This is a genomic window from Sphingobacterium thermophilum (assembly GCF_039541675.1).
Classification (GTDB): Bacteria; Bacteroidota; Bacteroidia; order Sphingobacteriales; family Sphingobacteriaceae; genus Sphingobacterium; species Sphingobacterium thermophilum.
On the sequence record NZ_BAABGR010000004.1, the window covers coordinates 1 to 57671 of the forward strand.

General features: G+C 41.3%; 51 protein-coding genes (1 of these 51 running past the window's edge). 11 read left to right on the forward strand and 40 right to left on the reverse strand.

Annotated elements, in window-relative coordinates; translation table 11 throughout:
- Positions 1-198: 198 nt before the first annotated feature.
- Both lpxB and ABD873_RS01410 read left to right on the forward strand, forming a co-directional pair.
- Positions 199-1308, forward strand: coding sequence for a lipid-A-disaccharide synthase (lpxB, locus tag ABD873_RS01405; RefSeq protein ID WP_345063624.1), 1110 nt, complete (start codon positions 199-201; stop codon positions 1306-1308).
- 11 nt (positions 1309-1319) lie between these two features.
- Complete coding sequence (locus ABD873_RS01410) at positions 1320-1961, forward strand: hypothetical protein (protein ID WP_345063627.1); 642 nt, start codon at positions 1320-1322, stop codon at positions 1959-1961.
- Between the two features lie 39 nt (positions 1962-2000).
- Here ABD873_RS01410 and ABD873_RS01415 read toward each other — a convergent pair whose 3' ends face one another.
- The 5 genes from ABD873_RS01415 to ABD873_RS01435 all read right to left on the reverse strand — a co-directional run bounded on the left by ABD873_RS01415 (position 2001) and on the right by ABD873_RS01435 (position 9691).
- Positions 2001-2801 carry an endonuclease/exonuclease/phosphatase family protein gene (locus ABD873_RS01415; protein WP_345063630.1) on the reverse strand — a complete coding sequence of 267 codons (801 nt, stop codon included), beginning with the start codon at positions 2799-2801 and terminating at the stop codon, positions 2001-2003.
- A 5-nt stretch (positions 2802-2806) separates the two neighbouring features.
- Positions 2807-3670, reverse strand: a complete 864-nt coding sequence (locus ABD873_RS01420) for an endonuclease/exonuclease/phosphatase family protein (RefSeq protein WP_345063633.1) — start codon at positions 3668-3670, stop codon at positions 2807-2809.
- Between the two features lie 8 nt (positions 3671-3678).
- Entirely contained in the window at positions 3679-5232 is a 1554-nt protein-coding gene (locus tag ABD873_RS01425) for a RagB/SusD family nutrient uptake outer membrane protein (protein WP_345063636.1), read from the reverse strand.
- 52 nt (positions 5233-5284) lie between these two features.
- Positions 5285-8497 (reverse strand): SusC/RagA family TonB-linked outer membrane protein, encoded by a 3213-nt coding sequence (locus ABD873_RS01430; RefSeq protein ID WP_345063639.1) that lies wholly within the window; start codon positions 8495-8497, stop codon positions 5285-5287.
- A gap of 162 nt (positions 8498-8659) precedes the next feature.
- Positions 8660-9691 carry a FecR family protein gene (locus ABD873_RS01435; protein WP_345063641.1) on the reverse strand — a complete coding sequence of 344 codons (1032 nt, stop codon included), beginning with the start codon at positions 9689-9691 and terminating at the stop codon, positions 8660-8662.
- 393 nt (positions 9692-10084) lie between these two features.
- Here ABD873_RS01435 and ABD873_RS01440 point away from each other — a divergent pair, with 393 nt between their 5' ends.
- The 6 genes from ABD873_RS01440 (at position 10085) to ABD873_RS01465 (ending at position 16372) form a co-directional block, all read left to right on the forward strand.
- Positions 10085-10930, forward strand: a complete 846-nt coding sequence (locus ABD873_RS01440) for an RteC domain-containing protein (protein WP_072885954.1) — start codon at positions 10085-10087, stop codon at positions 10928-10930.
- 250 nt (positions 10931-11180) lie between these two features.
- On the forward strand, positions 11181-11534 hold the full coding sequence (locus tag ABD873_RS01445) for a helix-turn-helix domain-containing protein (protein WP_013632656.1): 354 nt from the start codon (positions 11181-11183) through the stop codon (positions 11532-11534).
- 12 nt (positions 11535-11546) lie between these two features.
- Positions 11547-11855 carry a helix-turn-helix domain-containing protein gene (locus ABD873_RS01450; protein WP_002978404.1) on the forward strand — a complete coding sequence of 103 codons (309 nt, stop codon included), beginning with the start codon at positions 11547-11549 and terminating at the stop codon, positions 11853-11855.
- Between the two features lie 85 nt (positions 11856-11940).
- Positions 11941-13401, forward strand: a complete 1461-nt coding sequence (locus tag ABD873_RS01455; protein WP_345063648.1) for a DUF3945 domain-containing protein — start codon at positions 11941-11943, stop codon at positions 13399-13401.
- Positions 13402-13407: 6 nt separating this feature from the next.
- Entirely contained in the window at positions 13408-15501 is a 2094-nt protein-coding gene (locus tag ABD873_RS01460; RefSeq protein WP_345063652.1) for a type IA DNA topoisomerase, read from the forward strand.
- On the forward strand, positions 15491-16372 hold the full coding sequence (locus ABD873_RS01465; RefSeq protein ID WP_091098879.1) for an ORF6N domain-containing protein: 882 nt from the start codon (positions 15491-15493) through the stop codon (positions 16370-16372). The genes ABD873_RS01460 and ABD873_RS01465 overlap by 11 nt, the downstream gene beginning before the upstream one ends.
- Positions 16373-16453: 81 nt before the next feature.
- Here the strand turns inward: ABD873_RS01465 and arsB are convergent, their stop codons facing one another.
- From arsB to ABD873_RS01485, 4 genes are read right to left on the reverse strand one after another with little or no spacing between them, the layout of a single operon-like run.
- A complete protein-coding gene (gene arsB, locus ABD873_RS01470; RefSeq protein WP_091098876.1) occupies positions 16454-17482 on the reverse strand; it encodes an ACR3 family arsenite efflux transporter in 1029 nt (342 codons plus the stop codon).
- Positions 17483-17485: 3 nt separating this feature from the next.
- On the reverse strand, positions 17486-18100 hold the full coding sequence (locus ABD873_RS01475) for a low molecular weight phosphatase family protein (RefSeq protein ID WP_072885949.1): 615 nt from the start codon (positions 18098-18100) through the stop codon (positions 17486-17488).
- 19 nt (positions 18101-18119) lie between these two features.
- The gene (locus ABD873_RS01480; RefSeq protein WP_003002385.1) at positions 18120-18584 is read right to left on the reverse strand and encodes a DUF6428 family protein; all 465 of its coding nucleotides are present in this window, start codon (positions 18582-18584) and stop codon (positions 18120-18122) included.
- Between the two features lie 59 nt (positions 18585-18643).
- Positions 18644-18973 carry an ArsR/SmtB family transcription factor gene (locus ABD873_RS01485; RefSeq protein WP_047094742.1) on the reverse strand — a complete coding sequence of 110 codons (330 nt, stop codon included), beginning with the start codon at positions 18971-18973 and terminating at the stop codon, positions 18644-18646.
- A gap of 226 nt (positions 18974-19199) precedes the next feature.
- On the opposite strand from ABD873_RS01485, the gene ABD873_RS01490 reads away from it, so the two are divergent.
- Together ABD873_RS01490 and ABD873_RS01495 are read left to right on the forward strand one after the other, a co-directional pair.
- A complete protein-coding gene (locus ABD873_RS01490; RefSeq protein WP_091098871.1) occupies positions 19200-19637 on the forward strand; it encodes a DUF1896 domain-containing protein in 438 nt (145 codons plus the stop codon).
- Positions 19624-25062: an N-6 DNA methylase gene (locus ABD873_RS01495; RefSeq protein ID WP_200122299.1), complete on the forward strand. Its 5439-nt coding sequence runs from the start codon at positions 19624-19626 to the stop codon at positions 25060-25062. The genes ABD873_RS01490 and ABD873_RS01495 overlap by 14 nt, the downstream gene beginning before the upstream one ends.
- Positions 25063-25068: 6 nt before the next feature.
- Here ABD873_RS01495 and ABD873_RS01500 read toward each other — a convergent pair whose 3' ends face one another.
- The 31 genes from ABD873_RS01500 to ABD873_RS01650 form a co-directional block, all read right to left on the reverse strand.
- The gene (locus tag ABD873_RS01500) at positions 25069-25890 is read right to left on the reverse strand and encodes an RteC domain-containing protein (RefSeq protein ID WP_091098934.1); all 822 of its coding nucleotides are present in this window, start codon (positions 25888-25890) and stop codon (positions 25069-25071) included.
- A gap of 261 nt (positions 25891-26151) precedes the next feature.
- Entirely contained in the window at positions 26152-28383 is a 2232-nt protein-coding gene (locus ABD873_RS01505) for a multicopper oxidase family protein (protein WP_425568657.1), read from the reverse strand.
- A 55-nt stretch (positions 28384-28438) separates the two neighbouring features.
- On the reverse strand, positions 28439-28894 hold the full coding sequence (locus tag ABD873_RS01510) for a heme-binding domain-containing protein (protein WP_072885944.1): 456 nt from the start codon (positions 28892-28894) through the stop codon (positions 28439-28441).
- A 32-nt stretch (positions 28895-28926) separates the two neighbouring features.
- A complete protein-coding gene (locus tag ABD873_RS01515) occupies positions 28927-29343 on the reverse strand; it encodes a hypothetical protein (RefSeq protein WP_078797523.1) in 417 nt (138 codons plus the stop codon).
- A 24-nt stretch (positions 29344-29367) separates the two neighbouring features.
- A complete protein-coding gene (locus ABD873_RS01520; protein ID WP_345063682.1) occupies positions 29368-29892 on the reverse strand; it encodes a DUF305 domain-containing protein in 525 nt (174 codons plus the stop codon).
- Between the two features lie 10 nt (positions 29893-29902).
- On the reverse strand, positions 29903-30568 hold the full coding sequence (locus ABD873_RS01525) for a DUF3347 domain-containing protein (RefSeq protein WP_002993266.1): 666 nt from the start codon (positions 30566-30568) through the stop codon (positions 29903-29905).
- Between the two features lie 6 nt (positions 30569-30574).
- Positions 30575-32695, reverse strand: a complete 2121-nt coding sequence (locus ABD873_RS01530) for a heavy metal translocating P-type ATPase (RefSeq protein WP_345063689.1) — start codon at positions 32693-32695, stop codon at positions 30575-30577.
- Between the two features lie 14 nt (positions 32696-32709).
- The gene (locus tag ABD873_RS01535) at positions 32710-33240 is read right to left on the reverse strand and encodes an AAA family ATPase (protein WP_091098856.1); all 531 of its coding nucleotides are present in this window, start codon (positions 33238-33240) and stop codon (positions 32710-32712) included.
- Positions 33241-33258: 18 nt separating this feature from the next.
- The gene (locus ABD873_RS01540) at positions 33259-33564 is read right to left on the reverse strand and encodes a phosphoribosylpyrophosphate synthetase (protein ID WP_072885940.1); all 306 of its coding nucleotides are present in this window, start codon (positions 33562-33564) and stop codon (positions 33259-33261) included.
- Between the two features lie 14 nt (positions 33565-33578).
- Entirely contained in the window at positions 33579-34454 is an 876-nt protein-coding gene (locus ABD873_RS01545) for a DUF3347 domain-containing protein (protein ID WP_034735069.1), read from the reverse strand.
- Positions 34455-34722: 268 nt separating this feature from the next.
- Positions 34723-34902, reverse strand: coding sequence for a hypothetical protein (locus ABD873_RS01550; RefSeq protein WP_034735070.1), 180 nt, complete (start codon positions 34900-34902; stop codon positions 34723-34725).
- Between the two features lie 263 nt (positions 34903-35165).
- Positions 35166-35387: a heavy-metal-associated domain-containing protein gene (locus tag ABD873_RS01555; RefSeq protein WP_002981097.1), complete on the reverse strand. Its 222-nt coding sequence runs from the start codon at positions 35385-35387 to the stop codon at positions 35166-35168.
- A 99-nt stretch (positions 35388-35486) separates the two neighbouring features.
- Positions 35487-37904 (reverse strand): heavy metal translocating P-type ATPase, encoded by a 2418-nt coding sequence (locus tag ABD873_RS01560; RefSeq protein ID WP_200122292.1) that lies wholly within the window; start codon positions 37902-37904, stop codon positions 35487-35489.
- Positions 37905-37992: 88 nt separating this feature from the next.
- A complete protein-coding gene (locus ABD873_RS01565; RefSeq protein ID WP_425568658.1) occupies positions 37993-38511 on the reverse strand; it encodes a helix-turn-helix domain-containing protein in 519 nt (172 codons plus the stop codon).
- A 115-nt stretch (positions 38512-38626) separates the two neighbouring features.
- Positions 38627-40630, reverse strand: a complete 2004-nt coding sequence (locus ABD873_RS01570; protein ID WP_425568659.1) for a heavy metal translocating P-type ATPase — start codon at positions 40628-40630, stop codon at positions 38627-38629.
- A 73-nt stretch (positions 40631-40703) separates the two neighbouring features.
- Positions 40704-41321: a transglutaminase-like domain-containing protein gene (locus tag ABD873_RS01575; protein ID WP_345063720.1), complete on the reverse strand. Its 618-nt coding sequence runs from the start codon at positions 41319-41321 to the stop codon at positions 40704-40706.
- A 133-nt stretch (positions 41322-41454) separates the two neighbouring features.
- Complete coding sequence (locus ABD873_RS01580) at positions 41455-41877, reverse strand: Fur family transcriptional regulator (protein WP_013597180.1); 423 nt, start codon at positions 41875-41877, stop codon at positions 41455-41457.
- A gap of 13 nt (positions 41878-41890) precedes the next feature.
- On the reverse strand, positions 41891-43156 hold the full coding sequence (locus ABD873_RS01585; protein WP_345063731.1) for an efflux RND transporter periplasmic adaptor subunit: 1266 nt from the start codon (positions 43154-43156) through the stop codon (positions 41891-41893).
- Positions 43157-43164: 8 nt separating this feature from the next.
- Positions 43165-47523, reverse strand: a complete 4359-nt coding sequence (locus tag ABD873_RS01590; protein WP_345063734.1) for a CusA/CzcA family heavy metal efflux RND transporter — start codon at positions 47521-47523, stop codon at positions 43165-43167.
- 132 nt (positions 47524-47655) lie between these two features.
- Positions 47656-48039, reverse strand: coding sequence for a DUF6660 family protein (locus tag ABD873_RS01595; RefSeq protein ID WP_345063737.1), 384 nt, complete (start codon positions 48037-48039; stop codon positions 47656-47658).
- A 143-nt stretch (positions 48040-48182) separates the two neighbouring features.
- Positions 48183-50186 carry a conjugal transfer protein MobC gene (gene mobC, locus ABD873_RS01600; RefSeq protein ID WP_345063740.1) on the reverse strand — a complete coding sequence of 668 codons (2004 nt, stop codon included), beginning with the start codon at positions 50184-50186 and terminating at the stop codon, positions 48183-48185.
- A 197-nt stretch (positions 50187-50383) separates the two neighbouring features.
- A complete protein-coding gene (locus tag ABD873_RS01605; protein ID WP_069796431.1) occupies positions 50384-50590 on the reverse strand; it encodes a GDCCVxC domain-containing (seleno)protein in 207 nt (68 codons plus the stop codon).
- Position 50591: 1 nt separating this feature from the next.
- Positions 50592-50996, reverse strand: coding sequence for a mercuric transport protein MerTP (merTP, locus tag ABD873_RS01610; protein WP_425568660.1), 405 nt, complete (start codon positions 50994-50996; stop codon positions 50592-50594).
- A 214-nt stretch (positions 50997-51210) separates the two neighbouring features.
- Positions 51211-51759 carry an RNA polymerase sigma factor gene (locus ABD873_RS01615; protein WP_345063753.1) on the reverse strand — a complete coding sequence of 183 codons (549 nt, stop codon included), beginning with the start codon at positions 51757-51759 and terminating at the stop codon, positions 51211-51213.
- A 113-nt stretch (positions 51760-51872) separates the two neighbouring features.
- Positions 51873-52844, reverse strand: coding sequence for an exonuclease (locus ABD873_RS01620; RefSeq protein WP_345063756.1), 972 nt, complete (start codon positions 52842-52844; stop codon positions 51873-51875).
- Positions 52834-53433 (reverse strand): dephospho-CoA kinase, encoded by a 600-nt coding sequence (gene coaE / locus ABD873_RS01625; RefSeq protein ID WP_345063759.1) that lies wholly within the window; start codon positions 53431-53433, stop codon positions 52834-52836. The genes ABD873_RS01620 and coaE overlap by 11 nt, the downstream gene beginning before the upstream one ends.
- A gap of 3 nt (positions 53434-53436) precedes the next feature.
- Positions 53437-54384 (reverse strand): hypothetical protein, encoded by a 948-nt coding sequence (locus tag ABD873_RS01630; RefSeq protein WP_345063762.1) that lies wholly within the window; start codon positions 54382-54384, stop codon positions 53437-53439.
- A 72-nt stretch (positions 54385-54456) separates the two neighbouring features.
- Positions 54457-54768, reverse strand: coding sequence for a preprotein translocase subunit YajC (yajC, locus tag ABD873_RS01635; RefSeq protein WP_039054302.1), 312 nt, complete (start codon positions 54766-54768; stop codon positions 54457-54459).
- 13 nt (positions 54769-54781) lie between these two features.
- Positions 54782-55219 carry a DUF1573 domain-containing protein gene (locus ABD873_RS01640; RefSeq protein WP_345063767.1) on the reverse strand — a complete coding sequence of 146 codons (438 nt, stop codon included), beginning with the start codon at positions 55217-55219 and terminating at the stop codon, positions 54782-54784.
- A 4-nt stretch (positions 55220-55223) separates the two neighbouring features.
- Entirely contained in the window at positions 55224-56141 is a 918-nt protein-coding gene (nusB, locus tag ABD873_RS01645; RefSeq protein WP_345063770.1) for a transcription antitermination factor NusB, read from the reverse strand.
- A gap of 89 nt (positions 56142-56230) precedes the next feature.
- The gene (locus tag ABD873_RS01650; RefSeq protein ID WP_345063773.1) at positions 56231-57271 is read right to left on the reverse strand and encodes a Glu/Leu/Phe/Val family dehydrogenase; all 1041 of its coding nucleotides are present in this window, start codon (positions 57269-57271) and stop codon (positions 56231-56233) included.
- Positions 57272-57457: 186 nt separating this feature from the next.
- Here ABD873_RS01650 and ABD873_RS01655 point away from each other — a divergent pair, with 186 nt between their 5' ends.
- Positions 57458-57671, forward strand: the 5' end (the start) of a protein-coding gene (locus tag ABD873_RS01655) for an ABC transporter ATP-binding protein (protein WP_345063776.1). Its footprint extends 1565 nt past the window's final position; the window shows 214 of its 1779 coding nt (coding positions 1-214); its start codon is at positions 57458-57460; its stop codon lies beyond the right edge, outside the window.

Genomic DNA, 57671 nt, shown 5'->3' on the forward strand with positions numbered 1-57671 from the left:
GATAAGAACTAATTTAAATGGAATGAGCCCGGTAGAATACCGAGCTCATCATATCAAAAATATTGCATAAATTCGTCCAACTTTTTGGGGGCAGTCCAAAAAACCAAGGCTTTTGCTTTTCAGTTTTCATGGAAAAATAGGATTTTACGCATCCTTCCTAAAAGAATACTTATCTTTAAACCTTAAAATGCAGATTTCATGAAATACTATATCGTAGCAGGAGAAGCATCGGGCGACCTACATGGCGCCAACTTGATAAAAGCATTGAAGCAAGAAGATCCGCAGGCCGAATTCCGTATCGTGGGAGGCGATCTTATGCAAGAAGCTGCGGGAGCAACAGCTCTTATCCACACTTCACAGATGGCTTTCATGGGCTTCGTAGAGGTCTTGAAAAATCTGAATACCATTTCCAGAAATCTCAAAGCCGTAAAAGAAGATATCGCACAATACAATCCTGACACGGTTATTTTGATAGACTTTCCGGGATTTAACCTAAAAGTCGCTGCCTTTGCCAAGAAAAAAGGCATTAAAACATGCTATTATATATCGCCTAAAATATGGGCATGGAATCAGGGACGTGTACACAAGATCAAGAAAATTGTGGATCACATGTTCTGTATCCTACCCTTTGAAGTGGACTTCTACAAGAAGTTCGGGATGAAGGTAGACTATGTGGGCAACCCCTTGCTAGACGCCATCTCATCCTATACTTTTAATCCCAACTTCCGTAAGGATAACGGACTGACGGATGCGCCTATCTTAGCGCTGTTGCCAGGCAGCCGAAAGATGGAAATTGAAAATCTGCTACCCATCATGGCAGAGCTAACTTTCTCCTTTCCTAAGCATCAGCTGGTAATTGCCGGTGCTCCGAACTTTGATTTAGCATACTACCAACAGTTTATCGGAGACCTAAATCTTCCGGTAGTCTTCGGTCAGACCTATGACCTTCTCGCCAATGCCGAAGCAGCCGTGGTGACCAGCGGTACGGCTACACTAGAAACAGGAATCTTACGAGTGCCTCAAGTCGTCGTATACAAAGCCAATCCCATTTCCGTATGGCTGGCCAAAAAACTGGTTAAAGTAAGATTCATATCCTTAGTAAACCTTATTAACAATTATTTGTCTATAATAGAACTGATACAGGAAGATTGCACGACCCGCAACATCAAAGAAGAGCTGGGCCGCATACTGTTGGATTCGCAGCATCGTGCAAGTATCCTAGAAAATTACGATGTGCTGACCGAAAAGCTGGGATCACCGGGAGCTTCCCAAAGGACGGCAAAGCTTATCGTCGAGTATTTACGTTAATAAATAGGATTATGAAAAATAAAATAGCAATACTGATTGGTGCTTTTTTCTTATGCTTAGGTCATGTTTTTGCCCAATCGGTAGACCAACATTTTTCCAAGCTGGTGTTAAACAAAAAGGAAAAGAAGGTTTTTCACTCCAAAGACAAAGATTCGACAATTACCCTTCGTATTGACACCCTCATCATGAAGGATAAGTCCTCTTTACAGTTCTATGGTGAAAAGGATGTAAAACTGGTCATAAGCTATGCTGAAATAGGGAACAATGCATTTATCAGCGGTAACGCAGGAAAAAATAACGCCTCCAACTTCGATATTGATATTTACTTTCAAAGATTGGGGTCTCTATACATTATTGCAAAAGGTAGGGATGCCAACAACGGAACGCGCACCGATCCGAACGGTGATGGGGGAAACATTACTTTAACTTATGCTAAAGAGGGCATCACCCCACAAACGGAAAACAAAAAAGAAAAGCACTACCTCCACATGGATGCAAGCCCTGGAGGTCTTCATGTGGTTCCTGCCTCAGACCTGCGTGTCATATATGATCAGATTAAACATTCTCCTCCGGGAAGAATCAGCTTACCGCAAGGTCAGGTATATTCAGGATCTCCCGGAAAAGAAGGGAAAATAATCTTGCAGAGCAAATAAAACATTGAAGCCTTCCTCTTGTGGGAAGGCTTCAGTGTTTTATTTGTAGTTGAAAACCACCGTGACAGGGAGATGGTCCGAAGCATATTCTCCAGTCATAGCATTTGCTGCCACCAGAGAAAATCTGGAAGCTGCCAACTTATTGAATGCTACAAAATCGATAGCTTTATTAGGCGTACGTACCGGGAAAGACAAAGGACAGCTGTTCAAACATGAAAGATTAAACTCCTCCTTGAATTTTGTCAGCTCCTTGGATGACGATTCAGCATTATAATCGCCCCCGACAAATAAGGGTTTGCTCAATGTCTTGCTAAGACTATTAATGTACTCGACCTGCGCCATCCGGTTGGTTTCGTTAAGGTCCAGATGCGTTGCCGCGAACTCTATGGTAACATCACCAGGAAGAGTTATAGTTGCTATTGCTATGCTGCGCTGTTCTCCTGATGCAGGATTCGGAAGCAGCTCTTTTCTTGCATTGGACAATGTATATTTACTCAATATGGCCACTCCATACTCCCCTCCATTATAGTCTATAGATTTAGAGAAATAATAATTCATATTCAACAACTTAGCTAACTCCGCAGCTTGATTTACTTTTCCCGAACGAGGGACATTTACATCCACTTCCTGAAGAGCAATGATCTCGGCACCACTCTTTCTGATTACATTAGCGATATTGTTTAGATTTACTTCATTGGAGTTTTCAGGAGCTCCGTGATGGATGTTATAAGTCAAAGTAACAAGCTTTTTACTCGTTGTCACTGGAGCTTCCACGCTTTCTTTGCCTCCACAAGAGAACATTACCAGAACAGCTAAAAAGAGATAGAATAAAGTTTTCATAAAATTTATTTTTTGTCGATATATTTAAAAGTTGCCACCATAGGCAAGAATGTGTTAGCAGACTTAGGGAAAGTGCCGTACTCTAGTACACGCAGCACATCGTCCTTGTCTCTGAAAGTAATATAGTCGTAGACACCATTAGGATTATCTTTGGGAGCATTCCACGGACATCCTGTACCCAAACAGGCGAACGTAAATGCACCTTTAAGATAGCTTAAAGTTTCTAGATTCGCGGACTCTTGCTCGTTAAAATTTCCCACCAAAATCAAAGGAGCGTCCAGACGTTCGTTAGCATTAATAATATCTATAGCCTGCAGTGGTCGGTTTGTGGCATTAGGGTCTAACTCTGTTCCTGCAAAATAAAGTTCCTTGCCTTCTGCAATTTCCACTTTTATGCGCACCATGCTACGTAATTCTGCAGTGCTTCCTTCTGCCCTTCTCAGTATCTGGGCATATGTTTCCTTAATAGGAAATCTAGAAAGAACTGCATTTCCGAAACCTCCTGTCTGATAGTCAAAATTTTTCTTGAAAAAAACATACATACCCATGGAGTCTGCTACCACTTGAGGTCTATCGATTTTATTGGCTCGGGTCGTAGCACTATCTACTTGCCTTAACAGCAACAAGTCTGGATCATATTCCTTGATATATTCCAACATTGGCTGAAAATTGGCGGCATTGGTTCCCAATGCCATATTCATGGACATTACTTTGAAGGTTATACCTTCCTCTTCATCTCCTGGGGTTTGTGGATCTTCAATTTCTCTTTCCGGCAAAATATTCCAGTCTCCAGGATCTATGGATCTTTCACAGCCCATCATAAGTATCGACACAGTCATTAGGGCCAATATATATTTTAGTTTTTTCATAATACAGTCTAATAATTAGGGTTTTGAGTCATGTTTGGGTTCGCTATTAGTTCTTTTTCAGGGATAGGCCAATAGTACTCTCTATTCCTATCGTATTTTCGGCTTTGTACGCGTACTATTTCACCTGTCGTCGGATTGGTTGCACCATAAACCTCTCCATTCATTACGGCTTCATCGATTCCCCAGCGACGGATATCAAAATAACGGCCTCCTTCGAATGCCAATTCGGCCTGTCTTTCACGTCTTATCAGCTCACGCATCTTCTCTTGCGTATTATACAAGCCCGTATTTACCGGAGGCATAGTAGCTCTTGCCCTCACCTGATTTATGGCGGCAATGGCCTCGCTATTGTTCCACTGTCCCAGCTCTATCATGGCTTCAGCATAGTTAAGTAATATTTCGGCATAGCGAATGATCATGAAGTCCAAGGAGCCCGATTTATTTTGACGGTCTTTAGCATCGATATACTTTTTAATCCAATAACCAGTAGCAGTAGATTTGGATTCTCCAATCCTATCGCTTGGATTATAGAAAGGATCCAGCGTATATTGCCCTTGGAACTTTTCGTAAGGCACAAAGATTGAAGCTGCCAAACGAGGGTCTCTATTATTTCTGTAGTTTGGCTCCTTTTGGTAGATAAGGATGGAATCTCGGCCCAGCTCACTCAAGGTTTTTCCTTGCTTCGTTTCGTAGTTGTTCACCACGGTATTTGTCGGTGATAGATATGTTTCACCACCTATTCCGTAAGGGGCAAAAGATGTCCACGCATTCGAACAGCCATTCTCTTTGAAGAAAATTCTTTCCGTATTATTTTCGCCAGCGTAGCTGAAGAGCTCGCTATAGCTGTCCTGCGGTCTTGCGCTATTCACATACAGCTTATACACGCCGGAGTCCATTACTTTTTTCGACGCAAAGCGAGCCAGTTCGTAATCTTTATTGTAAAGTCCTAGACGCGACAGCAAAGCCCAACATATTCCACTGGTGATACGGAACTTATCGGCTTCAACATAGGTTGTTGGAAGCTTCTCCGCACATTCCGTCAGTTCTGCAATGATGAAGTCTGAAACATCTTTCTGAGGTGTTCTCGGCTGATTGTTTTCTTCCGGATTTAAAGACTTTGTCAGAAGAGGTATGTCACCAAATACCATCATCAGCTCCATGTGGTAGTAAGCTCGCAGTGCACGGGCTTCCAGCTTCATGCGTTCCTTCAGTGCGCCGTCCATATAGGTTTTGTCCACATTCTCCAAAAACCTATTGGCTCTTCGGATACAGATATAATCGTCTGTCCACAGAGAATTTGAGACGCCCCAACGGGAGTTGGCTAACCCACGAGTAAAGGTGTCGTATTCTCCCTTGAAGTCGCCCCGATGTACAGCCTCATCGGACAATCCTGCATAATACATAATATTGCGCCCCGAACTACCGCCTGGAATACCGACATATACGGATGCCAAAGCTTTTGTGGCGTCCGCCTCTGTATTCCACCATTGCTCGTCACTGACACCCGAAGGACTGTCGTGCGTCAAAAACTCATTACAAGAGGATTGTAGGAGTGCAACCATTAACATTCCTACAGATATATAAGATTTTATAGTCGTTTTCATCATCATTTATTTAAAAGTTTGCAGTGATACCCACAGTATATACTTTCATAATACCATATGTCCACGATCCACCTTGAGACTCAGGGTCTGCCAATTTTACTTTGGTGAATAGGAATGGATTTTGTGCATTCAGATAAATGCGTGAATTTTTGATACCGTATTTGTTAAGGAATTTGTTATTGAGTCTGTATCCTGCCTGTATAAACTTAACTCGTAGATATTTAGCATCAAACAGCCAGAAATCACTTCTCAATACGTTGTTGGCAGGGTTTGCAAGAATTCTCGGAAATATAGCATCTTGGTTGTTTTCTCTCCAGCTATTTGCTGCACGATATGTTGTAGGTACACCTCCCGAGGCACTAAAGTTAAGTGGATGCCACAAGTATCCACTAGACTTTCCTCCCAGATTAGCCGAATAATCATGACTTCCTGTACCTTGCAACAAAAACTCCAAGTCAAAATTCTTGTAGCTCATATTGACGTTGGTGAAATAGTTCAAGCGTGGTGTAGGATCCCCTATCACACGTTGGTCATCTTCGTCAATGACGCCGTCCCCATTCAAATCCACATACTTGATGTCGCCAGGACCCTCACCCGGTAAAATAGGTACAAGTGGAGTCTTCTTATCGCTGGCAAAATCGCTATACTGCAAAATACCGTCCGTAACATAGCCATAATAGCTTTGGATGCTATAACCTTGTGTATTGATAGAAATTCCGCTTATGTACGGTCCTCCTATAATTTTTGTTATCTTATTCTTATTATAGGTAATCCCCGGCTTGATAGAGAAGGAGAAATTTCTACTGATATTCTCATTATAGTTCAAGGAGATTTCCCATCCCTTGTTGCTTACCTCTCCCGCATTCAGAGGAGCAGAACCTATGGCTCCGGAAGGAGCTACCGAAGGTTGTAAGATTACGTCTTTCGTTTTCTTATCGTAGTAGTCAAAGGTTAACGACAGTTTATTATCAAACATTCCCAGATCTATACCCAAGTCTAGGATATGTACTTTCTCCCATGAGATATCTGGATTTCCCCACTCCGTCTCTACCCCATTATCCGTACTAATAAGGTTCTGATATTTATATAGTCCTATATTTTCATTACCCAAAAGACCATAAGAGGCTCTAAGTTTGAAGTTGTTAACCTTTTCTAGGTTAAAGAATTTCTCGTTGTGAAGATTCCAACCCAATGCCACGGAAGGAAAGTACCCGAACTTATTACCAGGGCCGAATTTCGAAGATCCATCCGCCCGGAAGGACAGTTCTGCAAGATATCTATCATCGAACGAGTAATTCAGCTTAGCATATGCTGATGCTAAGGAAGACACATTCCAATAGCCGTTGTTGAACTGTTCGGCCGAGATTCCTCCCATAGCGAAAATGTTGTGACGGTCAAAGCTCCTATTGTAATCAAAAGCACCGCTTAGATAGAGGTAGGTGTCTCTTGTTTCGGAATATGCATTACGTTGTGCGGTCCAAGTCTGCACCAGCTGCTTAGTATAATAGTCGAAGAAGTAAAAGTTGTCTCTATTCTGTTTGTAGACGTCACTATTGAGTCTGTAGCTAAGCTGCCCTCGTAGTGAAAAATTGTCACTCAACGACCACTTAGGTTGTAAGTTTATAGCTGCCTGATCGTATTGATAGCCTATGGTACCCCCCACTTCGGCATAAGCGATAGGGTTTACTATATCAGCATAGCGACCATAGATGGTAGGCCACCCTTCTTCTGCAGGATATTTCGGCAATACTGTAGGTGGAAGACGGTACAAGTCATCCAGCATACGTATCCCCCCATTGCTCAACGTGCGGTTGGGATATAACGTATTTCTCCGAATACCCAACACATCTAGGTTGATTAGAAACTTCTTAGAAAGGGATACCGAAGTATTAGCCCGGAGATTGAATCTATCCATTTTGTTGAGCGGCAGCATACCTTTCTGATACATATAATTTCCTGTCACAGCGAATCGCGCCACATCGTTACCACCGCTTACAGACAAGGAGTGTGACGTCAAAGGAGAATATTTGTCGATAAGAATATCCACCCAGTCAGTATTTGGATAGTTTATAGGATCATCTCCCGCCTCTGTACGGGCTATCTGTTCGTCAGTAAAGAAAACAGAGCCTCCTGATGCCACCTGAGCATAGTTATACATACGCATATAAGTAGGTGCATCAACAAATTCGGGGATGATAGAAGGAGTTTGTGAGCCATAGTATCCATCGTATAATACGTTTATCTGTCCGGCTTTACCTCTTTTTGTGGTTACGAGTATTACGCCATTGGCAGCACGTGCACCGTAAATGGCTGCAGCAGCAGCATCTTTCAGGATCGTAACACTTTCTACAGTTACGGGATCGATATGATTCATATCCATAGGAATGCCATCCACCAAGATCAATGGGTCGGAATTGTTCAATGTAGAAATACCGCGGATTTTTATTGTCGCTGCATCCCCTCCCGGCAGACCTGAGCCCTGCTGTACCTGCAGACCAGTAACCCCACCTTGTAGGGCCTGAGAAAGGTTGGTGATAGGTTTCCCTTCAACATTGGCTTTTATATCTAAGGAGGCTACAGAGCTGGCAATATGTTTGCGCTGCATTTCTGTCATCCCTACTACAACGATCTCATCCAGGTCAGACACATTCTCCTCAAGAGAGACGGTAAGGTTCAGCTCGTTTTTAGTCACCTGAATACGCTTTTCATGATACCCCACCCCACTGAAGATAATGGTACCTCCCCCTTTTGGGAGTGTAATCGCATAATAACCGGCCTCATCCGTAAAACCTAAAGTTCTACCTTCCTCATTACTTATGGTAATAGCAGAAAGAGGAACAGGAGGTTCTGCTGTATTGAACACCCTACCTTTTACCGAAATTTGTTCCTGCTGCATCTGCTTGGCAGACGTATTGGTTATAGGAGATTTATTTTCTCTGGGAATAATCGTTATCTGCCCTTTACTCTCCCTAAATGTTAGATTGTGCTTAGCCAACTCTTGCGTAAGCAACTTTTTAAAGTCTTCATCTTCAGCATAGACGCTAGTCTTAATATGGTTGACCAACTTTTCAGGGTACAATAAAGCAACATCAACTTGTTCCTGCAGCGCTTCCAAAAATCTTTTGAGACTGCCATTTTCCATCTTTACTGTTACTTTTTGAGGATAAGCAATGGCAGAAAAAGACATCATTAACCCTGTCAAAATTAAAGTACCTAGTCTCATAATTGATTTAATGATTGGAACATAACAACATCTCCGTTTGACATGTTGCCTCAACAGATAATTTTTCATAATTTAGATTCATTAAATTGTTTGTTAACGATTTATTTACAAGTTGTACAGAAGAGTGGCCGCTCTTCTGTATCTTTTTACTATACGTTTCGTCTATTGTATTACAACCCTTCTTCCCTCTAGTCTGATTTCATAATTTCTAAATTCATAAATACTCTTTAACGCCGTCACTACATCTACGTCCAAATTCAGACGTCCGGAATAAGGTTCGTCATCCTTAATTTTTTTCTTAAAGACTATCTCTACATTATATATTTTTTCCAACCTCGAAATCAGATATGGAAGTGTGGAGTTGTCCAAGACCAATTGCTTTTTGGTCCACATGATATCATTCCCTTTAGAGTTGCGGTCCAAGGTCACCACATTTTTAGTTTCATCATAGCTTATACGTTGACCTGCCTCCATATCTACCGCCTTAAATTTGTTCTGTCTGCTGCTAAAGCGGACTTTTCCCGTAATGAGATCTAGTGAGGTCATCTTATCTTCTTCATAAGAAGACAGATTAAAACTAGTTCCCAACACTTTAACCTCCGAGTTGAATGTATGAATCGTAAAGGGCTTGCCGTTAGTTGCAATATCAAAATATCCTTCTCCATCCAAATAGGTTTCTCTATCGTGCTGCAACATATTGTTTCGGAAAGTAAACAAAGAACCTGCATTAAGCCATACTTTGGAGCCGTCTGACATAATTATCTCTTTACGAGATCCATAGGGCACATATATGGTAGTATATTCCGCTTCACGAGTATCTATAGCATCAATATGTATAGAATCGAGGTTGGCCATCTGTTGCCATCCTTCCTTATATATTTCCCATGCATTTCCTCTCGCATCAGCACTCAAAATTGTGGTCTCCTCTTTGCCTCGAACTAGTTCTTTATGCTTTTCAGATACTTCTACCACACTAAGAGATGGACTTTCCTTCATAATGTTGCTCTGATAATACAACCATAGTCCGGAAAGACTACACAACACCAGTATAGCGAAGGTTTTACTCCAACGCACTATACGTCTTCTCCTTCCCGATTTGACAATCTGGGCAAAAAGATTATCCTTTTCCTGCTTATCCAGCTGCTGTTTCTTATCGTGGAATAGGTTATGAATTGGTTCTTCCGTCTTTTTCACGTTAGCTTTTTCTATATAGAGCAAGCCACAACAATTTTATAGACATTTTTTTATAAAAAAGATTAATATAGCCCAAAGTGGCTAATAAAGAGTAGTTTACAAGAACCGAAAGTGCTATCGGTAACGATTTAGTAATGGTGCTTACTGCACTCGCTTTCATCTGATTACCTTGTAAATCATTACCGCAAATTTAATAAAAAAAAGGGTTAAGTCGTAGCGTACTTAACCCTTTTTTCTGCTTTTTCCAATATACATCATAAGGCGTTATAAAATAAATCTTCCCCAATATGGGGGCAACCTGTGATATTGGTTCCGATATTATTTCCAAGTTTTGACAAATAAACAAAAATGTAAATCCGAAACGTATGGTGTTAATCTCTAAAAATCTAAGCTATGGAAATCGTGTTGAACAAAATATTATCGGAAATTCAGCGTCAGGAAGATATGCTATCTTCTCAAATGATGCAAACTGCGGATGAGGCTTACCAAATGACCTTATTCTTAAAGGAAATGCTGTTTACTATAAAGATGAAAGTCTTGCAGACCGGATTTAAGGACGAACGGCAGGAAATCAATTTTTTCAAGAAAATCAAACCGCAGATTTTAGGAAAACTTATTTATTACAATAAGGTATTCCGCATTGAAACTACCTGCCCCGTAAGTGCAGGGAGAATACACCAAAGTTATTTTGAAAACCAACTGAAAATTCTGAAATCCGAATACAAGGAAAGCATATCCAATGAGGATTTTTACAGGTACTATCGTGCAGGCAGAACTGACCGTGACCACAGTTATTTCAGGCTCGGAAAAATCAATTACCACGATGGTCTAAAAAGTAGTGTATTTGAAATTGACCTTAGCTTTTCTACTTATTACGATAACAAAGTTGCCCATATTATAGCCAATGAATTACTTTATACTTTCTTGCTTACCAAAATAAACCCTGAAAAAAATCCCGATACCATTTCAATAAACGGTGATGGAAACAAAGACATTTCGTGGACGAACTCGCAAAATGCACTGATAGAATTGATTTACGCCCTGTATGTTTCCAAATCTATTGCATACGGGAAAATAGGCATCAGGAAATTAGCATTGATTTTCCAAATCCTCTTCCGAACGCCCTTGAACGATATACATCATTCTTTCCACCGAATGAAAACAAGGGCAGGCTCCCGAACGGTGTTTTTAGACCAGCTCAAAATTTCCCTCGAAGAGTATATGGATAAAGACCTTTAGCAACATCAGCACGGGTGTTTGAAAGCAGTACACAAAATGTACTGCTTTTTCTTTGCCCATATATGCCAATTGGCATATATGGGCAAAAGGCTACTACAAAATAACCGAAACACGCTAAAACCCTTATTAAACAAGGGTTTTTCTCATTGCAAAAAATTTGAAAAAAAGTGCCAAACCAATGGGTACGCATTGGCAGACAAACACTGCCACACTTCTGAATTTTGTACTGTGAATATTAAACAATAGTGCAATGAACATTATAACAGTTGACGAAGAAGTGTGGAAGCACCTCAACGAACGGTTGAAAGCCATTAGCGAATATATCCTCAAACTGGAAGATACAAGCTACGATAGCTTATGGCTCAACAACCACGAAGTCTGCCAGTATCTCCACATCAGCGAAAAAACGTTGTGGCGTATGCGCACCAACGGGCAGATAGCTTTTTCAAAAATGTACGGGCAGTATTACTATACGATTGGTGCTATCAAGGAAATGCTCAACGCTAACGCCGTGCAGACGACCGATGAATATGTGGAGCAGCTTATGGCGAAAGGCAAAAGCTATATCGAGAAAGGCAGAAAGCTGAAATCAGGTAATCATTAAAAGCGTACCCGTATGAATATCGACAAAATGGAATTTGTGGCGTGGATGGAACGCATAATGGACAGGCTGGACATTCTTGGCAACCACATAGACGATTTACAAAAGAAGCGCAACAGCATAGACGGCGAAGAGTTACTGGATAATCAGGATTTATTGCAAATGCTGAAAATCAGTAACCGTTCCCTGCAACGGTATCGCTCCATAGGTAAGCTCCCTTATTATACCATTAGCGGAAAACTGTATTACAAGCTATCCGATGTGCATCAGTTCATCAGGGAAAGTTTTAACCCTCCGTTACCTAAACTGGATGCCAATAAGTGACAAACGCTGCCTTTGAGTGCCACATAAAGCAAATCAGTGAAGGCTTCCTTTACATTCGATCGTGAAATTTTGAAATTTTCAGATTATGAGCGAAGAAACAACTAATAAACAGGAAATGCCCGAACAGCTTTCGGACATCTTACTCGTATTGGATAAAGAGAAAATGAAAATCCAGGCAGTAAAGAGTATAGACGAAAACGGGAAAATGGAAACCGTTGACCCCACGAAGAAAAATCAAAACCAGTTTATGCGTGTGGATAAAAGCGGTGATTTCTTTTCCAACTTCTTTTCCAATTTTTTCAGCCAGTTAAAGAACCCTACAAACTTTACTTTCTTCAAAATGCCTGCCTCGGTTGCTGCTGAAAAAGCAGAGGAATTACAAAAGCACGTAGATAAGCCCACTCCACAGGGCGAAAAAGTGCTGAAAGAACACGAAGTGAAAGCAGAACCCCAACCCGATAAAAAACAAGAAAATCAAAATAATATGGCAACAGCACAAACAACAACGGAAACAAGCGAATATCGCTACAAGCCGGAGCAGATTGATTGGGACACAATGAAAAACCTCGGATTGAGCAAAGAGTATCTTGAAAAAAGGAACCTGCTCGACCCTTTGTTACGAGGTTATAAAACCAATGAGCTTTTACCGATAGGTATCAACCTCGGGGGCTCTATCCTCCGCACGGATGCCCGCCTGTCTTTACAGCAAGCGGAAGACGGCAATGTTATCGTGGCAATACACGGTATCAAAAGAGAACCTAACCTCCACTTTGAATTTTTCGGTCACAAGTTTACGGACGAAGACAAGAAAAACCTGCTCGAAACGGGTAATATGGGGCGTGTCGTCAATTTGGTAAACTCCAAAACAGGCGACCTGATGCCGTCCATTATAAGTATTGACAGGCTGACCAATGACGTGGTTGCACTGCGCACGGAGTTTATAAAAATTCCCGATGAAATTAAGGGCGTAAAGCTGAATGACGAACAAAAACAAACGCTGATGGAGGGCAAACCGCTCTATTTAGAGGGTATGATTTCCTCGAAAGGAACGGAGTTTTCGGCAACTGTACAATTCAATGCGGACAAACGGTATGTTGAGTTCCTGTTTGACAGAAGCAACAACAATCAGCAGGCGCAAACGAACCAACAGAATACCCAACAAAGCAATCAGCAAAGCCAACCGCAAGAAGCTCCAAGAACTTTCAGGGGCAAAGAACTGGATGATGAGCAGTACAACAAGTTCAAAGCCGGACAAACCATATACGTTGAACTGAAAGACAAAAAAGACCAACCGTATAAGGGTTATATCACGTTCGACAAAGATACCGGAAAGACCAATTTTGAGTTTCCCGGTCAGTACAAAGCACGGGTAGAACCTGCCGAAACTCATAAAACACAAACTGCCGTCAATTCGGAGGGTAAAACCAACGAAGCGACCAAGAACGTCCAAGAGCCTTTGAAGTCCGGGCAGCAAAGACCGAAAAACGAGAAGCAGCAGGAGCAACAGGATAACAAGCCTGAAAAATCCAAAGGCAGAAAAATGTAATACAGTATGAAAACAATCATTGCAGAAAAACCAAGCGTAGCAAGGGAAATAGCCGGACTTGTGGGAGCATCCGATAAAAAGGATGGCTACCTGACAGGTAACGGCTATTTTGTTACGTGGGCATTCGGTCATTTAATAGGACTGGGAATGCCCGAAGATTACGGCATTTCGGGATTTGATAAAGCATCCCTGCCGATATTGCCCAACCCGTTTTTATTGACCGTCCGCAAGGTCAAAAAAGACAAAGGGTACACCGCCGATACTGGCGCATTAAAGCAACTGAAAGTCATTGAGCAGCTTTTTAAGCAAAGCAACAGCATCATCGTTGCTACCGATGCAGGTCGTGAGGGCGAACTCATTTTCAGGTACATTTATGAATACCTGAAATGCAACAAACCTTTTGAACGCCTTTGGATAAGTTCGCTTACCGAAAAGGCAATAAAGCAAGGCTTCAACAACCTAAAAGACGGGGCAGCATTTGACGGACTGTATCAGGCAGCGCAAGGCAGAAGCCGTGCCGACTGGCTTGTAGGCATCAATGCTACACAGGCATTGAGCATTGCCGCAGGCAATGGTATCCATTCGCTTGGAAGAGTGCAAACGCCCACACTGGCTTTGATATGTAAACGTTACCTCGACAATAAGAATTTCACGGTAAAGAAATACTGGCAGATACAATTAACGCACAACAAAGCCCAGGTTGATTTCAAAAGTATTTCCGCAACCAAATGGGACGAAAAGCAACTTGCTGATGATACCCTTAAAGCTATTCAGCGTGGCGCAACGGCAACCTTTACATCAGTAGAAACCAAAAGCGTTACAGAACAACCGCCCTTGCTTTTCGACCTGACAGGCTTACAAAAGGAAGCCAACAAAAGGCTGAAATTATCTGCTGAAGCAACGCTCAATATTGCGCAAAGCCTGTACGAAAAGAAGTTTATCACGTACCCACGTACCGGGAGCAAATACATCCCTGAAGATATGTGGGCAGAAATTCCAAACCTCGTGCGGGCATTGCAAAATCGTGAGGATTGCAAGCAAGCCCTTACCAAAATCAAATGGGGACGGTTCAACAAACGTATCGTGAATGACCTCCGTGTAACGGACCATCACGGTTTGTTGATTACGGACAAAGTGCCGTCCGTACTTAATGCAGACGAAAACAAGATTTACAATATGATTGCGCTTCGCTTGCTTGAAGCCATATCGCAAGCCTGTGTCAAAGAAATAACCGATGTATCATTACAGGTATTGCATTACGACTTTACGGCAAAAGGCTGTAAAATTCAGGAAGCGGGTTGGCGTTCCATAAAAGGAAGTTTTACCGATGACGGCGAAGAGCCAGTGCAGGAATTACCTGAACTGCATAAAGGCGACGAACTTGCCATAAAGGAAGCCGCAGTTTTGGAAAAGCAGACCAAACCACCAGTGCTTTACACCGAAGCCGGGCTTTTGTCGGCTATGGAAACCGCAGGGAAAGAAATTGAGAACGAAGAAGAACGCAAAGCCCTCAAAAATATCGGCATCGGTACTCCTGCAACAAGAGCCGCCATTATCGAAACCCTGTTTACCCGTAATTATATCCAACGGGATAAACGTTCTTTAATCCCTACGGAAAAAGGATTGCAGGTGTACGGGCTTGTAAAAGACCGGAAAATTGCAGACGTGGCAATGACTGCCGAATGGGAATTGGCGTTACAGAAAATAGAAAATAACGAAGCGGATGCCGGAACATTCCAAAAGGAAATGGAAACCTATGCCAAATCTATTACCGATGAATTGCTACAAACCTCTATTGCAAGCACCAACCAACCCAAACTAACCTGCCCGAAATGCAAAAGTCAGCAGCTTATTATCCGTGACAAGATTGTGAAATGCCCTGATGAGGCTTGTAACTGGGTACAGTTCCGCACCGTCTGCGGTGTACAAATCAGTATCGAAAATGTAACAAACCTTGTCAATAAAGGCAAAACCTCTCTTATCAAAGGAATGACAAGCAAAGCCGGAAAGAAATTCGATGCTTACATCATTCTGAAAGAAAACGCTGAAAGTTCCTTTGAGTTTGAAAAAAACAAAAGCAGTAAACGCAATGGAAAATAAACCGTCAATCGTACCCAAAGAAATCAGGAACCTGATTTATACTATCCGGGGCAAACAGGTAATGTTGGATAGCGACCTCGCTGCCTTATATCAGGTAGAAACAAAGAACCTGAACAAAGCTGTTAAAAGAAATATTAAGCGTTTTCCTGTATCATTCTGCTTTCAACTGACCGAAGAGGAAGTTGAAAACTTGAGGTTCCAAATTGGAACCTCAAGTTTAAATTACGGCGGCAGACGTTATTTGCCCTATGCTTTTACGGAACAAGGCGTTGCAATGGCATCTGCCATACTTCGTTCTGATATAGCCGTTAAAATGAGTGTGGAAATAATGGAAGCCTTTGTAGAAATGCGGCGTATGCTCATCAGCAACGCTTCTTTGTTTCATCGTTTGGACAATATCGAGTTAAAGCAACTGGAAGCCGACCAAAAATTTGAAGAGATTTTTAAGGCTTTGGAAAGCGACAAGCTGCACAGCGAAAAAGGCATTTTCTACAACGGGCAGATTTTTGATGCCTACGCCTTTGTTTCCGATATTATCCGTAGTGCCAAAAGCTCTGTTATCCTGCTTGATAATTATGTGGATGATACGGTGCTTACCTTGTTGGGTAAGCGTAAGACTAATGTAACCGCTACAATCCTTACCAAAAGTATCAGCAATCAGTTACGGTTAGACTTACAACGCTACAATAGCCAATATCCTCCGATAGAAATTGAAGTGTTTTCCGACGCCCACGACCGTTTTTTGATTATTGACCATACAGAACTCTACCATATAGGGGCATCGCTCAAAGACCTGGGCAAAAAATGGTTTGCTTTTTCAAGAATGGATATTGAAGTCGGCAGGATGCTTCAAATATTGAACAAGCCGTAAAAAATGAACCTCCGAATTATCGGAGGTTCATTTTTAGTTTTTTTATGCTTCAAAATGCTCTAATACGTTCTTAAATAACCTTTAGTAATATTTCTTCTTTAGCCATAAACTTGCTTTTACCAACAGTATCAGTACAGGTACTTCTACCAACGGTCCTATAACGCCCACAAATGCCTGTGGAGAATGAATACCGAAAACCGCTATTGCTACGGCTATTGCCAATTCAAAATTGTTTCCTGTGGCTGTAAATGCGATGGATGCGTTTTTGTCGTAAGGAACGTTTAAAGATTTATTGATAAAGAAGCTGACAAAAAACATTAGTACAAAATAGATGATTAACGGTATGGCTACTTTTACTACATCCATTGGCAGTTCTAATATTTTATCGCCTTTCAGACTGAACATTAATACGATTGTAAACAGTAAAGCATATAATGTAATGGGCGATATTCGAGGTACAAATTTCCTGTTATACCATTCTATTCCTTTTGACTTTACCAATGCGTAACGGCTTATAAAACCTGCTAAGAAAGGAATGCCTAAGTATATTAATACGCTTTCGGTTACGTCTTTCATTGATACGCTTACATTGAAATTGGCTACTCCTAATTTGCTTGGTAATACATTAATGAATAACCAAACTAAGAAGCTATAAGAAATTATCTGAAAGATGCTGTTTAATGCAACTAACATAGCTGTGTATTCTCTGTTTGCTTTAGCTAAATCGCTCCATACGATTACCATTGCGATACATCTTGCCAAACCTATCAATATCAAGCCTGTCATATAATCGGGTTCATTACGTAAAAACAAAACGGCTAATCCGAACATCAATATTGTACCGATAACCCAATTGAGCAATAAGGATATGCCGATTACTTTTTTATCCTTAAATGCTTGGGGCAATAATGAATAATCCACTTTTGCCAATGGCGGGTACATCATCAGTATCAGACCTATTGCCAAAGGAACGTTTGTAGTGCCTACGGATAAAGCATTTGTAATTTTTGATATTCCCGGAAAGAAATACCCTAAACCTATACCTGCTGCCATTGCAAGGAATATCCATAAGGTAAGGTAACGGTCAAGAAATTTTAGTTTTGGTTGCATTGGTTATTGACTGACTTTTGAAAAAACATAAAACATTTCCGTTGCTATCTGTAAACTTCTTTCTGCATATACCTGTGATTGCTCCGGTGTATTGTCTGAAATTTTAGGGTCTTCAAATGTGATAGGTATCCTTTTTTCTGCACCTGCAATAAATGGACATCCACCGTCTGCCTGTGAACAGGTCATAATGGCTGTAAATGCTGATACTGGGTTGAAAGGACTATCGTACTTTTTTGAAAAGCCGATAACAGGCAAAGCATTATCGCTGTATTTTATGGCATATACAGGGTTATTAGTATCTGCGATTTTGAAAATGTTAAACCCCTGATTAGTCAATGTTTCTGCAACTTTCGGAAATAGTGACGTTTCTTCCGTACCGCCCGAATAACAATGTACATTTGGTATATTAAAATGTGCTGACGCTACCTGTGCCCAAACCTGTGATAAATGGCTTCTTCGGGAATTGTGGGTACAGATGAAATTGATATTTATATCCTGCCTGTCGTTTACTTTTTGCTGTATAAAATCAATCAGCGGTTGTAATACGGCTTTACGTTCTTCGCTGATGCTTTGTACATCAATTTTGTTGTTAATGATTTCGATTAGTTTTTGATACATCGCATTTTGTTTTTAGTGTTTAGCAACATCCCGAATTTGGTGTACAGCAAGCATTATTCAGCTCTGATAATTTTACCTTTTGCTTTTCGGCAGGAATACCGCAAGCATCACTTGCCAGGCAAGCGGTTTGCTTGTTTTTCAGTACAAAATGGTTTCCGTTAAAATTCAAATCGTATTTACCAACCGTTTCGCTTTGGTATTCTACTTCTATTTCGGCATCTTCAATACCCAACTTTTCTTCGGATAGCTTAATGATGTTTAATAGCTTTGTTGGCTTTAATCGGTGTTCAAAATCGTTGGCATTCCATAATTGGAAATTGACAACTTTTTCGTTTCTAATTGTTCCGCCACAATCAATGAAGTGTTTTGTAATAACACCTATCTCGGTAACGTGAAAGTGTTCGGGTACAAATGTTCCGTTCTCTAATTGAAATTCAACATTATCCAATGCTGGTAAGATTTCTTTGATGTTTGATAGTTTCATTATTTTTTTATTTAATTGTTATATTGCTTTATTGCGATTAATGTGCTTAAAAAAAATGCTTAACAGCATTTATCAACCTCTACATTATCTATAAAGAAAGCATTGAGTTCCTTTTTAATCTGCTGCCAAACATTTTCATCAATACAGTAGCACACACTTGTCCCTTCTATATTGCCTTTGATGATACCAATGTTTTTAAGCTCTTTTAAATGTTGTGAAATCGTAGCCTGCGCCAATCCTAATTCTTCCACTAAGTCATTACAAATGCAAGCATTCTGCTTGATGATGTATTGCAGGATAGCTATACGGGCAGGATGAGCCAGTGCCTTTAAAGTGGTTGCCAAGCTGTTTTGCTGTTCTGTAAATATTTCTGTTTTTGTTACGCCCATCTTATTTGTAATAATATATCGCAATATTACGATAAATATTTAAACCACAAAAGTAGTTTGTGAAAAAACATATAGCCAAGCACCAATTCTGTATAAATAATCAGTTCAATTTTCTATTGTAAATCGCCAAATCCTGCCTTTCAAAGCCAAACGCTGCAACATTATCAAAGGCATTTGCTCCTGCTTATAATTTTAGGATTTAAGTAAAATTCTAATCAAAATAAGTATGGATGTACAGCAAAAAGACCTGTCGTATTTCAGATTACGACTGCAAGAATTATTAAACAGCAGCTTTCCCGAAAAGGCACACGACCAAAAATTTATTGACCAACGGTCTTCGTGGGCTGCCAATGCTTATGAGGGTGCTTTCCGTTCGGGAAACGCCGTTGAGCAATGCGACGAAATAGCCAACTACATACTTTTTGAGGGCTTGCACTTCTCCAAGTTCAACACGGTTTTCAAAGTGGTATGCAATGAGTTTGATGCCATAATGGCAGACGAGGAGCTGCGACCGTTCGCCCTTAAAATGTTCCCCGTTTGTGAGCCTGTTTTCGCAGGATATGAATTAACCGATGATTTCGCCAACGGAAATGAGTTTGATGTACTCTATACCGAACTGACCGGAACCATCTCAATATGGATTGAGGAAAATGGGCTTCAGTAAGCGGTTCCATCTCCAACAGAATATTGATGCCCTGCGAATTGTTTTTAAACTGGAAAAGGAGAAACGGCAAGCCACCGTAGGCGAAAGACTGCTAATGATGCGATACAGCGGATTTGGCGGTCTTAAATTCGTTCTGAACCCCGTAGAAAACGAAATAGACATCAATCATTGGAGAAAAACAGAACACGACCTTTTTCCACTCACGCAGGAACTCCACCAACTACTCAAAGAAAATTCCGAAGACGATAAGCAATACCGCAAGTATGTGGATAGTATGAAAAGTTCCGTACTGACGGCTTTTTATACCCCACCAAAAGTTATAGATGCCATTTCATCTGCCTTGCGGGATAATGGTCTGCACATTGATAAATTCCTCGAACCCTCCGCAGGTATCGGTTCATTCATCCAATCCTTTTCGGAAAATCAGAAAGCCAGTGTTACCGCTTATGAAAAGGACTTGCTTACAGGCAAGATTTTAAAGCAGCTTTACCCCGAAATCAATATCCGTATAAACGGCTTTGAGGAAATCCCCGAAAGGGAACAAAACACCTATGATGTAATCGCCAGTAATATCCCTTTTGGCGATACTTCCGTATTTGACCTTTCTTATTCACGCAGTAGAAACAGCGCAAAGGAACAAGCTGCCCGAAGCATACACAATTACTTTTTTCTGAAAGGTGCTGATATGCTCCGTGAGGGCGGTTTGTTGGCTTACATCACTTCACAGGGCATTCTGAACAGCCCTAAGAACGAACCCATACGCAGGGCGTTGATGCAGGATAATAATTTGGTTTCGGTTGTAAGATTGCCTAACAACCTGTTTACCGAATATGCAGGTACGGAAGTCGGCAGCGACCTGATTATCCTGCAAAAAAATACGGCAAAAGAAAATCTGACCGACAGGGAAGATCTGTTTTGCCAAAGCAAGCCATCTGAATACAATACGCCTGGCAATGCGCTCTTTCAGGACAGTACAAGAATTATCCATACCGACCAAAAATTAGATACCGACCCATACGGGCAACCTGCCTTAATCTATACGCATAAAGACGGTGTTGAGGGCATTGCCAAAGATTTGAAGCAAATGCTTTCCGAAGATTTTGGAAAGCATCTGAATTTGAGTTTATACAAAGGCGAACAGAACGACGAGCCTGTTATACAAATTCCTATTGAACCAAAAGTTACACCTCCGGTCATAGACCCTGTAATCATTCAGCAAAAGCCGCAACCTGTACCTACTCCGGTAGTCCGTCAGGAAAGCCCGCAGGAATTAAAGCAACTAAGCATTTTTGACTTGTTTGAAAGTGCGGGAGAACCTGTAATGGTTCTTGCTCCACCTAAAAGAACTACCCAAGCCAAAAGGCAAAGCACTAAAAAAAGAAGAGGTACAATAGGTCGTCAGCCCGACCTGTTCAGCAGTGCAAGGCAGCAGCCCTATACACCGCTAAAATCCAATGGTGATATTAACGGAACCGACCAGGTTAACGGCAAAAAACAGGAAGCTATCAGCGACCTGTTTTCACAAATAAACGGAAATGGCCAGTCTGATAAGACAGCCATTACCGCTATCAATATTAATGCTATTCCTGAACCTGCCCCGTATAGTGGCGAACTGCAATCATTCCATCGGAATGATTGCCTTGTGGTGGATAACGGTTGGGTCGGCTATTTGCAAGAGGTGGATAAGGAAGACAAAAAAGCTATCTTTCATCCATTGCAATTGCCGTCGGCACAGAAAGCAAGAGCCGAAGCCTACATAGCTGTAAGGGACAGTTATATCAACCTGTACCAAAAAGAAGCTGAAAAGCAGACCGAACACAAGGCAGAACGGGAAACCCTGAACCTCCTGTACGATGGCTTTGTCAAAAAATACGGTAATCTCAATGCTGCCGACAATGCCAAGCTGATAAAGACAGACAGCGCAGGTAAAGAAATTCCTTATCTGGAGCGTATCATTGGCGGCATAATCCATAAAGCGGATATATTCAGCCGTCCTGTTAGTTTCTCTACGACCACGTTAGCAACCGATAATCCCGAAGAGGCATTAGCCGCCTCGCTGAATAAATACGGCAACGTGGATTTGGACTTTATGTCCGAAATCAGCAGCCTGCCTGCCGATACCCTGAAAGAAGCCTTACACGGGCGGTTGTTCTACAATCCGCTACAACAGGAATACGAAATAGCCGAACGGTGGATTGCAGGCAACGTAGTTGAGAAAGCCGATGAAGTAAGAGCCTATCTTGAAAACAATCCTGATGATACCGAAGCCAAAGAAAGCCTTACCGCTTTAGAGGAAGCCCGACCAAAACGGATTGAATTTGAGGAGTTGGATTTTAATCTCGGCGAACGGTGGATACCTACCGGAATTTATGCCCGTTTCGCTTCGCACCTGTTCGATGCGGATGTACTGGTTCATTACTCCGAAAGCTCCGACGACTTTTCTGTGAAATGTCATCGGGGCAATATGCACATTTGGGAAAAATATGCTGTCAAAGCGGAAAGCCGAACATTTGACGGTATTGCCCTGCTCAAACACGCCCTTGTCAATACTACGCCTGATATAACCAAAAAAGTGATGGTTGGCGACCAAGAGGTCAAAGTACGGGATATGGAAGCCATACAAATGGCGAACACCAAGATTGATGAAATCCGTACCGCTTTTACCGACTGGCTACACGCACAGAACGATGAATTTAAAAATAGGCTGACCGACCAGTACAACGACACCTTTAACTGTTTCGTTCGCCCGAACTATGACGGAAGCCATCAGGAATTTCCGGGATTAGACCGCAAGGGTGCAGGCATTGAAGACCTGTATTCAAGCCAAAAGGACACGGTTTGGATGATAAAACTGAACAACGGTGCTATCTGCGACCACGAAGTAGGCGCAGGAAAAACGCTGATAATGTGTACCGCAGCGCAGGAAATGAAGCGTTTGGGATTAGCCCATAAACCGATGATAATCGGACTGAAAGCCAATATACCTGCTATTGCTGAAGACTACCGAAAAGCCTATCCACACGCAAAAATCCTTTATCCAGGTATTGATGATTTTACGCCTAAAAAACGCCTGCGGATTTTCGGGGATATTAAAAACAACGATTGGGATTGTGTGATACTCACGCACGACCAGTTCGGAATGATACCTCAATCGCCCGAAATACAAAAGGAAATCCTCGAAATAGAATTAGACAGCGTAGAGCGCAACCTCGATGCCCTGAAATCGCAAGGCAAGGAAGTGACAAGGGGAATGCTCGCCGGGGTAATCAAACGAAAAGAAAATCTTGAAGTAAAGCTGAAAACGCTGCAACACGATATTGAAAACCGCAAAGATGATATTGTGGACTTTAAGATGATGGGCATAGACCATTTGTTTGTGGACGAAAGCCACCAATTCAAAAACCTGATGTTCAACACCCGTCATACACGGGTTGCCGGATTGGGTAACGTGGACGGCAGCCAAAAGGCACTGAACCTGCTTTTTGCAATCCGCACCATTCAGGAGCGTACCAATGCGGATATGGGCGCAACCTTTCTTTCGGGTACGACCATCAGCAATTCATTAACGGAGCTGTACCTACTGTTCAAATATCTGCGTCCCCGTGCATTGGAAAAACAGGGCATTCATTCTTTTGATGCGTGGGCAGCTATCTATGCAAGGAAAACGACCGATTATGAATTTTCGGTAGCTAACAATATTGTAGCAAAAGAGCGTTTCCGCTACTTTATCAAAGTGCCGGAACTTGCGCAGTTCTATTCTGAAATCACGGATTACAGAACGGCAAAGGATATTGGTATTGACCGACCCAACAAGAACGAGGTATTATACAATATACCGCCAACGCCCGACCAAGAAGCCTTTATCCAAAGCCTGATGGCTTTTGCCAAAACGGGCGATGCTACTTTGCTCGGAAGAGAACCATTATCGCAAAGGGAAGAAAAAGCAAAGATGCTCATTGCGACGGACTATGCCCGTAAGATGTCGCTCGATATGCGTATGGTAAGTGGTATATACGACGACCATCCCGACAACAAGGCTTCGCATTGTGCGGTAAATATCGCCAAGTTTTACAACCAGTTCAACGCACAGAAAGGAACGCAGTTCGTTTTCTCCGATTTGGGAACCTACAAGCCCGGCGAATGGAACGTGTACTCCGAAATAAAACGCAAACTCGTGGAGGACCACGGCATACCTGCGCACGAAGTAAGGTTTATTCAGGAAGCGAAAAATGATAAGCAACGTAAGGAACTTATCAACGGAATGAACGAGGGCAAAATCCGTGTACTGTTCGGTTCTACAAGTATGCTCGGAACTGGCGTAAACGCACAGAAAAGAGCTGTTGCCGTTCATCATTTAGATACACCGTGGCGACCGTCTGACCTTGCCCAAAGGGACGGGCGGGCAATCAGAAAAGGCAATGAGATTGCCAAATTCTTTGCCGATAATAAAGTTGCTGTGATTATCTATGCAGTTGAAAAATCGTTGGACAGTTACAAATTCAACCTGCTGTATAATAAGCAGCTTTTCATCGACCAGTTAAAGACTAACAACCTGACCAAAAGAACGATTGACGAGGGAAGTATGGACGAAAAATCGGGAATGAACTTTTCGGAATATGTGGCAATCCTGTCAGGAAATACAGACCTGTTGGATAAAGCCAAACTGGAAAAACAGATTGCCGGACTGGAAAGCGAAAAGCAGGCGTTCAACCGCTCTAAATCCAGTGCCAAATTTAAGGTACAGGATTATATGGAAATGTTGCAAAGCACTCAATCCCGTTTGAGCCGGATGAGTACCGACTGGGAAAACTTACAGCAACGCCTGCAAAAGCGTTCGGACGGTACAATCGAAAACCCTGTGCTGTTAGATGGCTTGCCGCCCAATGCAAATCCGAAACAAATAGGCGCAAAACTGAACGAGATTGCGAACAAAGCCCGCACGGCAGGCGACTATCGTGAAATAGGCAACCTCTACGGGTTTCAATTATTGGTTAAAACAGAACTTCCAAAGGATAATTCAACACTCGAAAGGGTCAATAGATTTTTTATAACTGGCGAGGGCAATATCAAGTACACCTACAATAACGGTCTGATGGCAAAAGACCCCGAAACCGCCGCAATGAATTTTTTAAGGGCTTTGGAAAAACTGCCGGGCTTTGTGAAGCAGGAGCAGGAGAAAATCGCTGAAATACAAAAAGACCTGCCGATGCTTCAGGAAGTGGTTAACGGTACTTGGGCTAAGGAAAGTCGATTGAGTGAGCTTAAAACGGAACTGGCTGCCGTAGAAAGAAAGATACAGCTATCTATTACGCCGGAAACCAAACAAGATGCTTCGGAGCAGGCAGAAAAGCAGAATGAAGCCCCAAAGGTGCAGGAAAGCATTATACGGACAAAAGGCGTTCATTCACCTCGTGGCGTATTATAATAGTCGTTACTTTTCGTCCTTTTCGTCCATTTTTTTTATTAGGGCTTCACACAGGCTGTCAAGGAATTTGGTTCGGTTTATCTTACGGGCTTTCAGTTCCATAAACGTGTGGTAAAAATCGCCTAACTCAATATTAAAGGCTTCTTCAAAAGTTTTAGCTATCAATTTTATGTCTGTATTCCCATTGTTAAATACACCGTGGGAGTACAGTGCATATATGAGTTCCGTCAGTGCCGTTTTACTTGCCGTCCATTTCAATGAATTGTCCGACCCCCTTTTCACATTGATGTTATTGAGCCTGTCTTCCAAATAAACTTGTATCAGGTCATTGGCAATAATCTTGGCAACCTTATAATCGTGTGAAGTAGAAAAACGATGGTCTGCTTCAAAATAAAATGTGTCTAACCACAGCCTTATATCGTGCTTGCCACGCACAAAGAATTTTTCGTCAACGAAAGAATTATTGCTGCGGTAATACTTGTAAAAATCAAGGTTGTTTTCAAAGAACCTTTTTAGCTTTTTCAGTTCTTTGGTAAAATATTTCTTGGTACGCTTGTTCCCGTAGGGTCTTCTTGTTTCGATTTTATAGATGGCATTGTAGTAGATGAGCTTTGAAACAATAACAGGTTTCTGATACTTGAAAAAATGGATTTCTTCTTCCATATTCTTAAAGTCATTTTTCAGTACAAAGTCCTTTAAGTCGGCAAGGCTTTGTATGATATGGTGTATAACGGCTTCAATTCTTTTTATGGGGCAGTCGGTTTCAATCTCCAGTTCCTGGATTGCAGTTTCCAATTTAAGATATGTTTCATTGTAAAATTTATCCATTCGCTTCATTTTGATGTAATATATTATTGGTTAATACAGAAAAGCTAACACTGTTCGTATTAGCTTATGATGCAATTACTGCTTAAAAAAATTCAACCTCTACCGTATTGATGATGGAACGATAGATAGATTTTTGTTGCATACTTTAAAGGGTTGTAGTATGATGCAGGTTAGTCTTTGCGAATTACACCTGCATCACCTCCTTTTTTTTACCGATATTTTTTTACGGTTATGCAGTTTACAACCCTTAGTTATTTAATTTTAATAAGTCAATGCCAGCCCCACACCAAAGCCCATATCGCTATCATAGTGGGTACGTATACCTATATTCTTATTAATGATATACCTAAGTTCTCCCATATACTCTAAGTCGGTATTCACCATAAAACCACCTCTTAGTCTTTTTGAAATTGGTATATCTTCACGCATTAACTGCAATCTCACAATTCCATCATGATATACTTCTGCCTGAAAATTGACCAGCATAGGCAATGTATACATAAACCCTAAACTGAACGCCCTGCGGGTGTCTTTCTTGTTGGTTTGTCCAAATATGTTCTTTTCGTGTTCATCTTCTCCCATTTTACGGTAGCGGTAATCAAAACCTACAAAGGGCATGAACCATTGCATCTTTCCAATGTATCTACCTAAATGGGTTTCTACTTCATAACCGTGCATACTATTATAGCCTAAACGCCATTCTGTACCTAATGACCATCTTGCATTTTGCAACATCGCTCCACCGTCATTTCCATTCGTTGCAAAGTCGTTTTCAATCATAAAGTGAGGCATATTGCTTTCCCTTTGCAGTTCTTTATAGGCTTTTGCTTTATCGGGTAAATAGGGATTTTTGTAATCTCCAACTTCAAACACCCTGTTCATTCCTGCCATCATATGATAAAGAATATGGCAATGGAAAAACCAATCACCTTCCTCATTTGCTAAAAACTCTATAGTATCCGTTTCCATCGGCATAATGTCCAATACATTTTTCAAAGGCGATTTTTCTCCCTTACCGTTAATAACCCTAAAATCAAATCCGTGGAGGTGCATGGGATGACGCATCATGGAATTGTTATAGATGGTAATCCGTAATATTTCTCCTTTTTTTACAGGTATTTTGTCAGTTTCCGAAAGTATTTTATTATCCATGCTCCATACATAGCGGTTCATGTTGCCAGTAAGTGTGAATTTCAACTCTTTTACAGGCGCATCATTTGGAAGAGAGGTGTTATAAGGCGATTGCAACATAGCATAATTTAATGTTTTGATGTCTCCCAAGGCATTAGCGTTGTAACGGTTAGCGTCGTTATCCATGTCCATACCCTCATGCTTACTGTGGTCTGCTTTTTTTGTTGCATCTCCGGTAATTTCGGGATACATCACTACATTCATGTCCATTTGGTTAAGGCTCATCTTCATGCCCATATCGTCCAAATCGCCATTCATTTTCATCATATCGTTCATCATCTTCATCCCCTCGAAATACTTCAATCGTGGGAGCGGGGAAATAAGCTGTTTGACCCCATCACCTATAAATAAACTCGCAGATTGTGTCCTGTCTTCGGTTGTTGCTAAGAACTCGTAAGCCAAACCATCTTGAGGGATAGTCACTACAATATCGTAAGTTTCAGAAACGGCAATGATTAACCTGTCCACCTCTACAGGCTCAACATCATTCCCATCACTCGCTACTACTGTAATTTTTCCTCCAGCATACCTTAGCCAGAAATATGAAGACGCCCCTCCATTGGAAACACGCAATCTTACTTTGTCGCCTGCTTTTAGCTTTTTACCATCAATTGTTTTCAAATCGGTGCTATGGCTACCATTTATTAGGACTTTATCATAGTAAACATCACTAACATCCATTGCCAGCATTCGCTTCCATTCATTCTTTACTTTCACTCCAAATTTCCCTTCTTTAATCGCTTCAACGTATGATTGTGTAGCCTCTTTTTTGATAGCAGCCCAATCGTTGGCATTATGCAGCATCCTGTTAATGTTGTCGGGGTTAAGATTTGTCCACTCACTTAATATAATTGGAACGGTCGGCAAATCGTCAATTCCTTGTCTGAATGTCTTATCATCGCTTCTTTTCTTCATGATAAAACTTCCGTACATGCCAATCTGCTCCTGCAATCCTGAGTGGGAATGGTACCAGTGCGTACCATGCTGGATAATCGGAAAACGGTAGGTGTAGGTTGTGCCCGGTGCGATGGGTTTTTGTGTAAGCCAGGGCACACCGTCTTCTTTATTGGGCAGGAACACACCATGCCAGTGAAGTGATGTGCTTTCTTTCAATTGGTTGTGCACCACTATTTCGGCAGTGTCGCCCTCCGTAAAAGTTAGGGTGGGCATGGGGATTTGCCCGTTTACGGCAATGGCTCTTTTTTCTTTCCCGGCATAGTTTACCAATGTGTCTTTTACATACAATTCGTAACGCACTACTTTCTGTGCGAATAATGTTTGTGTGCAAAGCAGTATCAGCACTGTTTGCAAAATTCTTATAGGTATTTTATTATATCTGTTCATGATTTGAAAAATTTTATTTAATGCTGTCTTCCATTGTGCTAAACCACGCTATCAAAACCTGCTTATCCTCCGGTGACAATACTGCATTGCGATGAATTAGTGTGTATGATGACAACGGCATTTCCCCGTCCTTAACCTGCCCGGCCATAGCCCTGAACTTGTTTCGCTGCCTGCGGACAGAATAGTCGCCAAATTCGCTAAAGTTGAGTTCCTCTTTCCCCTTTTTTATATGCTCTGCCATGTACCATGCGCCGGGCTGGATACGGCTGTACCACGGATAATGGGTATTGTTGCTATGGCAGTCATAACAGGACTGAACAAGGATAGCCTTTACATTTTGGGGTACGGTGTACACCCTTTCGATATGGGTGGCTGGCACTTCAACCGCCTGGTTCCGTAAGGGCTGAAAGAACTGTATGGCAATCAGGACGACAGCCAGCCCCAATATGATTTTCTTCTTTATGGTCATAATTATTTTATTGTGGCTTCATCTTTTTGTGTCTACTGTTTTTTCACATACTTGGCATAATTCTCCTTGTTTTCAAAATAAGAAACTTCACCGTTATTTCCTGTCACAGCAATCACCGCATTAGCTTTGTCTACCTGCTTATGGGAATAGGGGTCTATCGCCATCCGCACGGTCGCATCTTTTGGAATACGTTCCTTACACATTTCGCAACATCCGTAATAGGTTTTACCATCAAATTTTACGTCAAACTGCCTTTTGCCCATATAGGCATCGTTGACCATGCAGACTTCATCCGATGGAACCAATTCACCTATTTGGTTACTATGCCCGTGGCTTTCCGGAGTTGCCTGCGAATGCTGTGTCGCTTCATCCTTATTTGACCCTACCTGTCCGCAAGCGGTGAATAGCAGGGCTGATAAGGAAATAAAGCCGATTATTATTTTGCTCATGTCGAAACTGTTTTTTAAATTTTATTATTTACTTTCTTCAAACTCTTTTAGCTTGCGCTTCATCAGTTCAATTTCTTCCGCTTGGGTTTTAAGTATGTTTTTTTGCAGCTCTATCAGTTCCGGGTCGGTCAGGTGTGCCTTTTCGGACATCAATATGGCTGCTGCGTGATGGGGTATCATACCCTTTGCAAACTGCTTGTCCCCGACATTGATTTGTTCCCTGATACCAAACCATGAAAAGATGCCAACGGCAACCGAGATGATGGCTATCGCCCAATTCATCTTCCTGTTGGGGTACATCACTTTCATTATCGCTAATTCGATAAGCAGCATTGCCGAGGTCATCAGCAGGGTCATGTACAGGTTATTGATATTGGGTATCAGGTTCTGCCACTCGTCAATCATGGCGTACATGATAAAATACATCACTGCGAACATGGCGACAGCCATCATCGCAAAGCGTTTGTACATGCCCGAAGCATGTTTTGGATTGTGCGTGCCATGCTCCGAGGCATGACCCGCATTGTGATTGTTTTGCATATTTTCCATAACCCGAAATTTATTTGCTGTTAATTGTTTTTTCCACCTTACCGCAGGTCAGCATTTTAGAACCGTAGTAAGGGTTTTTGATTTCCTTGTTTTCGCTGAACCAAACAGCACCCTTACCGTCATTGAACATCGGGCAATGGTCCTGATACAATGTTTGCGATGTACCGAACAAATCAATCAGGTCTTTCAAATCTTCGCCAAGCGAGGCCAAATGTTCCCGCTGGTGGTGGATGTTGCCGACATTTTCCCCGATATGTTCTGCGTGTTCTTTAGCATCGTCCGCTATGTCCATGTACTTTTTGTGCTTATCGGCAGGAACGGCTTTCATGTCCACTTTATTCAGGGTAGCTAACAGCTTTTTCCCTGAACTGGCGGCAGCTTTGTCATCGTCCGAAACAAGGGCGTTCTTTAAGGACAGATAATCGGTAACTATGGGCGCAATAGAAAAGTTTTTTGCTTCTTCTTTTCCTGTTGCTTTTGCTTCCTGACCGCTCGGAGTTTCACTCACAACGGGCGCAGCTACCGTATCATCCTCTTTTGGTTGGGAAGCTGACTGTTCTTGTGATACAACAGCAGTATCACTTGAAGACTGCTCGTTTTTGTTGGATGCCTGATTGCATGATACTGTTACAAATGCCATGATAACAGCAATGATTGATAATGTTAGATTTTTCATTTTTATTTATTTTTTGATTTTTAAAAAACTTGCGTTAATAGCCACTACAATGGTGCTTACACTCATCAGCACAGCACCCATAGCGGGACTTAAAACAAAATTCGGATAGAGTACGCCTGCCGCAAGCGGTATTGCCACCACGTTGTAGCCAACCGCCCATATCAGGTTCTGTACCATCTTTTTGTAGGTAAGTTTGCCGAAGTCAATCAGTTTGACCACATCCCTCGGGTCGCTGTCTACCAATATGATATCCGCTGTTTCGGCAGCCACGTCCGTACCGGAACCCACGGCAATGCCCACATCTGCCTGTGCCAGTGCAGGTGCATCATTTACACCATCACCAGTCATTGCTACGATTTCGCCTTTTGCCTGAAACTCCTTTACTTTCTCCTGCTTGTTGTGCGGAAGCACATTAGCCAAATACCCGTCCATACCCAATTTTCCGGCTACGGCAGCAGCAATCCTGTCGTTGTCCCCGGTGAGCAGAAAGGACTTGATGCCCATTTTTTTGAGTTCCTCAATCGCCTGTGCCGAACCCTCACGGATGCTGTCTGCCAAAGTAATGATGCCGATTACCCGGTCATCAATGAGGACAAAGTTGACCGTTTCGGCTTCCTGATTGATTTCGCTTGGTATTTCCGGCAGGGAAAGGTGGTTTTCGGTGAAATAATTCGGGCCGCCAGCTACGACATTTTTCCCGTTCACAACACCTTTAACACCTATGCCCTGCATATAGCTGAAGTTTTCAGACTTCCATAAGGCAAGGCTCTTTTCTTTCAATGTAGCCATAATGCCTTTGGCGATATGGTGTTCCGAATTTTGCTGTACTGCGGCAGCATACTGGATAACCTCATCGGCATTATATTCGTCTGTTAACGGTATAACCTTTTCTACGGCATGGGAACCTTTGGTGAGCGTTCCGGTCTTATCAAAAATGACGGTGGAAAGTTTTCGGGTGGATTCAAATGCCGTACGGTTGCGGATGAGCAGGCCATTGGTCGCCGAAAGCGTTGTGGAAATGGCGACCACCAACGGGATAGCCACGCCCAATGCGTGCGGGCAGGCCGTTACCATTACCGTCACCATTCTTTCAAGCGCAAAGGCAATATCTCCACTGCTTGCATACCAATAGGCAAATGTGCCTATGCCCACGGCAATGGCAATAAAGGTGAGCCATTTGGCAACTTTGTCCGCAAGGTTCTGTGTATTAGACTTAGTAGCCTGCGCTTCCTGCACAAGATTGATAACCCTGTTCAGGTAGCTGTCTTTTCCCACGGCTGTTACCTTAACTTTCAGCGCACCATCGCCATTGATAGAGCCTGCGATGACCTTTCCGTCCTTTTCCTTTTTTACGGGAACACTTTCCCCGGTAAGCATACTCTCGTTGATATACGAAAGCCCCTCCAGTACCAATCCATCGGCTGGAATTTTTTCTCCCGGTTTTATGATAGCCGTTTCACCGCTTTGCAGGTCTTCGAGCTTTATCTTTACAGCTTCTCCGCCACGTTCCACGGTAACATCGTTGGGCAGCAAAGCCACCAATGACTGTAATGCCCGTGAAGCAGCCATTTGGGAACGCATTTCCAGCCAATGCCCTAACAGCATGATGTCAATTAGGGTTGCCAGTTCCCAAAAGAAGTCCATACCCTGCAAGCCAAATACAACGGCTACGGAATAAACATAGGCTACGGATATGGCAATGGCAACAAGTGTCATCATCCCTATGGCTTTGGCTTTCACCTCGCCAATCATTCCCTTTAGGAACGGTAAGCCTCCATAGCAATAAATCACCGTACCCAATGCCAGCAGCACATATTTATCGCCATTGAAAGCAAGGGAGAAACCCAACCATTGCTGTATCATGTGTGACAGGAGCAGGATAGGGATTGTAATGACAAGGCTTATCCAAAAACGTGTGAGGAAATCGCCTGTATGATGCCCCTCATGTTTATTAAAGTTTTCGTCAGCATGGCCATGTTGAGAATGCCCGGAATGCCCATGTCCTGATGTGTGTTCATGAGAAGCTGACGCACCGCCAACGGGAACCAATGCCATGCCACAGAGCGGGCATTTTCCCGGTTCGTCTTTTAGCACCTGTGGGTGCATAGGACACGTGTATTTATTCATAATCGCATTAAATATTATAGATTGTTAAGAATGAACTGAACCCTTTCTTCCGGTGGCAGCACAGGCACGTGTACAATCGGAAAAGACAGGGATTTATAAACTTCGATTATAAGAGAATGTATATGGCGTTGTTCACTTTCATTTTCGGTTCTCGCATAATCCTTTACAAGCGGGAGCCTGTCAAGTATAAATACTTTCTTATAATCAACATGCGCTAAAGCAGCATTCAGCAGGGCATCCGGTTCAAGCCTTAAAAAACGATAGTAGGCAAGGGCATCGGGTATAGCCCTATCCAAAAATACCGCTTCCTCCGGGTCGAGCTTTGCTTCCTGTTCAATCTGCATTTTCAGTACGCCTTGTTGAAATTCCAGCTTATTTTCCCTGATTTCCGCTACGGTCTTTCCGCCGATGCTCATCGTTTCTATGTAATGCCGGGCATGTTCTATGGCTGTATTATATCCTTTTTCAGCCAAGAGGTTCACAACCGTAGTTTTACCTGTTGATGGGCCTCCCGTAATGACATACCAATTTGTCCTGTTCTTCATAACAAGGGGTTTTAAAAGTTATGTTGCACTTAATTTTTTTGCCATCTCATGGGTCATTTCTTCGGCATAAGCACCATAGGCATCAACAAGTACGCCTTTATTCTTACCATCATTGGACGATATGGCATAAATCACGGCATTGTTATCAGGACTGCTGTCGAGGCTTTCAAACCTATGGGTTTCCGTAACCGTAAAATCCTCCGGTTTTAGTTTCAGGCTCCTTGACGCACAGAACAGGCAGTCCGGCAACAGACTAAAGTCCATACTGTATCCACGCTGTCTTAGGTCTTTAAGCGCCTGCACCATGTCATTGTACTGTACCATAGCTTTCAGACCTGTTATTTAATGGTTTCGACCGTACTGCCGCAGGTAAGCATCTGTGAGCCGTAATATGGGTTTTTAACAGCATTCTCTTTACTTAGCCAATTGGCTCCCTTACCTCCGTTGTACATAGGGCAGTGCTGGTAATAAACGGGAGTATCCTGTTTAGACACTTTGGCCAGTGTGTAGATGCTTCCCGAAAGTGCCGCAAAAGCACTTCTTTGTTTTGCAACATCTTTTGATTTTGAAATGCTTTCCGCATTGGCCGTCAAGTCCTGCATCACTTTCATCCAAGCCGTATGTTCCTCTGCCGATAGCTTATTCATATCGACTGCTTTAAGGGATGCAGCCAATTCAGCGGCTTTGGCAGATGCGGTCGCCGCATCGGTTTTTATCAAAGCATCTTTCACTGAAAAGTAGTTGTCAAATACAGCCTTTAGCTGTGATTGGTTTTGGGCTGCATCTTTGTTAGCTGCCATTTGACTATGGTCGTGATTGCCATGTCCGGCATTCATGTCCATTCCCGCCTCCTTGTTTTTGGCAACCGTCTTCACTGGTCTATCATACTGGCAGCAACCAGCCAGTTTAGCATATACGTCATCCGGCGCACGGAACTTCTCACTGTCATAACCAGCCAAAGCGATACGTTTCAGGATTTCATCCTGATTTGTTTTGTCGCCGTCATAGGTGAGCGTAGCCATCTTGGTATCTTTGTTCCAGTCCACACTGGCTACCTTTTTTACGTTACCTGCCTTTTCGATGGTGGTTTTGCATATACCACAATTGCCGTAAATCTTTACGGTTTCTGTTTTCGCATTCTTGATTTGTGCGAAGCCGTTTATTGATGATAGTAATACGGCGATTACCATCACTATTTTTGATAATGATTTCATAATAATTACATTTTGAGAAACGGGGGATTGATAAACCCATTTCTGTTTTAAATTTTAAATAAATGATACAAATAGGGGATTTGCAAAAGCCGGAACAGCTTCTGACAGGACATACCTATGGCTATCAGGCCATAGTTTTAGCTTATTTTAGGCGGTAGCCAAATGGAGAAAAAGCCCGAAGAATAGTAGGCTTCTTTGAAACCGAATTTTTGCTTTTTAGCTGCTGCTAAGTGATTTTTTGCCTTTAATTCGATTACGGTTGGGACATTTAGGGAAGTGGTTGAAGCACCGCACCTGCAAGAGCTGTGGGAACAACCGCCCCCGCATTTGTCACTTTTGCATTTTTTACAGGATTTGCTCTTGCAACCTTTTTTATGTTCTGATTTTTTGGATTTCTCCTTTGAGCAGAAAGACTGCTCGGTCTTTGTTGAATTTTTGGAACAGGCATAGCTCTGACTTGGCATCATAAAGAAAACCAAACAGAACAATGTCAAAATGCCTATATGTATTCTATAATTTTTCAACGCAACAAAGTTACAAATTAGATTGGTTTTTTTTATATCGTTTTACGTTTTTTTTGCTATATGGAAAAATAATGCCATATACGCAATAACCTATCGCCTTTTTTCAGAATTGATAAAATGCCCTTTTTCATCAACCCAACCTCATGGAAATTCGGTCGGAAAAAGGGCATTTCAAAAAGGTGCTGGCTTAGGCATCCAAAGGTTCTATTTTGAAGCCTGCCTTTTGCACGGTCGATATTACTTCCTGCTCGGTAATGCCCTCGGACTTCACGGTAAGTACCTTGTCCTTGTTGGCCGTGTCCACTTCCCAATGGCAGATGCCCTCTGCCTTGTCCAAGTGCGGCTTTACAGATGCGATACAACCGCCGCAATTGATGTTCGTCTTGAATTGAAATTGTTTATTTTCCATTGTTTACAAATTTTAGAGTTATCTGATAATGCAAATTTCCGTACTATTCAGTTAGTTATTGTTGTGTAATTTCTTGTTTGATTTGTGAGATTTACTGTTTTATTTCTTCCACTTCAACCGCAGGCTGTTACTGACCACGCTCACGCTGCTCAATGCCATTGCCGCACCCGCAATCATCGGGTTGAGCAGGAAGCCGTTAACAGGGTAAAGGATGCCTGCCGCTACCGGAATGCCGATTACGTTGTAGATAAACGCCCAGAACAGGTTTTGCTTGATGGTGGCTACGGTCTGTTTGGACAAGCGTATTGCCTGCGGTATCTTGGTCAGGTCGGACGAAATGATGGTCATTTTGGCGACGTCCATTGCAATGTCCGAACCTTTGCCCATTGCTATACTCACATCGGCTGTTGCCAAAGCGGTACTGTCATTGATACCGTCCCCAACCATTGCCACTACTTTACCTTTACTTTGTAACTCTTTTACAAAATCGGCTTTGTGCTGTGGCAATACTTCTGCTTTGTAATGCTTAATGCCTGTTTGCTCTGCAATGGCTTTGGCAGTAGCTTCATTATCTCCGGTTAGCATATACAGGTCGATGCCCATATCCTGCATTTCTTTGATAGCCTGTACAGATGTTTCTTTAATCTTGTCTGATATGGCTAATACGGAAAGTGCCTGTTTGCTGTCGGCAAACCAAATAACAGTTTTCGATTGTTTGCCCCATTCATCAGTTTGATTTTGTAATTGTTCCGCAATACTGATGTTGTTTTCTCTCAATAGTTTTTTATTGCCTACAAAATAGGTTTCGTTATTATGATTGGCTTTTGCTCCTTTACCTGTGATACTGTCAAATTGTGTTAAAGTTGTGGTTGTTGCTCCATCCAAGTGTTTTACCACCGCTTCTGCCAATGGGTGTTCGGATTGCTTTTCAATGCTTAATAAAATGTCTTTGGTCGCATCATCATTATTCAGCCATTGAACGCCTGTTACCTCTGGTCTTCCCTCGGTAATTGTTCCTGTTTTATCTAAAATAATGGCATCAACTTTTTTCGCTAATTCCAAACTTTCGGCATCTTTTATCAAAATACCGTTTTCAGCACCTTTACCAACTCCAACCATTATAGCCGTAGGTGTCGCCAATCCCAAAGCACAAGGACAGGCAATAACCAATACCGTAACTGCTGCCAATAGACCCTGAACAACCCCATTATCGCCACCCAAGATGAACCATAATATAAATGTAAGGATAGCGATACCTATCACAACCGGAACAAAAATACCAGCAATCTTATCTACCAACTTTTGTACGGGAGCCTTGCTTCCCTGTGCGTCCTGCACCATTTTGATGATATGAGCAAGCATTGTTTCTTTGCCTACCTTAACGGCTTTAAATTGGAAACTTCCTTTTTGGTTAATCGTTCCTGCAAATACTTTTTCGTTTTCGTTTTTCAATACAGGTACAGGTTCTCCGCTCAACATACTTTCATCCACGTAAGAATTGCCTGAAGTTACCATACCGTCCACCGCAATTTTTTCGCCCGGCTTTACAAGAATAACATCGCCTGCGTTTACATCCTCAATAGCGGTCTGTTTTTCCGTTCCGTCCGTTTGTATCACGATGACGGTTTTCGGCTGCAACCCCATTAACTTTTTAATAGCTGAAGATGTATTGCCTTTGGCTTTTTCTTCCAACAGCTTCCCTAACAGAATGAATGCAATAATAACAGCCGCTGCTTCAAAATATACGTGGGCGTGTAATCCTCTTTGATGCCAAAAGTCGGCAAACAACATATTGAATACACTGAACAGATAGGCGATACCTGTACTCAATGCTACCAATGTATCCATATTGGCTGAACGATGTTTTGTCTGCTTCCAGGCATTGATAAAAAAATCCCTGCCCAACCACAATACAACAGGTGTAGAAAATACCCACATAATTTGATTGGCATAAGGTATATCCATAAATAACATACCTATCACTACTACCGGAAGAGAAAGTATAACCGCCCAAATGGTTTTAGTTTTTAGTTTTTGAAACTTTTGAGTGTGGATGGCTTCTAATGTTTCCTGCTGATTAGTTTCATCTTCAATCAACAAATCGTAACCGATGGACTGTATCGCCTTTTGCAATTTTGAAGCATCAGTTATATTGGGCAGGTACTCAACGGTAAGATTTCCCGTGGCAAAGTTTACAGAAGCGTTTACTACACCTGGTTCGTATTTAACGATGCTTTCAGCACTGCCCGCACAAGAAGCACAGGTCATACCCAAAACAGGAAAGGTGTTTTTTACAGTAGAAACGCCATAACCCAAATCTTTAATTACTTTTACCGCTTCGCCTACAACTTCTGTATTATTTACTGTAATGGCTGCCCTGCGGTTATTCAGTTCTACTTTGTGGGTTTCTATGCCTTTTACCTGTGCCAATCCTTTTTCAACGATTAATGCACAATGCTCGCTTTCTACATCTTCCAACGGAAGATAGATGATTTCTTTATTTTTATTTGTTGCCATTTTCGCTTGCTTTAATTAACAATACAAAATTGGCGATAATATGGATGGGAATTATTGTGGAATTATGGAATGGATTTGTAAGATTTACTTAGACCTTATCCAAAGGTTTTCTTTTATCATCCCGTATTTGCTTGAAATAGCTCGGTGTCAGTCCTGTTACTTTTTTGAATTGGTTGCTTAAATAAGCTACACTCGAATAGTTCAGACGAAAAGCAATTTCACTCAAAGACAGTTCATCATATACCAATAGCTCTTTTACCTTTTCTATTTTTTGGGCTATAAAGTATTTTTCAATGGTAGTACCCTCTATCTCCGAAAACAGGTTGGATAAATAATTATAATCGTGGTGTAATTGACTACTTAACACATCTGAAAGATTGGTTTTGGCATCGTTGTTTTGATGATGAACCAACTCAATAATTATATTCTTTATTTTTTCGATAATTCTACTTTTCTTATCATCAATGAGTTCAAACCCTAATAAAACTAAGGCTTTATCCAATTTATTTTTTTCTTCGGCTGTAGGTTCTTTGCTAAGTACTACTTCTCCAAGTTTTATGTTCTTTACGTTTAAACCCAACTTGTCCAATTCATTTTGTACCACCATAATACAGCGGTTGCAAACCATATTTTTTATAAAGAGTATATTCATTCCTTACTCACATTTATATTCATATCAAACTAATGCACAAATTTACGATTTAAGTTGAACTGAACGTTGTTTAAAACTTCATTCGTTGTATTCTTACTGCATTCAATATAGCCAATAATGCCACACCTACATCAGCAAATACGGCTTCCCACATTGTGGCTAATCCACCTGCACCAAGTATCAATACAATGGCTTTCACTCCAAATGCTAAAGCGATATTTTGCCAAACTATTTTCTTTGTCTGTTTACCGATATTGATTGCCATTGGTATTTTACTCGGCTTATCGTCTTGTATTACTACATCGGCGGTTTCAATAGTAGCATCGCTTCCCAAACCACCCATTGCAATACCCACATCACTTAATGCTACAACAGGTGCATCATTCACACCGTCCCCGACAAAGGCAACGCTTTCATTTTTGGCTTTTATCTCTTTGACTTTGTTTACTTTGTCTTCGGGCAATAAATCTCCAAAAGCATTGTCTATCCCTAACTGCTCCGCCACATATTTTACAACGGTACTTTTATCTCCGCTAAGCATCGTTGCATTAACATTGAGCTTATGCAGTAGGGTTATGGTTTCCTGTGCATCTTCTTTGATACTGTCGGCAATCGTGATGTAACCGACAAATTTGCTGTCGTAAGCAACGGCGATAGTTGTATAAACGATGCTGTTCGGGTCTAAGTCGTATGGTATGCCGAACTTATCCATCAGTTTGAAATTCCCGACCAATAAATCCTTACCGTTTACAGTTGATTTCAAACCGTGTCCGGCGATTTCCTCCGTATTTTCCAATTGGATTTCATTATTCGGTTTCCCCACGTATTCGTGAATAGCGGTCGCTACGGGATGTGTGCTATTGCTTTCCAAAATGTTAACTAATTCCAGAATTTCGGCTTTATCAAATTCAGGATTGAAATTGACTTCCTGAACCTTAAAAACGCCCTCTGTCATTGTGCCTGTCTTATCCATCACTACGTTTTGGATATCGGAAAGAGCATCTAAAAAGTTACTCCCTTTAAACAGTATTCCGTTTTTGCTTGCAGCACCAATACCACCGAAATAACCTAACGGAATGGAAATAACCAACGCACAAGGACAAGAAATAACCAGAAATACCAAAGCCCTGTACAGCCAATCTCTAAACTCATAATTTTCTACAAAGAAATAAGGCAGTAGGCAAATAGCTATGGCTAACAGCACTACAATAGGCGTATAGATTTTTGCAAATTTCCGGATAAATAATTCCGTTGGTGCTTTTTGTGTAGTGGCATTTTGTACCAATTCCAAAATCTTGCTCAACTTACTGTCGGTGTATGCGGTCGTAACTTTTACCTGCGATACGGTGTTGAGATTAATCATCCCTGCCAAAACGGTTTCGCCTTTGTTTTTTGTATCTGGTTTGCTTTCGCCTGTTAAAGCCGATGTATTGAAAGATGCCGTTTCGGACAACAGTTCTCCGTCTAAGCCTAATTTTTCTCCCGGTTTAAGCTGTATAATTTCGCCAACGGCAACAGTTTCTGCCTTTACGGTTTGCGGTTCATTGTTTTTTAAAACGGTTACTTCATCGGGTCTTTGGTCAAGCAAAGATTTGATGTTTGATTTTGCCCTCGAAACAGCCATTGTCTGAAAAACTTCGCCAACGGCATAGAACAACATTACCGCAACGCCCTCGGGATATTCGCCAATGGCAAATGCCCCGATAGTTGCAATGCCCATCAAAAAGAACTCCGAGAAAATCTCGCCTTTGCGAATACTCTCAACGGCTTCTTTGAGTACGGGCAGTCCAACAGGAGCATAAGCCACCACGTACCAAATAATCCGTACCCAATCGGTAAACCACGTCTGCGGAAACCAATTATCCATTGCAATACCTGCAAGCAACAGCGCAAGGGAAATAATGGCGGGAAGAAACATCTTGAAAACATTGTCAGTATCTCCTGAATGCGAATGGTCGTGTCCGTCATCATCACTGTGGTCGTGATTATGCCCGTCATTTTTGTGATGCCCTTTTACCAATTCCTTAGCACCTGCTTTGGTGTAGATTTTTTCTTCCTGTGTGCAACAAGTCATTTTGCCTTGTGCATCGTAAGTATGCTTGTGATTTTTGTCTGTATTTATCATAGCCTTTAATTTTTTAAGTTCGTTACACTTTTTTATTTCTTATTCTTTCTACATTATTATTCATTATATGCCTCACGATATGCTGAAAAATAAACTTCTTGAAAGCGTTCAGTTCTTGTTGATGTTTTGCATAAAACGCATCGGGTGTATCAAAAACGCCAAAGTCCCGATTGATGCCTTTATCCTGAATAAATGTATTATTGAGGTTCCATTCAATCGGCGGGTTCTCAAAATTATCGGTATAAACCCCGAAACCGCAAAAAGTGGTCTTGCAATCACTGTTCTGTTCCTGTAATTTAGTGAGGTACGGTTTATCCAAAATCACGCCCTCCAAAAAATACCATTGCTCGTTTACCCAAACTTCAACCCAGCTATGCAAGATATTCTTAGGCGATAGTCTGTACCAAATACCTGTAATAGCTCCTTTCTGCAATGCCTTGTCAATGGTAAAGCCGTGAATACGGTTAGGTACATCTGTTGCTCTTAACAAAGCCATTAATAAAGTGGCTTTTGTGTTGCATTGTCCGTACCCGTCATTCAGCACCTGCGATGCGGAAATATAATCAGAAACATTATAGCCAAACTTTATTTCGTCCCGTACAAAATTGTAAATGGCTTGAACTTTGGCAACGGTGTCCAAGTTTTCCCACCTCTCTGCTCCAATAGCTTTTGTATGGAAACATTGGAGTAGTCAAGGATTTTTGTTTCTTTAAGATAGGTGTCCATAACACATTTATATTTATAACAAAGTTACACAGGGAGAGCCTGCAATGCTATTGCAAACTCTCCTTTAAACAGTTTTCACAAATTCCCTTACCAAATAATTTTAGTTCGTCGATACGGTAATTCTGACTTCCATTCTGCGGTATTATAAAATCCTCCTTACAGGTTGTCTGCTTACAAATCTTACAATAGAAATGTAAGTGCCAATCCTTGTGTGTATTTTCATCACACCCATCGTGGCACAGAATATACTTGACCGTAGTGTTCTCCTGAATACTGTGTACAATGCCTTTTTCTTCAAAAGTTTTCAAAGTCCTGTAAATCGTAACCCTGTCTGCTTTATAAAAATGGCTCTCAATTTCAGATAAGGACATTGCTGTCTGCTGTTGCTCCAAGAAGTCGTACACCAATATCCGCATACTTGTCGGATTGGTGTTCTTTGACAACAGCTTCTGTTCAATGTTTTTTTTCATTATCCAATGTTTTTTAGTGAGCGTGGGCGTGTTCTCCCGAATCATCCATTTTTGCATTCACAAAAAACGCGCCTTTTACCACGATATGCGCACCGTGCGGAATTTCACTTACAGGTGTAATTGCCGTATAACCCAATTGCGTAGCACCTTTAACGACTTCCATTCTTACAAATTGAGTTCCTTTTTCCGAACCGTGATCGTGAGCCTCGTCCTCTTTGTGGTCGTGTGGTTTTTCTTCCTGCTCCTTGACCAAAAAGATGTAATATTTTCCATCTGCATTGACAATCGCATCGTTGGGTACAGCCGTACTTAATACATCATCTAAACTTACCATTCCGGTTATACTCATTCCGTCAATCAATCCTGCTTTATCTCCTGTAATCTTGCTGTGAACAGCAATAGTTTTACTCTCTCCGCTAAAGGATGAGCCGATACTATAAACTTCGGCAGAATAAGTCTTATTGGGATTGTTGGTTACGACAAAATCTATTTTCTGACCTATTTTGATTAAAGGAATATCCTTTTCATACACCTGTAAGTCCAAGTGCAGGGCTGTGTTTTCTATGATTTCAGCAATAGGCGATGACACATCTACATAGCTTCCGATTTTGGCGAAAACATTGCTCACAGTACCGCTTATCGGACTTGTAACGACCAACGAGGATTTAAGATTGGAATTTGACAGGGAAGCCGGATTAATGCCCATCATTTGGATTTGTTGTTGTAACGATGCTTTTCGTGTTCTCAACGTGTTCAATTCGGTAGTGGCACTTTGCAGGTTTTTCTTTGCTCCGACATTTCCGTCGTTCAGCTCTCTTTGTCTTACAAGTTCCTGTTCGGCAAACTCTATCCGGCTATTGATGATTAGGTATTCTTCCTGCAACTGTATGAATTGCGGATTGGAAATAGTAGCGATAACCTGACCTTTCCTTACGAAATCGCCTATCTCCACATTAAGGGATTTGATAACACCACCAAACAACGAGGTTGCATTCGCCTTGTTGCTGTTGGGAACTCTTAATGCTCCATTGGCTTTCAATGTTGCGGATAATTGCTTCTGTTCAATTGAACCGATTTCAATACCCACCGCTTTCATCTGCTCATCGGTTAGCACTGCAACATTTTCTTCTTCTTCTTCGTGTTCGTCCGTTGTTGTTTCTGCTTCCGTTCCGTGATTATGCCCGTCGCCCTCTTTATGGTTATTTGTACAGGCGTTGAAAGCAAAGATTGCTACGAGGACAAGAACGCTAAAAACTATCTTATTTATGGTACGTTTCATATATTGTATTATTTACTGATTAATGAATGGATAAGCGTTACAGCCTCATTAATTTGCTGTATGCTCTTTAAATAATTAAGCTGAATATCGGCTGTGGTCTGCAAGGCGTAGAGATACTCCACATAAGAAATATCTCCGGTACTGTAGCCCAGCTTTGCAGCATTGATAATCTCATCAGCATTGGGAAGTGCCTGCTCCTTGAAATAGGTAAACTGCGCTACATTCTGTTCGTATTGTTTCAAGGCGTTTGCCAATTCCGTTTTAAGCTGTTGTTCCTGCCATTGCGCATTTAATTCCAATGATTGTTTCTTGTAATCAAGCGAGCGAATTTTTGCTTTGGTGGTGGTAAAAATTGGGATTGTAATACCTACATCAACAAAACTAAACCGTTGTCCTCTGCCATAAAATTGCTCTACACCATTTTTACTGTGCATTCCTATCAGCGATATGTTATTATAACCGAACGTAAAATCAGGCAGGCTATTTGCCCGTTCCAATTTTTTGTTCTGTTCGGCGATTTTCGCCTCTTGGTACAATAGCTGAATGCTCGGATGATTTGCAACAGCCGAACTGTCAATGAAAGAGCTTAACAGCAATGGCGTATAATCCGGTTGGGGTTCAATTGTGAAGTCTTCCTGTGTCTGCATCAAGTTTTTAAGGTTCTGATAGGCGTTCTGTCTTAAAACCTCGTTTTGTTGATACAAAAGACTTATTTCCCCTTTCTTGGTGGTTGCTGTATTAACGTCTAATTTACCTATATCTCCCGTTTTATACCGCAGTTCCGCCACACGGATAAAGTCTGAATAAATACTATCAAGATACTTTAAAACCGAAGCGTTATGCTCCAAATATTCCAACTGATAATAATAGGTTCTTACCTGCTTTTTCAGTTCATTTTCTGTAAGTGCCTTTGACCATTCCTGACCTTTGACCTGCTCTTTGACAAGGTTTTTCTTCGCCCCAAAGAGTGTCGGGAAGGGAATGGTCTGTGAAATTTGGAAACCGTCATTATATTCAAATCCGTCTGTGTTTCCATATTGGAAGTTTACATCGGTCTTCGGTAGTTCATACGCCGTCTTGCTAAGGCTTTGGGCAGATTGAATATCCAAATTTTTGGAACGTAGCTGAGGGTTATTCTCCATTGCTATCTCGATAGCTTTATCGACATTTATCGGAGTTTGTGCCTTACCGCTTTGAGAGAAACCCAAGAACACAAACAGCAACAATACAGGTGTTATGGCTTTCGTTTTATTGTTTTTCGGAGGTTTTTGGTTTCTCATAAATACAAAGTACAGCAATGGCAGAACGAACAATGTCAGGGCAGTTGCCGAAATCAGTCCTCCGATAACCACCGTTGCCAATGGTTTTTGTACTTCTGCACCTGCACTTGTACTTAATGCCATTGGTAAAAAGCCTAAACTTGCCACTGATGCGGTCATCAATACAGGCCTAAGCCTTGTTTTAGCTCCCTCGATTATCCTCGGAACAATCTCATTCCAGCCCTCTTTTTCCAACCTGTTGAACGTGGCAATCAGTACGATACCGTTCAGAACGGCGACACCGAACAGGGCGATGAACCCGACACCTGCCGATATGCTGAATGGCATATCCCGAATTAAAAGTGCAAACACACCTCCGATAGCACTCATCGGGATAGCGGTATATACCAAAATGGCTTCCTTGAACGAATGGAACGTGAAATACAGTAGGATAAAAATCAGAAGTAGTGCGATAGGTACTGCAATCAGTAATCTGTCAGTAGCTTTTTGGAGGTTCTCAAACTGACCGCCATAGGTAAAATAATATCCTGTCGGTAGCTTAACCTGTTCAGCCAACTTATCCTGAATTTCTTCTACAACACTTGCTACATCCCGCCCTTGTACATTAAATCCGATATATATCCTTCGTTTTCCTCCTTCACGACTGATTTGTGCGGGCCCTAATTTGTAATCAATGTTTGCAACCTGTGAAAGCGGTATTTGGTCGCCGTTTGGTAGTGGGATAAACAGATTGCTCACATCCTCAATGGAACTGCGGTGGGCTTCATCAAGCCGTACCACCAAATCAAATCTTCGTTCGTTTTCATAAATCACACCTGCTGATTTACCTGCGAACGCAGTGCTGACAATATCGTTTATTTCCTGTACATTCAAGCCGTAATTGGCTATTCGGGTACGGTCATATTCGATATTGATTTGGGGAAGACCTGCTACCCGTTCTACCTGCGGAGCAGTCGCACCTTCTACTGTTTGAATAATAGCATTCACTTTATTGGCATAAACCAACAAACTGTCGAGGTCTTCTCCGAATATCTTAACGGCTACATCCTGCCTGATACCTGTCATCAGTTCATTAAACCGCATCTGTATCGGCTGATTGGCTTCAAAGAATACACCGGGAATAACTTTAAGTTTCTCCATCATTTCATTGGAAAGCTCGTCATAGGATTTTTTTGTTTTCCATTCGTCCTGCGGTTTTAGGATAATCATCAGGTCGGTGGCTTCAGGAGGCATCGGGTCTGTCGGTACTTCGGCAGCACCAGTCTTGCCTACGACCATTTTCACTTCGTCAAATTCCTTGATTATCCTTGATGCCTGCATAGAGGTTTCCAGACTTTGGCTAAGCGATGTTCCTTGTGGCAGGATACAGTGGAAAGCAAAATCGCCCTCGCCCAATTTTGGCAGGAACTCTCCGCCCATCCGTGAAAATAGAAATATACTTATGGTAAACAGCCCAACGGCAACCGCAATAATCACATATTTTATCCGAATGGCTTTTTCTAACAAAGGCTTATAAACCCCTTGAAGATAGTCCATCATTTTGTCTGAAAAATTCCTTTTGGTAATCGGTTTTTTAGACAGACACAAGGCACTCATCATCGGGATATAGGTAAAGGACAAAATCAAAGCTCCCAAAATGGCGAAACTTACGGTCTGCGCCATTGGCGTAAACATTTTCCCTTCTATACCGACCAAAGTAAGGATAGGAATATAAACAATGAGGATAATGATTTCTCCAAATGCGGCACTCGTACGGATTTTTCTTGCAGATTCATACACCTCCTCGTCCATTTCTGCCTGCGTAAGTTTTTGAGTGGATTTCCGTAAGCCCAAATGATGCATTGTGGCTTCAACAACAATCAGCGAACCGTCCACTATCAATCCGAAATCAATAGCTCCCAAACTCATCAGGTTGGCACTTACGCCAAATAACCTCATCATTCCCAATGCAAAAAGCATTGATAACGGTATAGCTGATGCGACGATTAAACCTGCCCTGAAATTCCCTAAGAAAATAATCAATACAAATATTACGATTAATGCACCTTCAATTAGGTTTTTTTCGACAGTACTTATCGCTCTATCTATCAGGTTCATTCTATCCAAATAGGGTTCTATGACCACATCATCAGGTAGAGATTGTTGGATAACCGGTATTTTTTCTTTGATGTTTTTTACAACTTCAGAGGTGTTTTCTCCCTTCAACATCATTACAATCCCACCCACAGCATCTACTTCGCCATTATAGGTCAATGCTCCGTACCGGGTTGCGTGACCAAATTGTACTTCTGCCACATCTTTGATAAATACCGGAACGCTACCTGTATTTTTAACGACGATATTTCCTACATCTTCCAATGAAGTAACCAGACCAATCCCGCGAATAAAGTAAGCATTGGGCTTCTTATCGATATATGCACCTCCGGTATTTTGGTTGTTGTTTTCGAGGGCGGTAAAAATATCGGAGATACTAACGCCCATTGCCTTGATACGGTTAGGGTCAACAGATACCTCGTATTGTTTGAGCAAACCGCCAAAACTATTGACCTCCGCAACCCCCGGTGTACCATAAAGCTGTCGGGCAACAATCCAGTCCTGCATTGTACGCAAATCCATTGCGGAATATTTATCCTCGCTTCCTTTTTTGGGGCGGAGAATATATTGGTACACTTCGCCAAGACCTGTACTGACAGGAGCAAGTTCAGGCGTTCCGATACCCTCCGGTATCTGTTCCTCCGCTTCTTTCAGTTTTTCATTGACCAATTGCCGGGCAAAATAAATATCTACATCATCTTGAAATACAACGGTCACAACGGAAAGTCCAAACCTCGAAATACTTCTTATTTCTTCCACTTTGGGAAGATTGACGATGCTTTGCTCAACGGGAAAAGTAACCAATTGCTCTACTTCCTGTCCTGCCAATGTAGGGCAGAGTGTAATAATCTGAACCTGATTGTTTGTAATGTCAGGTTGGGCATCAATGGGGATTTGCTTGGCACTCCATACCCCCCAAATGATGAGAAACAAGGTCATTAATCCTATAATGAACTTATTCTTTATAGAGAATTTTATAATACTATTTAACACTTTTATTGTGATTAATGGTGAATAATTAATGATAAATTGCAATGATTATAAATTCGGGAATACGAAGTATGACCCAAAAACATTCAGCTTAATGCTGTAAGCAAAAAGCAATAATCATTAAAACACTAAAAATTATGCATTAATCTTTGGCGGTTGCCAAATTTTCCCGAAGTAGCAGGGGATAAAGATAGATTTGTAATATATTTCAGGCTTAGACAGTTCAAAAGTCTTCGCCTTAACTAAGTTATATACATTCCATTGAAGCACTATGCCCGACACCATTCCACAACAATCGCATAAACAAAACGGGCTGCACATATCAGGTTTTTCCTGATGGTCGTGGCTTGCTTTATGGGCTAATTCTTCTGAATGGTTATGGTTTTGAAAACTCTCCTTTTCATACATATCGGTACACGGCATTAAAAATACCGCCATCATATAAATTGCCAATATGGAGTAAAAGACTTTCATATTCTTTTGCAAAGTTAGTAAAAAAGTAATGCAATGGCATTGCATTGTTTTGAAAAATTACTATTTTATAATCATCATTTTTCATTCCGAATATTTGTTTTATAAACTGTTCAAAAAAATGTTGGCGACACTCCATCTAAATTCAAGAAGAAGCACCACCAACATTCTTAGTCCTTTATTTAATGCGTTTATTGTTCTTGCTGTATCAAATGCTGTAAGTTCGGGTCGTTCTTGATACGCTCTATTTCACTTTCAACAATGTGTACAATGTCGGATTTTATCTGGCGGTAGTTGCTTTCAATCTCTTGCTTCATATTATCGTTGCCGTTTTTATCAGCAAAAGATAAAATCTGCGGTATCTTCTGATACGCTTTAGTTTCGGTAGCAACCCTTTCATTGTCCACGAGAATTTCGGCGTGAAATATCTTTTGCTCGATACGCTCGTCAAAGTTGTCGGATATAGCACCAACAAACATACCCTGTGTCAAAGTTGAAATTTTAGAAGCAGGAATAAGGCTGTCTAATTGCGTAGAAATCGAAGTTGATTTATCATTTCGGTTGATGGTCATACTCTGACGTTTCTGCAATACTTTTCCGAACCGTTCTGACAAGCTCTTTGCGGTTTCGCCCACAACCTGCCCACTGAATACATTACCTACGGTATTTTGGATAACTTTTGCCTCTTTATCTCCGTAATCCCGTATTAACTGCGAAAAATCCTGAAAGCCCAAACACACAGCTACCTTATTACTTCTCGCAGTTGCGATGAGATTGTCCAGTCCCCTAAAATAAATTGTGGGCAACTCATCTATGATTACTGAACTCTTTAATTGCCCTTTTTTGTTGATGAGCTTAACAATTCTCGAATTGTACAATCCCAAAGCTGCGGAGTAGATATTTTGACGGTCGGGATTGTTACCTACACACAAAATTTTAGGTTCTTTCGGATTGTTGATGTCAAGCGTAAAATCATCCCCGGTCATTACCCAATACAATTGCGGGCTAATCATTCTTGACAAAGGAATTTTTGCCGATGCAATCTGCCCCTGCAATTGGTCTTGTGCGCCACCTTGCCAGGCATCCATAAACGGAGAAAGATAGTTTTCCAAATCGGAATATGAGGTCAGAATGGTAAATACGTCCGAATACTTTTTATTCAGCAATTCAATGGCGTGTGGGAATGTGCAATATTTGCCGTTCTCATAGATTTTCAGATACCAAATAATGGCAGCCAATAGGATAATTGGGCTTTCCACGAAAAAATCTCCTTGCTTCTGTATCCAACTTCGATTGAGGTTCAGCATTATGGTATAAGCCGCTTCGTAAGCATCAGAAATGTCCGTCATAAAATCGGGATTTAACGGGTTACAACGGTGGCTCTTGCGTGGGTCATCAAAGTTGATGACATAGAATTTGGGTTGAACTTTGTACTTATCCCGATGCTTCAATAAATGATTGTAGGCAATGGTAGAAAGGTCGTCAAACTTAAAATCGTAAATGTACATACTAAAGCCTTTCTCAATCTGTTGCTTGATGTAATTGTTTACGATGGCATACGATTTTCCTGAACCCGGAGTACCCAACACGATTGATGCTCTGAAAGGATTTACAATGTTTATCCAACCGTTGTTCCATTTGCCTTTGTAGTAAAATTTGGTAGGAAGATTGACAGAATACTCGTTTTCCATCAGCTTTGTTTCCTGCTGAAAGCTCTCGTTCTCGTTATTGAAAACATCGTCCATCAGATTAGTACGAAGCAAACGGCTCATCCACACGCCAGCCATCAGCAAAGCGATATAACCTAACGAGATAGTAAGGATATACAGAAATGTGCCTATTACCGGAGATAGCTTTAACAACGGCGTGTTCAGAAAGAACAGCACAAAACCAACGCCCAAAGCCACGTAGATTTTAGCCCAGGTTATCTTCTCATTCTTTACGCCTTTCGTTCCCAAACAACTCAAAGCAAGCAAAACCAAAGCGAACGCCTTGGTATAAAGGGTATGTGAAAACAAGCCCGCCGTCCGGTCGAAATTGCCTAATATCTTGTTGATTATTTCCAACGTCCAACCACGTTCTAAAAAGAACCCGTAGCAGAACCAATAAAGGTGCATCAGCACCAAAAGAATACTGACTGCCCGCATAAAAGCCATTATTTTGGCTAAACCTCTTAAATCGTCTTCTCCTTGCATTCTTTTTTAGTTTTAATGTTCGGGCGTGAATTTAAAGGCTCTACACAGCGGCTATAAGAATGTGGCAGTCAATGGCGGTGCGTGGCAGTGTTTGGCGAAGTGATAAGAGTTGTAGCTTCTATGATCCTTTTGTATCGTAACATTTATGAAGCATCCAAATAAAAAATACTTTTAGTTGCTCTTCTGTTTTCTGTCCGTCAGCAACATTTTTTGTCCTGCTGAATTGGTGGACAAGCAACACTTCCGTAACTACAATAAACACAGCAGTCGCCTTGTTTTGGTTTTAGAACTTGTTTGCATTTTTCACATTCGTAAAAATATTGACAAGCGTCTGTCGGCATTGTTTCTTCTTTCTTGTGTCCGCAGTTGGGACAAGTGATTGTTGATTGTAATTTGATTTCCATTTTAATTTTCTTTTTTGTCGGTTACAGAATATCCTGTTGAGTTTATTGCTTTTTCGATTTCAGAAATATTTGTTTTTGAGTTGTCAAATTCTACGATTGCATTTCCATTTTCATAAGAAGCGTTTGAACTTATTATTCCTGTCAATTTATTTACTTCGTGATTTACGTGTTCGCCACAACTTGCACAAGTCATTCCGCTAATCGTAAATTCTACTTTTTGAATATTGGATTTGTCCACTACTATGATTTGCTTTTCTGTCTTTGGGTAGAAAATGCTTGAGTAGTATGGAAAGGCAAGCATTACGATTGCAAATGCTGTTACTATTCCTAAAAACATTTTTGACTGAATGAATTTTGGTTTTTCTTCTGTTTCACAATTGCAATCTATCTGCTTTTTGGGTTTCAACTTTTGATACCAAGCAAAACCAAGAACCAAAACTATCAGACACCGACTTCCGAACTAAGACTACTCTTTTTATAAAGCCTTGTATAGCAAAGGTTTTAACCGTTTTGCTTAATTTTGCTTTTTACTAATCTTTTTTTCAAAAAAAATTCATTTTTTTTTGAAAGCTCTAAATAAAATGCACTAAACAGCCTTAAGCGGCCTGCTGAAGAGTTTTTTAGACAAGAATAAGAAAAGATTTAAGTGTAGAAAATTCGAGTTTGAGCTGACGTATGGCACGGAAAGACAGTGTACGACAGGAAGCTATGTCGACTTTCATCGCTTCTGCTATCTCCTCATAACTCAAGCCTACATAATACTTGAGATAAAGCACTTCCTTCTGTCTCTTGGGAAGTTTTTCGATTTTCTCTCGTAGCCGCTGTATGTCAAGTTCTACGCCACCTTCGCTAAAGAGGTTGAGTTCGTAAGAATTGGCCAGTTCCCATTCTTCTAAAGTTTCTTCATAAATAAACCGGCCGGCTTTACTTTTAGAGCGAAGAATATCTCTCCTAAGAGAAGCAAACAAATAAAATTTGATGTTAACCTTCTTCGCTATGCGCTTGTTGTCAAATAACCGGACAAACAAATCGTGAATACAATCCAATACGAGCTCTTTATCACCACAGATGTTCATCCCATAATCAAACAGATCATCTACATAAGTAGTATAAATCTTTTGAAATGATTCTATGTCGCCATCAATAAATTTCTGCCAAGATGGTATCATAATGAATTTCGGAATATCTAAATATTGTGGTGCTTTTAGGTTTATATTCCAAAATTAATAAGATTGCGGAAAAGACAAAATTTAGAGTACTTTAATTTTCTGTAAAAAAAACTTTAAACCGTTATACGCTTCTTCTTGAAAATATTTCGGACAATGATCTTATCGGCATAATGTTCTTTCAGTAGGGAGCCGTCTCCGTGTACGGTCCAAATTTCACGCGGCTGTACTTTACTTATATAAATATTGAGCTCCCGCCAGTCTATATGATCTGAAATATAAAGTGACATATCGTTGGCGTGTTGGAGACGCTCCCAGCCCGAAGCAAACACACGGACGATATTTTTAGCCCGAAAATAACTATTGAAAGCAATAGGTGGTACCAAGTATACCTTATGCTGCCCTTCTTTTAATATTTTTCGATTGTATATCTCATAATTCAACTTCACAAAGCCTAAGGAATCATAAAGCCTATGTATAGGAGTGATAGAATGGTGAGTATAGACTTTTTTATCAGGACAGTGGATATTGATAAGGTATGTTAAACGTTGTGCTTTCCCCAGACTGTAACAGCCCAGCATGATATTCAAAGAGGTAGTGTTAAGCTTTTTAATTTCTTCGACAGGGTCAGGATGGACTATCTCAGGATTGGCGAAAGTAGTTTCGGTAATAAGGACATCGGCCTGCATGTAACCTATTGGCTCGCAGGTACGATCCTCCTGCAGCTTATAATCTCCCGTATACAGATAGCGGACTCCTCGGTAGGTCATTACTATCTGTGCCGAGCCTAATATATGTCCGGCTGGGATGAACTCTATTTCCACCTCTCCGATATAAAATTTTTCCTTAAACTGCTTAATATGGTAAGATTTTATAGGCTGCTGCACAAAGCGGTACTGCATGAAAGCTGCAGTGGGAGCTGTAGCGAAGATATATGCATGTCCTGGCACAGCATGGTCTCCATGCGCATGAGAAATCACCGCAGTGGTCACAGGATATTTAGGATCTATATAAAAGTCCCCATACGCACAGTAAAACCCAAACTCATCCTCTATGATAAAATCCTCTAAAATATCCTTATTTGCCATGAATGTTTATTAACTGTTGATGTATAGTATAAATCTGTGGAATCAAAGGCTGCTTGCCGTCGTTGACTATGGTGAAGCTAGCGTATTTCTTTTTCTCTTCATCTGTCATCTGTTTGTGCATCCTTGCCAGAACATCTTCACGTGAAACGCCATCCCGCGCCATAACACGAGCAATGCGGAGCTCCTGCGGAGCAACAACCAGAATAGTAAAATCCAGCGTCTTGTAGGAACCGCTTTCGTATAGCAGTGCAGCCTCTTTGAGACTGTAGGAAAAGGTTTGTCGTTGCGACCAATCTACCGCATCTTGGATTACTATGGGATGCACTATACCATTAAGTTGTTGTAGCTTATCGCTGTCGTTGAATACCTGTTCGGAAAGCCATTTGCGGTTCAACATTCCCTGTGCATCATAGACCTGCGGTCCGAAAGCCTGCATCAACCCTTCTCTAATATGGGGATGCGTATTCATAAGTCTTTTTGCTTCTTTGTCCGCATCATAGAAAGGAACCCCCAACGTTTTGAAAATCTTAGAAACAAAACTCTTTCCTGAACCGATACCCCCTGTTATACCTACTTTTATGGATTTCATAAATTACTTGCGAATGAAGAAGTCTACATTTTGTGGTTCTATCTTAACAATCTGTACAAAATCAGGCATCTTGACAATGCGAACAGGCAAACTTTTCACATGCTTATCTTCCCAATGTTTTAAGTCTACTACGGCCTCAAAATCGCTGGAAGTCCATTTAGCATAATCCTTCAGGGACACCATCACCGTAAGCATCACCTTACTAGGAATGATGCGTACAGACGTATAACGGCTGGCATTGATTGTCTTTATAGGCACCTCGATGATCTTTTCCGTCAGCTCCCCCACGGGGATGACTACCTCGGTCATACGCGGATAAATGGTGATGTTAGCTTTGTTGCGTGTATTTATGCGCGCTATGGTACGTATGTCAGTGAAAACCTGTTCGCCACGGATGGTATCCGTTTCGAGATACTCGATATTTCGTATGTCTTCTGTGGGGCCCGTTATGGTTACCATAGAAGGGTTTGTCCTAGTATCGCCTATGATGCTGAATTGCTTTTTGAAGGAGATAGCCGTCGGCACACGTATAGGCACCTTTTTCTGTATCTGCCTTGAAAAGTCGAAAAACAAGGTGTCAGGAGATACCGCAATAACACGTTTCTCATTGGAGAACTGTTTGTTTATAAATCCAATCTGATTAGAGAAAACGATAAAATTTCGGGTATTCAACCCACTCAGATCCACCTGAATGTTAGCCGTATCGGCATTAAGCTTGGACATCAGCACATGCCATCCGCTCATCTTGATTTTTATATTTACCGTATCGGACTGTAATGGGTGAAAAGCTCTGTTTTCCGGAAGGTTGACATACTGAATTCCTGCCTTAATTGTGAAAGTATATTGGTTGGAGACAGCGATAAGCAGCCAAGCTACGAAAGAGATAATAAGACATCTCAGAAAAATATTGATTTTCCTTCGCTGTATTTTGTTAAATCTACGCTGCCTCATATATCACAAAGTTAAAATAAAAAAGCCATTCTACAGGATAGAATGGCTTGACTTCCTTTGATTTATTTTTAATTACTTTGTCGTATTCGCATTTAGAGCTTTAGAAGCATCCAAAGAAATCGCTGACTTGTCGAAACGGATTTTCACGCCAGAACCTACATCGATTAAGAAGGTAGTATCTGAAACTTCGACAATACGGCCGTGAATACCTGCTGTAGTAACTACTTTAGAGTTTACAGTAAGTTCTTCGATAAATTTCTTGTGTTCCTTCTGTTTTTTCATCTGTGGTCTAATCATAAAGAAGTAGAATACTACAATGATTAGTACCATCGGCAACATGCTCATAAAACCGCCGCTAGCTTGTAATAAAATTGTCGATATCATAATTTTTAATATGTTACTTTTCTACAGTTCCTTTTAATTGCACAGTTGTCACTGCATTTTCAGCATTCGAAGATACGGTAATGATTTTCTGTTGTACTCCTCCCTGCCCTGCACTGTTGAACTTCACCTTGATCTCTCCTTCTTTTCCTGGTAAGATAGGATCGGAAGTATAATCCGGAGTTGTACATCCACAAGATGCTGTCACCTGTGCTAGGATGACAGGCTCTGTCCCTTCATTTGTAAATCTGAAAACATGCTCTACGACTTCTCCTTCTTTGATGGTTCCGAAGTCATATACCTCTTCGGCAAAGACAATCTTTCCTTTACCTCCTTTAGGTTCTTCTACATTGTTTTCTATCGTATCAGCATTGTTACTGTTTTCACGCTGTTGGCTGTTGTTACACGCCACCAACATCGAAAGTGCTAAACCGGCAAATAAAAGTTTTTTCATAGTTTTATTCGTCTTTTAATCCTCTTCCGGACTTATGAATACGTCCCTGTTTTGTCAAATCAGCGAGTATTTTATCCAGAATACCATTGATAAATGTATTGCTTTTCAAGGTACTAAAAGTTTTTGACAATTCAATATACTCGTTGATCGTCACTTTCACCGGTATTGATGGAAAGTTCAGCATTTCGCTTATAGCCATTCGCATCAAAATAGTATCCATAAGTGCTATACGGTCGGCCTCCCAGTTTTTTGTCTTTTCGGCAATCATTTTATGATATTCGTCCGCATAGCGTATTGTTGTTTTGAACAGATTGGAAATAAATTCCGAATCTTCATCCCAATTTGGTGTGAGGTCGGCAAGTTTGTTATGTGTCGGATTTTCCGAACTGAAGTTCTTGAATGTTTTTGCAACCATAGCTTTCAACACCTCTTTGTCTACCGGCCAGTTGATAAATTTCTCTTCAAAGACTTGCTCGATATCCACCGACTTTAGGATGATTTTTTTGAAGATATACTTAATGATATCTTTTTCGGCAGCGATACTTCTGTCTTCCTGTTGAAGATACTCCAGATAGGTATCCGAATCTTTCAGTTTAGCAAAGACAGAACGCACGATTTCAGGATCGAAATCCCACGACACCTTATATTTTTTTACCAACTCCAGATAGTCTCTATTTTGACGCAGTGACTCAATAAATGTATTGCTATTGAGTTTGGTAGTCAACATTCTATCTTTCTCTGTTGGAAGATATTTTGCGGCACGGCTTTCAGCATCTATGACTACATATTCTGCCACTTCGTCCAGTAAATTCAATGTCCAGATGTACATCTCATTTACCTCTTCCACACTCTTGAAAAGTGCCTTCTCAAAATCCTTAATGTGTTTATCCTCCGATAAACTGTACGCGTATAGCGTCTGCATTACCTTAACTCTAAGGTGTCTTCTATTTAACATAAGTATAAGAACGATTTATTTATAAAGAACGATTTCTTGTGAATAACAATATGCTGTTATCTCTTAAGCTTAGCCATATCGGAAATACGTTTTTCCGCTAGCTGTTTCGCTGCCTCATATGTTGTGATATTTTTTTCTTTAGCAAGTTGGAACACATGACGTGTTGCCGTATAGATATTACGTATTAACGATTCTGTACGTTCGGTACCATAGCCTTCAAGTTCAGAATAACAGCTGATTAAGGCTCCGGCATTAATCAAGAAGTCCGGCGTGTAGAGGATGTTATGTTCTTTCAACAATTGAATGGTTGTTTCCTCATCCTTCAGCTGGTTGTTCGCCGATCCGGCAATGATTTTACAACGCATCTTAGGTACGGTATCCGGATTTACGGTTCCACCCAAAGCACAAGGGGCATAAACATCAACGTCCAATTCGTAACTTGTAGCATATTGAATAGGCTCTGCCTTGTATTTAGCGGCAACCTTCATCTTGCGTTCTTCTGTCATGTCTGACACGTAAACACGTGCATTTTCGGCTCTAAGCATAGAAACCAAATGTTCGCCCACCGAGCCAACACCTTGTACGGCCACCTTACGTCCCGCCAAAGAATCATCACCATACAGCTCTTTGATGGCGGCCTTGATTCCATAGAATACGCCGCGGGCAGCAAAAACCGTAGTATCCCCTCCTCCATTCATAGAAGTTGGAAGACCTGCTACGTAGTTGGTTTCCGCATATATATATTCTAAATCTTTTTGTGTTGTTCCTACATCGATAGAAGCAATGAAATTACCGTTCAAGCCTTCGACAAACTTACCAAAACGGCGCATCAACACTTCCGACTTATCGGTACGGTTGTTTCCTATAATGACAGCACATCCACCTCCTAGATTCAGCCCCGCCAATGAAGCTTTGTAAGTGATGGCTTTAGAAAGACGCAACGCATCTTCGATAGCCTCCTCCTCAGATTCGTAAGGCAACATACGAACCCCGCCAATCGCCGGTCCCAACGTTGTGTCATGAACAGCTACAATTGCTTTAAGACCAACCTGTGGATCATTGCTGAAAAATAGATTCTGATGATCCGCCTGTGACATAAGATTAAAAATAGTGGAGTTTTGCATACCAAATATTGATTCTAAATCATCCAAAACTAGGATGTACAAAAATAACAAATAAATCGTATTAAAAATGGCTTTTAACTTATTTATGAAACTATTACCTAAATCCTACTTTTGACCGACATAATTTTAAACTTAAAGCAGTACCTTTGTTAAAATAATATGAAAGAGCTATCATATCTTAATAAATATTTTTACAAGTATAAGTGGCGTCTGATTCCGGGAGTGTTGTTCGTCATCATTTCCAACTTCTTCGGTGTCTTGCCTGCTAAGGTTATCCGTGAGGCTTTCGACTTGGTGAAAGAAAATATTGACCTATACAAGCTTTACAACGACTTTGACAGTCAGGCTGCAATTTTCAGCACCATCGGCAAAA

Bases quoted from the DNA above. Each gene is read 5' to 3' on its own strand.
- ABD873_RS01430 (WP_345063639.1), bottom strand. From the start codon at position 8,497: ATGAGACTAGGTACTTTAATTTTGACAGGGTTAATGATGTCTTTTTCT.
- coaE (WP_345063759.1), bottom strand. From the start codon at position 53,433: ATGAAATCCATAAAAGTAGGTATAACAGGGGGTATCGGTTCAGGAAAG.
- ABD873_RS01510 (WP_072885944.1), bottom strand. From the start codon at position 28,894: ATGACCATAAAGAAGAAAATCATATTGGGGCTGGCTGTCGTCCTGATT.
- ABD873_RS01570 (WP_425568659.1), bottom strand. From the start codon at position 40,630: ATGACTTGTTGCACACAGGAAGAAAAAATCTACACCAAAGCAGGTGCT.
- ABD873_RS01455 (WP_345063648.1), top strand. From the start codon at position 11,941: ATGAGCGAAGAAACAACTAATAAACAGGAAATGCCCGAACAGCTTTCG.
- ABD873_RS01500 (WP_091098934.1), bottom strand. From the start codon at position 25,890: ATGGATAAATTTTACAATGAAACATATCTTAAATTGGAAACTGCAATC.
- ABD873_RS01550 (WP_034735070.1), bottom strand. From the start codon at position 34,902: ATGCCTGTTCCAAAAATTCAACAAAGACCGAGCAGTCTTTCTGCTCAA.
- ABD873_RS01640 (WP_345063767.1), bottom strand. From the start codon at position 55,219: ATGAAAAAACTTTTATTTGCCGGTTTAGCACTTTCGATGTTGGTGGCG.
- ABD873_RS01445 (WP_013632656.1), top strand. From the start codon at position 11,181: ATGAACATTATAACAGTTGACGAAGAAGTGTGGAAGCACCTCAACGAA.
- ABD873_RS01535 (WP_091098856.1), bottom strand. From the start codon at position 33,240: ATGAAGAACAGGACAAATTGGTATGTCATTACGGGAGGCCCATCAACA.
- ABD873_RS01525 (WP_002993266.1), bottom strand. From the start codon at position 30,568: ATGAAAAATCTAACATTATCAATCATTGCTGTTATCATGGCATTTGTA.
- ABD873_RS01475 (WP_072885949.1), bottom strand. From the start codon at position 18,100: ATGTATCAAAAACTAATCGAAATCATTAACAACAAAATTGATGTACAA.
- lpxB (WP_345063624.1), top strand. From the start codon at position 199: ATGAAATACTATATCGTAGCAGGAGAAGCATCGGGCGACCTACATGGC.
- ABD873_RS01460 (WP_345063652.1), top strand. From the start codon at position 13,408: ATGAAAACAATCATTGCAGAAAAACCAAGCGTAGCAAGGGAAATAGCC.
- ABD873_RS01565 (WP_425568658.1), bottom strand. From the start codon at position 38,511: ATGGTGGTACAAAATGAATTGGACAAGTTGGGTTTAAACGTAAAGAAC.
- ABD873_RS01420 (WP_345063633.1), bottom strand. From the start codon at position 3,670: ATGAAAAAACTAAAATATATATTGGCCCTAATGACTGTGTCGATACTT.
- ABD873_RS01425 (WP_345063636.1), bottom strand. From the start codon at position 5,232: ATGGTTGCACTCCTACAATCCTCTTGTAATGAGTTTTTGACGCACGAC.
- ABD873_RS01440 (WP_072885954.1), top strand. From the start codon at position 10,085: ATGGAAATCGTGTTGAACAAAATATTATCGGAAATTCAGCGTCAGGAA.
- ABD873_RS01410 (WP_345063627.1), top strand. From the start codon at position 1,320: ATGAAAAATAAAATAGCAATACTGATTGGTGCTTTTTTCTTATGCTTA.
- ABD873_RS01490 (WP_091098871.1), top strand. From the start codon at position 19,200: ATGGATGTACAGCAAAAAGACCTGTCGTATTTCAGATTACGACTGCAA.
- arsB (WP_091098876.1), bottom strand. From the start codon at position 17,482: ATGCAACCAAAACTAAAATTTCTTGACCGTTACCTTACCTTATGGATA.
- ABD873_RS01615 (WP_345063753.1), bottom strand. From the start codon at position 51,759: ATGATACCATCTTGGCAGAAATTTATTGATGGCGACATAGAATCATTT.
- ABD873_RS01595 (WP_345063737.1), bottom strand. From the start codon at position 48,039: ATGCAATGCCATTGCATTACTTTTTTACTAACTTTGCAAAAGAATATG.
- yajC (WP_039054302.1), bottom strand. From the start codon at position 54,768: ATGATATCGACAATTTTATTACAAGCTAGCGGCGGTTTTATGAGCATG.
- ABD873_RS01485 (WP_047094742.1), bottom strand. From the start codon at position 18,973: ATGGGCGTAACAAAAACAGAAATATTTACAGAACAGCAAAACAGCTTG.
- ABD873_RS01465 (WP_091098879.1), top strand. From the start codon at position 15,491: ATGGAAAATAAACCGTCAATCGTACCCAAAGAAATCAGGAACCTGATT.
- ABD873_RS01560 (WP_200122292.1), bottom strand. From the start codon at position 37,904: ATGGCAACAAATAAAAATAAAGAAATCATCTATCTTCCGTTGGAAGAT.
- mobC (WP_345063740.1), bottom strand. From the start codon at position 50,186: ATGCAAGGAGAAGACGATTTAAGAGGTTTAGCCAAAATAATGGCTTTT.
- ABD873_RS01480 (WP_003002385.1), bottom strand. From the start codon at position 18,584: ATGAAACTATCAAACATCAAAGAAATCTTACCAGCATTGGATAATGTT.
- ABD873_RS01555 (WP_002981097.1), bottom strand. From the start codon at position 35,387: ATGGAAAATAAACAATTTCAATTCAAGACGAACATCAATTGCGGCGGT.
- ABD873_RS01415 (WP_345063630.1), bottom strand. From the start codon at position 2,801: ATGAAAACTTTATTCTATCTCTTTTTAGCTGTTCTGGTAATGTTCTCT.
- ABD873_RS01580 (WP_013597180.1), bottom strand. From the start codon at position 41,877: ATGAAAAAAAACATTGAACAGAAGCTGTTGTCAAAGAACACCAATCCG.
- ABD873_RS01585 (WP_345063731.1), bottom strand. From the start codon at position 43,156: ATGAAACGTACCATAAATAAGATAGTTTTTAGCGTTCTTGTCCTCGTA.
- ABD873_RS01530 (WP_345063689.1), bottom strand. From the start codon at position 32,695: ATGAATAAATACACGTGTCCTATGCACCCACAGGTGCTAAAAGACGAA.
- ABD873_RS01495 (WP_200122299.1), top strand. From the start codon at position 19,624: ATGGGCTTCAGTAAGCGGTTCCATCTCCAACAGAATATTGATGCCCTG.
- ABD873_RS01520 (WP_345063682.1), bottom strand. From the start codon at position 29,892: ATGGAAAATATGCAAAACAATCACAATGCGGGTCATGCCTCGGAGCAT.
- ABD873_RS01650 (WP_345063773.1), bottom strand. From the start codon at position 57,271: ATGTCACAGGCGGATCATCAGAATCTATTTTTCAGCAATGATCCACAG.
- ABD873_RS01605 (WP_069796431.1), bottom strand. From the start codon at position 50,590: ATGGAAATCAAATTACAATCAACAATCACTTGTCCCAACTGCGGACAC.
- ABD873_RS01630 (WP_345063762.1), bottom strand. From the start codon at position 54,384: ATGAGGCAGCGTAGATTTAACAAAATACAGCGAAGGAAAATCAATATT.
- ABD873_RS01515 (WP_078797523.1), bottom strand. From the start codon at position 29,343: ATGAGCAAAATAATAATCGGCTTTATTTCCTTATCAGCCCTGCTATTC.
- ABD873_RS01545 (WP_034735069.1), bottom strand. From the start codon at position 34,454: ATGAAATCATTATCAAAAATAGTGATGGTAATCGCCGTATTACTATCA.
- ABD873_RS01620 (WP_345063756.1), bottom strand. From the start codon at position 52,844: ATGGCAAATAAGGATATTTTAGAGGATTTTATCATAGAGGATGAGTTT.
- nusB (WP_345063770.1), bottom strand. From the start codon at position 56,141: ATGCAGACGCTATACGCGTACAGTTTATCGGAGGATAAACACATTAAG.
- ABD873_RS01450 (WP_002978404.1), top strand. From the start codon at position 11,547: ATGAATATCGACAAAATGGAATTTGTGGCGTGGATGGAACGCATAATG.
- ABD873_RS01540 (WP_072885940.1), bottom strand. From the start codon at position 33,564: ATGGTACAGTACAATGACATGGTGCAGGCGCTTAAAGACCTAAGACAG.